The organism is Phytobacter sp. RSE-02 (genome assembly GCF_040578655.1).
In the GTDB taxonomy this organism is placed as follows: Bacteria; Pseudomonadota; Gammaproteobacteria; order Enterobacterales; family Enterobacteriaceae; genus Phytobacter; species Phytobacter diazotrophicus.
On the sequence record NZ_JBEULY010000011.1, the window covers coordinates 1 to 56,308 of the forward strand.

The 56,308-nt window shown below is 53.8% G+C and carries 59 protein-coding genes and 1 other RNA gene (1 of these 60 cut by a window edge); 34 read left to right on the forward strand and 26 right to left on the reverse strand.

The features are described 5' to 3' along the window. Both ABU190_RS20010 and ABU190_RS20015 read left to right on the forward strand, forming a co-directional pair. On the forward strand, nt 1-73 hold a 73-nt coding region (locus ABU190_RS20010; protein ID WP_354691669.1), incomplete at its 5' end, for a hypothetical protein. Between the two features lie 200 nt (nt 74-273). Continuing rightward, complete coding sequence (locus ABU190_RS20015; RefSeq protein WP_354692232.1) at nt 274-2,295, forward strand: NADPH-dependent 2,4-dienoyl-CoA reductase; 2,022 nt, start codon at nt 274-276, stop codon at nt 2,293-2,295. Between the two features lie 536 nt (nt 2,296-2,831). On the opposite strand, the gene rlmG is transcribed toward ABU190_RS20015, so the two are convergent. Then, on the reverse strand, nt 2,832-3,962 hold the full coding sequence (gene rlmG / locus ABU190_RS20020) for a 23S rRNA (guanine(1835)-N(2))-methyltransferase RlmG (protein ID WP_354692233.1): 1,131 nt from the start codon (nt 3,960-3,962) through the stop codon (nt 2,832-2,834). 69 nt (nt 3,963-4,031) lie between these two features. Between rlmG and ABU190_RS20025 the strand changes: the two genes are divergently transcribed. Further along, nucleotides 4,032-4,529 carry a M48 family metallopeptidase gene (locus ABU190_RS20025; RefSeq protein WP_271849950.1) on the forward strand — a complete coding sequence of 166 codons (498 nt, stop codon included), beginning with the start codon at nt 4,032-4,034 and terminating at the stop codon, nt 4,527-4,529. A gap of 444 nt (nt 4,530-4,973) precedes the next feature. Here the strand turns inward: ABU190_RS20025 and ABU190_RS20030 are convergent, their stop codons facing one another. Further along, nucleotides 4,974-6,158, reverse strand: coding sequence for a PLP-dependent aminotransferase family protein (locus ABU190_RS20030; protein ID WP_039077542.1), 1,185 nt, complete (start codon nt 6,156-6,158; stop codon nt 4,974-4,976). A gap of 384 nt (nt 6,159-6,542) precedes the next feature. On the opposite strand from ABU190_RS20030, the gene ABU190_RS20035 reads away from it, so the two are divergent. Next, entirely contained in the window at nt 6,543-6,980 is a 438-nt protein-coding gene (locus ABU190_RS20035) for an NUDIX domain-containing protein (protein WP_354692234.1), read from the forward strand. A 56-nt stretch (nt 6,981-7,036) separates the two neighbouring features. Here ABU190_RS20035 and ABU190_RS20040 read toward each other — a convergent pair whose 3' ends face one another. Then, complete coding sequence (locus ABU190_RS20040) at nt 7,037-8,419, reverse strand: amino acid permease (protein WP_354692235.1); 1,383 nt, start codon at nt 8,417-8,419, stop codon at nt 7,037-7,039. A gap of 335 nt (nt 8,420-8,754) precedes the next feature. Here ABU190_RS20040 and ABU190_RS20045 point away from each other — a divergent pair, with 335 nt between their 5' ends. The 3 genes from ABU190_RS20045 to ABU190_RS20055 all read left to right on the forward strand — a co-directional run bounded on the left by ABU190_RS20045 (nt 8,755) and on the right by ABU190_RS20055 (nt 11,332). Next, nucleotides 8,755-9,234 carry an Lrp/AsnC family transcriptional regulator gene (locus tag ABU190_RS20045; protein WP_039077540.1) on the forward strand — a complete coding sequence of 160 codons (480 nt, stop codon included), beginning with the start codon at nt 8,755-8,757 and terminating at the stop codon, nt 9,232-9,234. A gap of 251 nt (nt 9,235-9,485) precedes the next feature. Continuing rightward, the gene (locus ABU190_RS20050; RefSeq protein WP_354692236.1) at nt 9,486-10,100 is read left to right on the forward strand and encodes a YitT family protein; all 615 of its coding nucleotides are present in this window, start codon (nt 9,486-9,488) and stop codon (nt 10,098-10,100) included. Nucleotides 10,101-10,138: 38 nt separating this feature from the next. Further along, nucleotides 10,139-11,332: an amino acid aminotransferase gene (locus ABU190_RS20055; protein WP_354692237.1), complete on the forward strand. Its 1,194-nt coding sequence runs from the start codon at nt 10,139-10,141 to the stop codon at nt 11,330-11,332. Nucleotides 11,333-11,336: 4 nt separating this feature from the next. On the opposite strand, the gene ABU190_RS20060 is transcribed toward ABU190_RS20055, so the two are convergent. The 6 genes from ABU190_RS20060 to ABU190_RS20085 form a co-directional block, all read right to left on the reverse strand. Beyond that, complete coding sequence (locus tag ABU190_RS20060; protein ID WP_354692238.1) at nt 11,337-13,661, reverse strand: molybdopterin-dependent oxidoreductase; 2,325 nt, start codon at nt 13,659-13,661, stop codon at nt 11,337-11,339. Between the two features lie 160 nt (nt 13,662-13,821). After that, a complete protein-coding gene (locus ABU190_RS20065) occupies nt 13,822-14,583 on the reverse strand; it encodes an SDR family NAD(P)-dependent oxidoreductase (protein ID WP_354692239.1) in 762 nt (253 codons plus the stop codon). 3 nt (nt 14,584-14,586) lie between these two features. Continuing rightward, the gene (locus ABU190_RS20070) at nt 14,587-15,042 is read right to left on the reverse strand and encodes an S-ribosylhomocysteine lyase (protein ID WP_296409507.1); all 456 of its coding nucleotides are present in this window, start codon (nt 15,040-15,042) and stop codon (nt 14,587-14,589) included. A 31-nt stretch (nt 15,043-15,073) separates the two neighbouring features. Then, the gene (locus tag ABU190_RS20075; RefSeq protein ID WP_039077534.1) at nt 15,074-15,742 is read right to left on the reverse strand and encodes a methionine ABC transporter permease; all 669 of its coding nucleotides are present in this window, start codon (nt 15,740-15,742) and stop codon (nt 15,074-15,076) included. Further along, nucleotides 15,735-16,748: an ATP-binding cassette domain-containing protein gene (locus ABU190_RS20080; protein ID WP_039077533.1), complete on the reverse strand. Its 1,014-nt coding sequence runs from the start codon at nt 16,746-16,748 to the stop codon at nt 15,735-15,737. Before ABU190_RS20080 ends, ABU190_RS20075 begins: the two co-directional genes overlap by 8 nt. Before the next feature lie 8 nt (nt 16,749-16,756). Continuing rightward, on the reverse strand, nt 16,757-17,563 hold the full coding sequence (locus ABU190_RS20085) for a MetQ/NlpA family ABC transporter substrate-binding protein (protein ID WP_354692240.1): 807 nt from the start codon (nt 17,561-17,563) through the stop codon (nt 16,757-16,759). A 220-nt stretch (nt 17,564-17,783) separates the two neighbouring features. On the opposite strand from ABU190_RS20085, the gene ABU190_RS20090 reads away from it, so the two are divergent. The 4 genes from ABU190_RS20090 to sstT all read left to right on the forward strand — a co-directional run bounded on the left by ABU190_RS20090 (nt 17,784) and on the right by sstT (nt 22,896). Then, nucleotides 17,784-18,959: an aminotransferase class I/II-fold pyridoxal phosphate-dependent enzyme gene (locus ABU190_RS20090; protein WP_354692277.1), complete on the forward strand. Its 1,176-nt coding sequence runs from the start codon at nt 17,784-17,786 to the stop codon at nt 18,957-18,959. Nucleotides 18,960-19,069: 110 nt separating this feature from the next. Further along, complete coding sequence (locus tag ABU190_RS20095) at nt 19,070-20,068, forward strand: Gfo/Idh/MocA family oxidoreductase (protein WP_071194468.1); 999 nt, start codon at nt 19,070-19,072, stop codon at nt 20,066-20,068. A 430-nt stretch (nt 20,069-20,498) separates the two neighbouring features. Next, nucleotides 20,499-21,467, forward strand: coding sequence for a TerC family protein (locus ABU190_RS20100; protein WP_039077529.1), 969 nt, complete (start codon nt 20,499-20,501; stop codon nt 21,465-21,467). A 184-nt stretch (nt 21,468-21,651) separates the two neighbouring features. Next, nucleotides 21,652-22,896 (forward strand): serine/threonine transporter SstT, encoded by a 1,245-nt coding sequence (sstT, locus tag ABU190_RS20105; protein ID WP_354692241.1) that lies wholly within the window; start codon nt 21,652-21,654, stop codon nt 22,894-22,896. On the opposite strand, the gene ABU190_RS20110 is transcribed toward sstT, so the two are convergent. The 3 genes from ABU190_RS20110 to uxaC all read right to left on the reverse strand — a co-directional run bounded on the left by ABU190_RS20110 (nt 22,893) and on the right by uxaC (nt 26,569). After that, nucleotides 22,893-23,447, reverse strand: a complete 555-nt coding sequence (locus tag ABU190_RS20110; protein ID WP_071194466.1) for a YgjV family protein — start codon at nt 23,445-23,447, stop codon at nt 22,893-22,895. The genes sstT and ABU190_RS20110 overlap by 4 nt on opposite strands. Nucleotides 23,448-23,651: 204 nt before the next feature. Further along, a complete protein-coding gene (locus tag ABU190_RS20115; protein ID WP_107223817.1) occupies nt 23,652-25,139 on the reverse strand; it encodes an altronate dehydratase family protein in 1,488 nt (495 codons plus the stop codon). A gap of 17 nt (nt 25,140-25,156) precedes the next feature. Continuing rightward, nucleotides 25,157-26,569, reverse strand: coding sequence for a glucuronate isomerase (gene uxaC / locus ABU190_RS20120; RefSeq protein ID WP_039077525.1), 1,413 nt, complete (start codon nt 26,567-26,569; stop codon nt 25,157-25,159). 455 nt (nt 26,570-27,024) lie between these two features. On the opposite strand from uxaC, the gene ABU190_RS20125 reads away from it, so the two are divergent. The 11 genes from ABU190_RS20125 (at nt 27,025) to ABU190_RS20175 (ending at nt 34,317) form a co-directional block, all read left to right on the forward strand. Further along, entirely contained in the window at nt 27,025-28,326 is a 1,302-nt protein-coding gene (locus tag ABU190_RS20125) for an MFS transporter (protein ID WP_296409527.1), read from the forward strand. Between the two features lie 136 nt (nt 28,327-28,462). Further along, nucleotides 28,463-29,239 (forward strand): transcriptional regulator ExuR, encoded by a 777-nt coding sequence (exuR, locus tag ABU190_RS20130; protein ID WP_047373008.1) that lies wholly within the window; start codon nt 28,463-28,465, stop codon nt 29,237-29,239. A gap of 341 nt (nt 29,240-29,580) precedes the next feature. After that, entirely contained in the window at nt 29,581-30,246 is a 666-nt protein-coding gene (gene yqjA, locus ABU190_RS20135; RefSeq protein WP_039077522.1) for a DedA family general envelope maintenance protein YqjA, read from the forward strand. Further along, entirely contained in the window at nt 30,246-30,629 is a 384-nt protein-coding gene (gene mzrA / locus ABU190_RS20140; RefSeq protein WP_354692242.1) for an EnvZ/OmpR regulon moderator MzrA, read from the forward strand. The genes yqjA and mzrA overlap by 1 nt, the downstream gene beginning before the upstream one ends. Before the next feature lie 145 nt (nt 30,630-30,774). After that, entirely contained in the window at nt 30,775-31,143 is a 369-nt protein-coding gene (locus ABU190_RS20145) for a DUF1090 domain-containing protein (protein WP_193796331.1), read from the forward strand. Between the two features lie 39 nt (nt 31,144-31,182). Then, complete coding sequence (locus ABU190_RS20150) at nt 31,183-31,488, forward strand: YqjD family protein (RefSeq protein ID WP_039077519.1); 306 nt, start codon at nt 31,183-31,185, stop codon at nt 31,486-31,488. Nucleotides 31,489-31,490: 2 nt separating this feature from the next. After that, nucleotides 31,491-31,889 carry a phage holin family protein gene (locus tag ABU190_RS20155; protein ID WP_071194462.1) on the forward strand — a complete coding sequence of 133 codons (399 nt, stop codon included), beginning with the start codon at nt 31,491-31,493 and terminating at the stop codon, nt 31,887-31,889. Further along, complete coding sequence (locus ABU190_RS20160) at nt 31,886-32,176, forward strand: YqjK-like family protein (protein ID WP_039077517.1); 291 nt, start codon at nt 31,886-31,888, stop codon at nt 32,174-32,176. Before ABU190_RS20155 ends, ABU190_RS20160 begins: the two co-directional genes overlap by 4 nt. A 212-nt stretch (nt 32,177-32,388) precedes the next feature. Further along, nucleotides 32,389-32,781: a DoxX family protein gene (locus ABU190_RS20165; protein WP_039077516.1), complete on the forward strand. Its 393-nt coding sequence runs from the start codon at nt 32,389-32,391 to the stop codon at nt 32,779-32,781. Nucleotides 32,782-32,853: 72 nt separating this feature from the next. Then, the gene (locus ABU190_RS20170) at nt 32,854-33,840 is read left to right on the forward strand and encodes a glutathione S-transferase family protein (RefSeq protein ID WP_354692243.1); all 987 of its coding nucleotides are present in this window, start codon (nt 32,854-32,856) and stop codon (nt 33,838-33,840) included. Nucleotides 33,841-33,954: 114 nt separating this feature from the next. After that, nucleotides 33,955-34,317, forward strand: a complete 363-nt coding sequence (locus ABU190_RS20175) for a DUF805 domain-containing protein (protein ID WP_039077514.1) — start codon at nt 33,955-33,957, stop codon at nt 34,315-34,317. Nucleotides 34,318-34,330: 13 nt separating this feature from the next. On the opposite strand, the gene yhaJ is transcribed toward ABU190_RS20175, so the two are convergent. Then, a complete protein-coding gene (gene yhaJ, locus ABU190_RS20180) occupies nt 34,331-35,227 on the reverse strand; it encodes a DNA-binding transcriptional regulator YhaJ (protein WP_039077513.1) in 897 nt (298 codons plus the stop codon). 106 nt (nt 35,228-35,333) lie between these two features. Here yhaJ and ABU190_RS20185 point away from each other — a divergent pair, with 106 nt between their 5' ends. Both ABU190_RS20185 and ABU190_RS20190 read left to right on the forward strand, forming a co-directional pair. Further along, nucleotides 35,334-36,035 carry a pirin family protein gene (locus ABU190_RS20185; protein ID WP_039077512.1) on the forward strand — a complete coding sequence of 234 codons (702 nt, stop codon included), beginning with the start codon at nt 35,334-35,336 and terminating at the stop codon, nt 36,033-36,035. Nucleotides 36,036-36,061: 26 nt separating this feature from the next. Then, nucleotides 36,062-36,229, forward strand: coding sequence for a hypothetical protein (locus ABU190_RS20190; RefSeq protein WP_165157949.1), 168 nt, complete (start codon nt 36,062-36,064; stop codon nt 36,227-36,229). A 52-nt stretch (nt 36,230-36,281) separates the two neighbouring features. Here ABU190_RS20190 and ABU190_RS20195 read toward each other — a convergent pair whose 3' ends face one another. The 6 genes from ABU190_RS20195 to ABU190_RS20220 form a co-directional block, all read right to left on the reverse strand. Further along, nucleotides 36,282-36,692: an SgcJ/EcaC family oxidoreductase gene (locus tag ABU190_RS20195; protein WP_039077511.1), complete on the reverse strand. Its 411-nt coding sequence runs from the start codon at nt 36,690-36,692 to the stop codon at nt 36,282-36,284. Between the two features lie 243 nt (nt 36,693-36,935). Continuing rightward, nucleotides 36,936-37,317: RNase P RNA component class A (gene rnpB / locus ABU190_RS20200), an RNA gene on the reverse strand. A gap of 32 nt (nt 37,318-37,349) precedes the next feature. Continuing rightward, complete coding sequence (garK, locus tag ABU190_RS20205; protein WP_039077510.1) at nt 37,350-38,495, reverse strand: glycerate 2-kinase; 1,146 nt, start codon at nt 38,493-38,495, stop codon at nt 37,350-37,352. 129 nt (nt 38,496-38,624) lie between these two features. Next, a complete protein-coding gene (garR, locus tag ABU190_RS20210; RefSeq protein WP_039077509.1) occupies nt 38,625-39,515 on the reverse strand; it encodes a 2-hydroxy-3-oxopropionate reductase in 891 nt (296 codons plus the stop codon). A gap of 35 nt (nt 39,516-39,550) precedes the next feature. Next, nucleotides 39,551-40,321: a 2-dehydro-3-deoxyglucarate aldolase gene (gene garL, locus ABU190_RS20215; protein WP_039077508.1), complete on the reverse strand. Its 771-nt coding sequence runs from the start codon at nt 40,319-40,321 to the stop codon at nt 39,551-39,553. Between the two features lie 30 nt (nt 40,322-40,351). Next, entirely contained in the window at nt 40,352-41,686 is a 1,335-nt protein-coding gene (locus ABU190_RS20220; RefSeq protein WP_071194457.1) for an MFS transporter, read from the reverse strand. Nucleotides 41,687-42,109: 423 nt separating this feature from the next. On the opposite strand from ABU190_RS20220, the gene garD reads away from it, so the two are divergent. Continuing rightward, nucleotides 42,110-43,681 carry a galactarate dehydratase gene (gene garD / locus ABU190_RS20225; protein ID WP_039077506.1) on the forward strand — a complete coding sequence of 524 codons (1,572 nt, stop codon included), beginning with the start codon at nt 42,110-42,112 and terminating at the stop codon, nt 43,679-43,681. 203 nt (nt 43,682-43,884) lie between these two features. Here the strand turns inward: garD and rsmI are convergent, their stop codons facing one another. Next, nucleotides 43,885-44,751, reverse strand: coding sequence for a 16S rRNA (cytidine(1402)-2'-O)-methyltransferase (rsmI, locus tag ABU190_RS20230; RefSeq protein WP_039077498.1), 867 nt, complete (start codon nt 44,749-44,751; stop codon nt 43,885-43,887). A 62-nt stretch (nt 44,752-44,813) separates the two neighbouring features. Here rsmI and ABU190_RS20235 point away from each other — a divergent pair, with 62 nt between their 5' ends. From ABU190_RS20235 to dolP, 4 genes are read left to right on the forward strand one after another with little or no spacing between them, the layout of a single operon-like run. Continuing rightward, the gene (locus ABU190_RS20235) at nt 44,814-46,943 is read left to right on the forward strand and encodes a penicillin-binding protein activator (RefSeq protein ID WP_354692244.1); all 2,130 of its coding nucleotides are present in this window, start codon (nt 44,814-44,816) and stop codon (nt 46,941-46,943) included. Next, nucleotides 46,901-47,296: a YraN family protein gene (locus tag ABU190_RS20240; protein ID WP_079497065.1), complete on the forward strand. Its 396-nt coding sequence runs from the start codon at nt 46,901-46,903 to the stop codon at nt 47,294-47,296. Before ABU190_RS20235 ends, ABU190_RS20240 begins: the two co-directional genes overlap by 43 nt. A 23-nt stretch (nt 47,297-47,319) precedes the next feature. Then, on the forward strand, nt 47,320-47,910 hold the full coding sequence (diaA, locus tag ABU190_RS20245; RefSeq protein ID WP_039077495.1) for a DnaA initiator-associating protein DiaA: 591 nt from the start codon (nt 47,320-47,322) through the stop codon (nt 47,908-47,910). A gap of 9 nt (nt 47,911-47,919) precedes the next feature. Beyond that, entirely contained in the window at nt 47,920-48,495 is a 576-nt protein-coding gene (gene dolP / locus ABU190_RS20250) for a division/outer membrane stress-associated lipid-binding lipoprotein (RefSeq protein ID WP_039077494.1), read from the forward strand. A 47-nt stretch (nt 48,496-48,542) separates the two neighbouring features. Here dolP and ABU190_RS20255 read toward each other — a convergent pair whose 3' ends face one another. Further along, on the reverse strand, nt 48,543-49,580 hold the full coding sequence (locus tag ABU190_RS20255; protein WP_354692245.1) for a permease: 1,038 nt from the start codon (nt 49,578-49,580) through the stop codon (nt 48,543-48,545). 74 nt (nt 49,581-49,654) lie between these two features. Beyond that, nucleotides 49,655-50,293, reverse strand: coding sequence for an NAD(P)H-binding protein (locus ABU190_RS20260; RefSeq protein WP_193794459.1), 639 nt, complete (start codon nt 50,291-50,293; stop codon nt 49,655-49,657). 118 nt (nt 50,294-50,411) lie between these two features. On the opposite strand from ABU190_RS20260, the gene ABU190_RS20265 reads away from it, so the two are divergent. Then, nucleotides 50,412-50,930: a type 1 glutamine amidotransferase domain-containing protein gene (locus tag ABU190_RS20265; RefSeq protein ID WP_193794460.1), complete on the forward strand. Its 519-nt coding sequence runs from the start codon at nt 50,412-50,414 to the stop codon at nt 50,928-50,930. On the opposite strand, the gene ABU190_RS20270 is transcribed toward ABU190_RS20265, so the two are convergent. Further along, the gene (locus tag ABU190_RS20270; RefSeq protein WP_071194451.1) at nt 50,910-51,353 is read right to left on the reverse strand and encodes a YhbP family protein; all 444 of its coding nucleotides are present in this window, start codon (nt 51,351-51,353) and stop codon (nt 50,910-50,912) included. The two genes, ABU190_RS20265 and ABU190_RS20270, sit on opposite strands and share 21 nt — an antisense overlap. Before the next feature lie 53 nt (nt 51,354-51,406). Between ABU190_RS20270 and ABU190_RS20275 the strand changes: the two genes are divergently transcribed. Next, nucleotides 51,407-51,700 carry a GIY-YIG nuclease family protein gene (locus ABU190_RS20275; protein WP_354692246.1) on the forward strand — a complete coding sequence of 98 codons (294 nt, stop codon included), beginning with the start codon at nt 51,407-51,409 and terminating at the stop codon, nt 51,698-51,700. Here the strand turns inward: ABU190_RS20275 and ABU190_RS20280 are convergent. Beyond that, on the reverse strand, nt 51,697-52,200 hold the full coding sequence (locus tag ABU190_RS20280) for an N-acetyltransferase (RefSeq protein WP_193794462.1): 504 nt from the start codon (nt 52,198-52,200) through the stop codon (nt 51,697-51,699). The two genes, ABU190_RS20275 and ABU190_RS20280, sit on opposite strands and share 4 nt — an antisense overlap. Next, nucleotides 52,194-52,718, reverse strand: coding sequence for an SCP2 domain-containing protein (locus tag ABU190_RS20285; protein WP_193794463.1), 525 nt, complete (start codon nt 52,716-52,718; stop codon nt 52,194-52,196). Before ABU190_RS20285 ends, ABU190_RS20280 begins: the two co-directional genes overlap by 7 nt. 240 nt (nt 52,719-52,958) lie before the next feature. Here ABU190_RS20285 and ABU190_RS20290 point away from each other — a divergent pair, with 240 nt between their 5' ends. From ABU190_RS20290 to ABU190_RS20300, 3 genes are all read left to right on the forward strand, one after another. Then, complete coding sequence (locus ABU190_RS20290) at nt 52,959-53,954, forward strand: peptidase U32 family protein (RefSeq protein ID WP_354692247.1); 996 nt, start codon at nt 52,959-52,961, stop codon at nt 53,952-53,954. Between the two features lie 8 nt (nt 53,955-53,962). Further along, a complete protein-coding gene (locus tag ABU190_RS20295; protein WP_354692248.1) occupies nt 53,963-54,841 on the forward strand; it encodes a U32 family peptidase in 879 nt (292 codons plus the stop codon). A 143-nt stretch (nt 54,842-54,984) separates the two neighbouring features. Then, nucleotides 54,985-55,992, forward strand: a complete 1,008-nt coding sequence (locus ABU190_RS20300) for a luciferase-like monooxygenase (protein ID WP_354692249.1) — start codon at nt 54,985-54,987, stop codon at nt 55,990-55,992. Nucleotides 55,993-56,079: 87 nt separating this feature from the next. Here ABU190_RS20300 and mtr read toward each other — a convergent pair whose 3' ends face one another. After that, a protein-coding gene (gene mtr / locus ABU190_RS20305) for a tryptophan permease (protein ID WP_354692250.1) crosses the window boundary here: on the reverse strand, nt 56,080-56,308 show its end. 1,016 nt of this gene lie beyond the right edge of the window; only the last 229 of its 1,245 coding nucleotides appear in the window; its start codon lies beyond the right edge, outside the window; its stop codon occupies nt 56,080-56,082.

Genomic DNA, 56,308 nt, shown 5'->3' on the forward strand with positions numbered 1-56,308 from the left:
GTGGTGGTACAGCACGAAAGTGGGGATGATCGACCTGAAAAAGAGGTCGATCATCATGGGTAAAGGGTGTTAAAAAGTGTTCACCATGTCTCCGAACACCTGTCTACCATGTCTCCGGACCGTACAGTGGGAGGGGGGCAAGGTGAGGGCATCCGGCCGCGCCAATCTTTGAATCCCATCACAATCACCGCATTCCCCTTTTCCCTTTTCTCCGCCAAACGCTAAATTACAACTCATCCGACCACATAACAAAAAATTAACACTGGAAGCGATATGAGCCATTACCCGTCGTTATTTGCCCCACTGGATTTGGGTTTTACCACGTTAAAGAACCGCGTATTAATGGGGTCAATGCACACCGGTCTGGAAGAGCGCCCTGACGGCGCGGCCCGGCTGGCGGCCTTCTATGCCGAACGAGCACGCCATGGTGTGGCGCTGATTGTCACCGGCGGTGTGGCGCCGGCGCTTTCGGGCGTAACGATGCAGGGTGGTGCGGTACTTAACGATGAACATCAGCTTCCGCATCATCGCCTGATAACCGATGCCGTACATCAGGAAGGCGGCAAAATCGCCCTGCAAATTTTGCATACCGGGCGTTACAGCTTTCAGCCAAACCTGGTGGCGCCGTCCGCCATTCAGGCGCCGATTAACCGTTTTACCCCGCACGCTCTGAGTCATGACGAAATCCTGGCGCTGATTGACGACTTTGCCCGCTGTGCACATCTGGCACAGCAGGCCGGTTATGACGGCGTGGAAGTGATGGGCTCAGAAGGCTATTTGATTAACGAGTTTCTCGCCGCGCGCACCAATCTGCGGGAAGACGAATGGGGCGGCGATTATGCCCGGCGAATGCGCTTTGCCGTGGAAGTGGTCAGGGCGGTACGTGAACGGGTAGGCCGTGATTTTATTGTTATCTACCGCCTGTCGATGCTCGACCTGGTGGAAGGCGGCGGCGTTTTTGAGGAAACCGTCCAACTGGCGAACGCCGTTGAAGCGGCGGGCGCGACCATCATCAACACCGGTATCGGCTGGCACGAAGCCCGTATCCCGACCATTGCCACCCCGGTGCCGCGTGCGGCATTCAGTTGGGTTACCCGCAAGCTGAAAGGCAAAGTGGGCATCCCGCTGGTCACCACCAACCGCATTAACGATCCGCAGGTGGCAGACGATATTCTCTCTCGCGGCGATGCCGATATGGTGTCGATGGCGCGCCCGTTCCTTGCCGATGCCGGGATCCTTTCCAAAGCGCAAAGCGGTCGCGCTGATGAGATCAACACCTGCATCGGCTGCAACCAGGCCTGCCTCGATCAGATCTTCGTGGGCAAAGTGACCTCGTGCCTGGTCAACCCGCGCGCCTGCCACGAAACCAAAATGCCGCTCACAACAGCCACCCGCCAGAAAACGCTGGCCGTGATTGGCGCAGGTCCCGCCGGTCTGGCCTTTGCCGTCAACGCCGCTGCCCGTGGGCATAGTGTGACGCTATTTGATGCGGCTGCCGAGATTGGCGGTCAGTTCAATATCGCCAAACAGATCCCCGGCAAAGAGGAGTTCTACGAAACCCTGCGCTACTACCGCAAAATGATCGACATCACTGGTGTGACGTTACGCCTCAATCAGTTTGTGCAGCCCACCATGCTGGAAGCCTTTGACGAGGTGATCCTCGCCAGCGGCATTGTGCCGCGTACGCCGGAGATCGAGGGGATCACCCACCCTAAAGTGCTGAGTTACCTTGACGTTTTGCGCGATAAAGTGCCGGTCGGCGAGAAGGTGGCGATTATCGGCTGCGGGGGAATTGGTTTTGATACCGCGATGTATCTTAGCCAGCCGGGCGAACCCACCAGCCAGAATATCGCAGAATTTTGTGTGGAATGGGGCATCGATACCAGCCTCAACCATGTGGGCGGTTTGCGCCCGGAAGGCCCACAGTTGCCGAAAAGTCCGCGTAAGATCGTGATGCTCCAGCGTAAAGCCAGCAAACCGGGTGAAGGACTGGGGAAAACCACCGGCTGGATCCACCGTACCACCCTGCTGTCGCGCGGGGTGAAAATGATCCCGGCGGTCAGTTATCAGAAGATCGACGACGAGGGGCTGCATGTCTTGATCGGCGGCGAACCGCAATTGCTGGCGGTAGACAATGTGATCCTGTGTGCAGGCCAGGAGCCGCGCCGCGAGCTGGCAGAGCCGTTACAGGCAGCGGGAAAAACGGTGCATTTGATTGGCGGCTGCGATGTGGCAATGGAGCTTGATGCCCGCCGGGCGATAGCCCAGGGCACGACGTTAGCGCTGACGATTTGATATCGTTATGACGACCCGGATGGCGGCGCAAGCGCCTTATCCGGGCTATGACCGGTTTTCTCCCTCTCCCCCGGGGCTGAGGGGAATATGCGGCTCAGGAGGAGGGTTCCGTTCACCGTATGTTCATGGCGAAATGGATCTCCCGAACACGTGAACGGGTAAAGGGGAATACCGCGTTCCCCTTTACAATCCCCGCGGCCCCGCAAAGAAATCGGTGCTTCGCACTGCGTTCGCCTCCCGCCCCGCTGCCTGCGGTCGGTTTGACTCGACGTCCTGTCTCGACAAACCTCAGTCCGCCATCCCTGGCGGCCTGCCCTTGTCCTCGGGTCTTCGTCTCACCGATTTCAGCGGGGACTCAACCCCCTCGCTGCACGCTCTGCGCCAGGGGGGCACAAAGATGTCGCTGTGGTTGTCATGCGGGAAAACGAGTCAGCCATAGCTAAAAAGGTTGAAGACGTTCACAGTATCTACGGGTTGTTTTCCGGTATTCGGGCGCGCTTTTGTAGCCCCGGTAAGCGCAGCGCCACCGGGGAAAATCAGCGCTGTCTGCGCAATTTCACCGCTTTTAGCACCACAAACTTACCGTTAGACGCCACGTTGCTGCAGTTACTAAAAATCTTCTTAAGCTTACGGAAATAATCAAGATGACGGTTGCCCACCACAATTAATTCACCGCCATATTTCAGGCTGCGGCGAGCATCGTGGAACATCTGCCAGGCAATATGATCGGTGATGGCGCTTTGCTGATGGAACGGCGGATTGCACAGCACCACATCAAAACGGTCCGGTTCAATACCCGACAGCCCGTTATTGACCATAAACTCGCTACGCTCCAGCGCGTCCGGCATGTTACGTTCCACATTCAGGCGGCTGGAGGCAACGGCCATATGGGATTCGTCGGTAAAGAGCACACGCGCCTGCGGGTTCTGCGCCAGCAATTGCAGACCAATCACGCCGTTACCACAGCCGAGATCGACCATCTCCCCTTCCACGTTTTCCGGCAAATGCTTGAGGAAAAGACGCGCACCAATGTCCAGCCCGCTGCGTGAAAATACATTCGCATGGTTATGGATGGTCCAGTCCGTTCCCTCTAATTGCCAGTCATAGGTCTGCGGCGCATCAACTACCACCGGAGCAGTAAAGGTACAGTGGATCAGACGCGCTTTTTTCCACGCCAGCGACGTAGTGGTCGGGCCGAGGTATTTTTCAAACAACGCCATGGTGGAGTTGTGAATATCACGCGCTTTGGCACCGGCGATAATCTGCGTTTGTGGGGTCACTACGCGACGCAGTGCACAAAGCTGTTGCTCCAGCAGCGCAAGCTGTTTGGGTACTTTAATCAACACGCGCGCAGGGGCAGCCGGCAGTTCGCTCAGACTATCCAGGAAAGTCACGGCGTCTTCGTCCATCCCGTTCAGACGCAGGTTATGGCGGGTAGCCTGCTCCGCGATAAACGAGTCATTCACACTGACAGGACGATATGCCGCCAGGGCACAGGCCAACGCGCCGAAGCTATCGTTAAAGATGAGCGTCGTGCCTTCGGTCTCATTTACCTGATTTAGCAGATATTCATCTGCCGCATCCCACGCCTGTAACGACGCTTCTTCGGCATTGGGTGGGAAACGCTCTAATGCAAATGACTGTCCAATTAACTCAACCTGGCCCATCGACCCTCCGGGGTGCTAGAATTCGCGCGTTTTATCGCTTAATTATCCGGAGTTGTAAACCCCTTAAACATGACAACACTCACTTATTTGCAGGGTTACCCCGAATCACTGCTGACACAGGTACAAACGCTGATCGCGCAAAATCGGCTGAGCGAGGTTTTGCTCAAGCGTTACCCCGATACGCACGACATCACGACCGATAAAGCGCTCTATGTTTATACGCAGGATTTTAAAAATCAGTTTTTGCGTAACGCGCCGCAAATCAACAAAGTCGCTTATGACAGCAAAATCCATGTGCTCAAAAACGCGTTAGGGCTGCATACCGCGGTGTCGCGCGTGCAGGGCGGTAAGCTCAAAGCAAAAGCAGAAATCCGCGTCGCCACCGTTTTTCGCCAGGCACCGGAAGCTTTTCTGCGTATGATCGTGGTGCATGAACTGGCGCATCTGAAAGAGAAAGAGCACAACAAAGCGTTTTATCAATTATGTTGCCATATGGAGCCCCAGTATCATCAACTGGAATTTGATATGCGTTTGTGGCTTTTATGTAAAGACGAAGGGTGGCTTTGATATGAAATTAAATAAAACATCAACGCCCAACAAATAATTAAAGTGATTTATTCTGCATTTATTAATATGCGATCCCAGTCACTAATAATGCAACGAGTTAACCTTTATACGATGACATAAAAATACTCGTAACACACTGTAAATAATAGCTTATTTAAAACCCCGCATCACTATCTACCAGAGTGGATTCAGATAAACATCCAGAGCGTTATTTATTTTATTTTTGAATCATATGATTCAAGATTTGAATTTGACGCAGAGGGACAATAAAATCATTATGTAGAAATACTTTTACAGCTTGTTGTAGAAGTATTCTCGAAGCATTTAGATGATTGGTTTTAATACCTGTTCGCACTCGGGCACATTTATGTCAGCGAATAGGGATATAAACCCTTTACTCACCATGTATCCCTGATGGGATACATGGTTTTTTTATGTCTGAACTTATTCAAGAGAGGCTTTGAGGCGGGCGACGGCTTTTCTGAGATTTTCATCCGCCACTGACACATAAGACATACGCAGCGTCGATGCATCCGGGTTATCCGCATAGAAGAACTCGCCCGGCACATAGACCACGCCATTCGCCAGCGTCTTTTTCAGCCAGTCGGTGGTGTTCTTCTCGTACTTAAATTTGGCCCACAGGAACATGCCCCCTTGCGGACGGTGAAAGGTCAGATGCTCGCCCAGTTCACGTTCGATCTCTTCGCATAACACCTGACATTTATCTTTATAAGAGGCGCGGATAATCTTTAACTGTTCTGGCAGGCGGCCCGTCTGCAAATAGTGATAGGCCAGCGACTGCGACAGGGAGCTGGTATGCAAATCCGTGGCCTGTTTCAGGGTCACAATCTGCTTTTTAATCCACTCCGGCGCAACAACCCAGCCGACACGCGCACCCGGCGCCAGAATTTTAGAAAACGTCGAGGTGTAAATAACATTCTCGCTGTTGTCTATCTCTTTTGCCCAGGCAGTTAATGGCTTGAACAGTTTGTCGGTAAAATTAATTTCGCTATAGGGATCATCTTCGATAATGACAAAGTTATAGCGCTTAGAGAGCGCCACCAGCTTTTTGCGGCGCTCATCAGAGAGTGTAACCCCGCCAGGGTTGCCGAAGGTCGGTACAATATAAACGGCTTTGATGGTAGTGGTTTTGACCAGCTCTTCCAGCTCATCAACCTTCATGCCTTCCCCGTCTGTACCAACTGACGCAAGCTGAGCTTCCGCCAGATGGAAAACCTGCAACGCGGCCAGATAGGTGGGTCTTTCCACAACAATGACATCGCCAGGATTAATCAGCACGCGGGCGAGCATATCCAGAGACTGCTGAGAACCGGAGGTAATCACGACTTCATCAGGGTTACAGGTAATCAGACGCTGTTCCAGAAGCTGGCAAATTGCCTCACGCAAATCCGGGCTGCCTTCGCTCAGGCCATACTGAAAAGCATCTTTCCAGGAAACGGATAACACTTTATCCATCGCCATCTGGAGCCCTTCGCGATCAAAGAGATCAGGATTAGGAATGCCCCCGCCAAGAGAGATAACCCCTTCCATTTTGCTGTGTTTTAATAATTCGCGGATGGCAGATGACTGCACATTTTTGACTTTATCGGAGATTCTCTCGTCTGACATTACCTTAACCTTACCCTTTGTTTTGCCGATCGATCTTATTATGTTGCGATAGTTTTCATGCTAAGCAATTCCGTTATACAGCAATAAAAACAGGCCGTAAACGGAGCCGCCCACCCACTCGTTTCATTTATACTATGCCAGCATTTTTATTTTTTCTGGTTTAATATTCCGCACATGACGCTAAAAATTAATTAAATAGATATCTATGACCGGCAAGCGTCCGGGATTTCTTCTGATCATCGTCCGATCATTTTAAAACAATGCAGAAGGCTTATCTGCGCTCAACCATCCAGCCAGCATTATGATTTGAATTGCGGCCCGTCTCTTGTGATGGCTGAGTAACTGTATTTATATACAGTCACCGAACACACAAGGTCGAGACAAATGAAAAGAGAAAGATACTGTCTTTCTATTGCGGTTTTTACCCTGCTCAGGAAAGGCAATCAGATATGTATGTTCAAACGCACGGGTACAGGGTGGATGGATGGCTTTTACAGCCTGCCGGCAGGGGGGCTTGAGGAAGGTGAAACACTGACCGCCGCCGCAGCGCGCGAGGTCAACGAGGAGATTGGCGTCAGTATTGCGCCACAAAACCTTGAGTTATCCCATACCCTGCATGTCCGGACAGAAGACAGATCGTGGGTGGGCCATTTTTTTTCCTGCACACACTGGCAGGGAGAACCCTACCTCGCTGAACCCGAAAAACACAGCGAATTATGCTGGCAAGATATGCGCGAGCTGCCATACAGCACCATTCCTTATGTCAGGCAGGCTATCGACAACATCCTGATCTCACGCACTTATTCCGAATACGGCTGGTGACGTTCCCCACCCGTTTTCCACTTCGATGCCGGAGCATCGCTCCGGCATCATCATCTTTAGCCCTGATTCACTTCCGCCACCAGAACGGTGGAGGCACGTTTTTTCTTGAACATATAGCCCGCCCCCAGCACCAGCAGCCATGCCGGGATCAGACATACAGAGATACGGATCCCCGGTGTCATAAACATCACCACCAGGATCCCCGCCAGGAACAGCAGGCAAATGATGTTAGTCAGCGGATAACCGAGGCTTTGAAAAGCGGTGGTTTTTCCGGCTTTTTGCATGGCGAGACGGAATTTCAGGTGGGTGATACAAATCATCGCCCAGTTGATCACCAGGGCCGCCACCACGAGCGCCATCAGCAATTCAAAGGCTTTACCCGGCATCACATAGTTGATCAGCACGCACAGCGCCGTGGCCAAAGCCGATACCCCCAGCGCGGTCAGCGGGATCCCCCGGCGGTTCACCTTAAGCAGCGAACGCGGCGCGTTACCCTGCTGCGCCAGGCCAAACAGCATGCGGCTATTGCAGTAAACACAACTGTTATAGACCGACAGCGCGGCGGAGAGCACCACCAGATTGAGGACGTTCGCGACAATGTTGCTGTCCAGCGCATGGAAAATCAGGACAAACGGGCTGCCGCCTTCCACCACGTTTTTCCACGGATAGAGCGACAGCAAAACGGCCAGCGAGCCCACATAAAACAGCAGAATACGGTAGATAACCTGATTAGTGGCTTTGGGAATGCTCTTTTGCGGATCGTCGGCCTCTGCCGCCGTGATCCCCACCAGTTCCAGACCGCCAAAGGAGAACATGATCACCGCCATCGCCATGACCAGACCACTGATGCCATTCGGGAAGAATCCACCGTCCTGCCACAAGTTCACCACCGATGCATCCGGGCCACCGCTGCCGCTAAACAAAAGATAGCCGCCAAAAGCAATCATGCTGATGATGGCCGCAACTTTGATAATGGAGAACCAGAACTCCATCTCGCCGTACACTTTGACGTTCGTCAGGTTGATGGCGTTAATTGCCACAAAGAAAATGGCCGCCGATACCCACGTTGGCACGTCCGGCCACCAGTATTGAATATAAATCCCAACCGCCGTCAGTTCCGCCATGCTCACCAGCACATAGAGCACCCAGTAGTTCCAGCCGGACATAAACCCGGCAAAAGGTCCCCAGTAGCGGTTGGCAAAATGGCTGAAAGAGCCCGCCACTGGCTCTTCAACCACCATTTCACCGAGCTGGCGCATAATGAAAAAAGCAATCACCCCGGCAATGGCGTACCCCAACAGTACGGACGGCCCGGCCATGCGAATGGTCTGCGCAATGCCCAAAAAAAGCCCGGTGCCTACGGCCCCACCGAGCGCAATCAACTGGATATGACGGTTTTTTAACCCGCGTTTTAATTCGTTAGTGTGTTGTGCTGCCACCTCTGACCTCTCCCCTGTCTGTAAACGTCACCTTCGGCCAGAGCAACTTTCAGGCCAGCCTGCGGGGAGAACACGACAATGGCAGGCTAACTGACTGAATAAGCGAGAGATATAAATTTCCAGTCACATCCACATCTTGAGCGCGGCGATTGAATTTTCAGCAACTTCGCGCAATAAGCACGCTTAAATCGCACGATGTATGAGAAAAAAAGCCTCTTCATGCATGAAAACGAACTGTTTTGGTGCAGCGCAAAAAAGCGCAGCGCCGTCAGGCTTCTCGTCATCAAAAAAGCTGTTAGTCTGGTAGCCACTCTTTCGTTCCGGTATTGGCGCACATGTATAACATCGACGACTTTGATCTGAAAATCCTCACCTTGTTGCAGGCCAATGGCCGTTTAACTAACCAGGAGCTGAGCGACCTCATCGGCCTTTCTGCTTCCCAGTGTTCACGGCGTCGTATCGCGCTGGAGCAGGCGCAACTGATTTTGGGCTACCATGCGCGGCTCGCACCGGACGCCGCCGGGCGCGAGATGCTGGGTCTGATTGAGGTGCGGCTTTTAAACCACACACAGGAGTATGTGGAAAGTTTCCACCAGATGGTGAGCGAAGTGGACGCGATTCTGGATGCCTGGAAAACCACGGGCGACGCCGATTACCTGCTCAGGGTAGCCGTGCCGGATTTGCCTGGTCTGAGCCATTTAATCAGCCATATTCTGGCGCAAAATAAAGGGGTCGCTCATTTGAAAACCTCGGTTGTCCTTAACCGCCTGAAAGAGAATGGCCAGTTGATGCCGGGCAGTGGTCTTGCGCCCTAATACAGGGCAGCGCGCCTTATTTTGGTGCAATCATTTGGTTAATTAATGTATCTGGCGAGATAAAAATACACACCCCAAGCGAATAACAGCGTGAAAACGCACAAAACACGCAACTTTCTCTTTTTGCCATATCAATATGTTAGCGATATGGCCGCCTGTTTTTCCTCCATTCAATCGCATCAGGAAGCGGATCTGGTGCGTTTTTTGCAGGATATTTCTTATCTTTAGCAATTGTTGAATCGTACTTTCTTATGGATAACGTCCTGACTCCCAATAAACTTGCTCATACCTGGCTGGAAGATGCTCTGGCACTGCTGTTCGGTACGCTAATGATCTCTTTTGGCGTGATTATGTTTCGCCAGGCGGACGCGCTCACTGGCGGTACGGCGGGTATCGCTTTTCTGATCCATTACGCGACTCACCTGCCGTTTGGCGTGGCGTTCTTTTTGATCAACCTGCCCTTTTACTGGCTCTCTGTTCGCCGGATGGGCATGCAGTTCACGCTGAAAACGTTCTGCGCCGTGGCGCTGGTGTCGTTGTTCTCCGATCTGCACGGGCGCTTTATCCATTTCGATCAGCTTAACCCCTACTACGCCACGCTGTTTGGCAACATCATGGTCGGCATTGGTTTTGTGGTGCTGTTCCGTCATAAAGCGAGTCTCGGCGGCGTGAATATTCTGGCGCTCTATCTGCAGGATAAAAGCGGCATCCGCGCCGGTAAATTCCAGATGGTGGTCGATGCCTGTATCGTGACCGCATCGCTGTTCTTCGTGAGCCTGCCGATGCTGGCGGCCTCCATTGTGGGCGCCGTGATTCTGAATTCCATTATTGCCATGAACCACCGCCCGGGACGCTATGCGGTGTAATGGATTGACCTCTGACAGTAATTTCAGGAGTAGTGACTGTGTTCCAGAACGTTGACGCCTACGCGGGCGACCCTATCCTGTCGTTGATGGAGACTTTCCATCAGGACACCCGTACTGACAAAGTGAACCTTAGCATCGGGCTGTATTATGACGAGCAGGCTATCATTCCTTGCCTTAAGGCAGTACAACAGGCCGAAACCCGCCTGCAGAGCCAGCCGCAAAAAGCCAGCCTCTATCTGCCGATGGAAGGTTTCGCCCCTTATCGCAGCGCCATTCAGACGCTGCTGTTTGGCGACAACCATCCGGCACTGAACGCCGGGCGTATCGCCACCATCCAGACGCTGGGTGGTTCCGGCGCGCTGAAAGTGGGTGCCGATTTCCTGAAACGCTACTTCCCGGACTCCGGGGTGTGGGTCAGCGATCCGACCTGGGAAAACCATATCGCTATTTTTGCCGGTGCCGGGTTTAAGGTTAACACCTACCCGTACTTCGATAACGCCACGCGCGGTGTCGATTTCAGCGGCATGCTCAACAGCTTAAAACAACTGCCGCCGCGCAGTATCGTGCTGCTCCACCCGTGCTGCCACAACCCGACGGGCGCGGATCTGACGAATGCGCAGTGGGATGAAGTGATTGAGGTGCTGATTTCCCGCGATCTGATCCCGTTCCTCGACATTGCCTATCAGGGCTTTGGCGCGGGTCTGGAAGATGATGCCTACGCCATTCGCGCTATCGCCAGCACCGGCCTGCCTGCGCTGGTCAGCAACTCCTTCTCCAAAATATTCTCGCTGTATGGCGAGCGCGTGGGTGGGCTGTCCGTGGTGTGTGAAGATGCTGACGCCGCCGGACGCGTGCTGGGCCAGTTGAAAGCCACCGTACGTCGCAACTACTCCAGCCCGCCGAATTTTGGCGCGCAGGTCGTCTCCACGGTGCTCAATGATCCGGAGCTTAACGCCCTGTGGCGTGCGGAAGTGGACGCCATGCGCACCCGCATCAGCGAAATGCGCCAGGCGCTGGTGGATGTCCTCAAAGATGCCCTGCCGACGCACGACTTTACCTACCTGCTGACTCAGCGCGGGATGTTCAGTTACACCGGGTTCAGCGCTGAACAGGTGGATAAACTGCGCGAAGCCTTTGGGGTCTACCTGATTGCCAGCGGCCGCGTCTGCGTGGCGGGCCTTAACCACAGCAATATTGGTCGCGTGGCCTCAGCCTTCGCCGCCGTTCAGTAAGGCATCAGGCCTGTTTTTGTTGCGCGAGCGTGACAAAAACAGGCGGTTCCCAGGCCGTTATCGCCGGTAACGGCCCTTCAAACTTCACCACGTCCACCCGACAACTCTGCGCGCTGCATCCTTGTCCCAGACGCGAACTGCCGCGATCTTCTGTTAAAACGTTGGGATTGCCATGTTTATCGAGTGGCCGCGCCTCTTCTGTATTCTGCGGATCATACCAGGCGCCAGTGGACATCTGCACCACGCCGGGCCGGATGGCCTCACTCAGTTTCACCCCGGCCAGTAACGCACCGCGCGTATTAAACACTTTCACCACTTCGCCATCGTGAATGTTGCGCTCAGCGGCATCATGCGGATGCATCCACAGAGGTTCACGCCCGGCAATTTTGGTCTCCCGACTTACGCTGCCGTGGTCGTACTGGCTGTGCAGGCGGGTACGCGGCTGGCTGGAGAGCAAATGCAGCGGCCATTCGCGGGCGACAGCCTGCTGATATTGCGCCTCCGGCTCGTGCCAGTACGGATGCCCCGGACACTCTTCGTAGCCAAAATCGGCAATGGTCTGCGAAAAAAGCTCAATTTTGCCGGAAGGGGTGGCAAGGGGCGCGTCCAGCGGGTCGTCGCGAAAATCTTTAAGCAAGATCTGCGGCCGGGCGGGGCGTGAAAATTCCAGAACGCCCTGCTGCCAGAACGCATCGAACGGCGGGAGCGCGATCCCGTCGGCCCCGGCTCGGGGGCGCGACTGCTCATACATAACCTCCAGCCATGCTCTGGCGTCCCGCCCTTCGGTGTAAGCCTCACCAAACCCGAGACGGGCCGCCAGCCCGCTGAAAATGGCATAGTCGTCACGCGCATCGGCAAACGGCGCAATATGCTGGCGCATGGCAATCATAAAGCCGTCGTTGCTGGCGCTGCCGATATCCTCCCGCTCAAGCGAAGTGGTGGCAGGCAGGACGATATCGGCGAATTTCGCCTGTGCGGTCCAGTACTGCTCGTGGACCACAATGGTTTCCGGGCGCCGCCAGGCGCGCACCAGTTTGTTCAGATCCTGATGGTGATGAAAGACATTACCACCCGCCCAGTAGACAAAGCGAATATCGGGGTAAAGGTGGGTCTGCCCGTCAAATTCATAGGGTTCTCCGGGGTGCAGCAGCATGTCGGAAAATCGGGCGACCGGGATTTTACCCTCAACCGGATTGCGCCCCTGGGGCAAACGCGGGCCGGAAAAGACGCGACGGTCGGCCCCCGCCAGGTTGGTCGAGGCGTAGCCGAAGCCCAGCCCACCGCCGGGAGTGCCAATCTGCCCCAACAGTGCGGTTAACGCCACTGTCGCCCAGAAAGCCTGTTCCCCCTGACGGGCTCGCTGAACCGACCAGGCAATGTTGATCATCGTGCGATGCTGTGCCATCTCATGTGCCAACTGGCGAATCACCCCGGCAGCGAGTCCGGTTCTGGACTCAGCCCATTCCGGGCTTTTTACTACGCCGTCGCCCCGGCCAAAGAGATAATCCCGGTATGGCGCGAACCCGACCGTGTGGCTGTCTACAAAGGCCTGGTCGTATAACGCGTCGGCAATCAGCACCTGGCAGAGCGCCAGCAGCAACGCCGTATCGCTGCCGGGTTTGACCGCCAGCCAGTCGGCATCCGGCACGGCCGAAAGATCGTTTTGTACCGGGCTGATATTGATGAAACGGGTGCCGTTGCGGCGCAACGTCTGCAACCAGTGCTGTAGCGCGTGGTCGTTGGCCCCGCCGCCGTTAACCTGCGCATTACGCAGCGGCAAGCCACCGATGGCGACAAACAGTTGGCAGTGTTCCGCCAGTACCGGCCAGTGGGTGTGCTGGCGTTGTAAGGTATCGAGATCGCCAAGAATATGCGGCAAAATGCGCTCCCCGGCGGCGATACTGTAGGTGTTGGTGCTGCCGGTGTAGCCGCCAAAGAGATTGAGAAAACGGTGAAGCTGGCTCTGCGCATGATGAAAACGTCCGGCGCTGGACCAGCCATAAGAGCCGCCATAAATCGCCGCATTGCCCTGCTCGCCTTTAACCCTGGTGAGTTCATCGACCACCAGCGTCAACGCCTGCTCCCAGCTCACTTCGACAAAGGGTTCACGCCCGCGTCCCTGCCGGGAGGCGGCACCCCCTTTCAGAAACCCTTCCCGCACCGCCGGACGACGAACGCGTGATTTCCCCTGCACCGCGCCCGGCAACGACTGCCCAATCCGTGACGGGTTGCTGTCCCACGCAACCGGGCTGACCGCGGTCAGTTTGCCGTCATCGGTGGTCACCCGATAGGTTCCCCAGTGCATTACCGCAAGTTGCTCGGGTTTCATGGTGGTACCTCGATATAAAACCTGTTAATCAGGCAGTTATTGTTACAGGCAGTCTGGACCCGGACAGCGCGCAACAACCAGAACGTACATGAAGTTCGTGAGGCTTGTGAGCACTGCCCTGCGCCAAAATGGCAAATGAGATAGCCTGATGGGCAGATTTTTAATGCATCGTCATCCCACCGGTCACATTAATCGCCTGACCGGTCATATAGGCCGCCAGCGGGCTGGCCAAAAACGCCACCACGCCAGCTACATCGGCTGGCTGCGCCGTGCGACCCAGTAACACCTGCGAGCAGTCTTCGGCATAGATGGCTTCCGGCGTCATGCCGCGCAGCTCTGCGCCTTCCCGACGCTCGCGCCACTTCATCTCCGTCTCGACAATGCCGGGGCAGACCGCGTTAACCAGAATATTGTCACGGGCAAGCTCAATGGCCATCACTTTGGTCAGGCCGAGCACCGCATGTTTAGAGGCCACATACTGGCCCATTAACCGGTAGCCATTTTTGCCCGCCTGCGAGGCGATGTTGATGATGCGTCCCGCCTTTCTGGCCCGCATCAGCGGAATGGCCGCCTCAGAGAGCCAGCCAATCGCTTTGACGTTCACATCCAGGATGCGCTGCCAGTCCGCCTCATCCATGGCATCGACCGCGCTCATCGCCGAGACGCCGCAACTGTTGACGAGGATGTCCACGCCGCCGAAGGTCTCCACGGCGGCGCCGATGAGCTGATGGGCCTGTTCACGCGAGGCAACATCGGTGCGTAGCACCAACTGGCGCAGGCTCTGCTCCCGCGCTCTGGCGGCGATATCGCCGATCACTACGTTCGCGCCGCCCCGATGCAACAGTTGCGCAATGGCTTTACCGATGCCCTGTAGACCGCCCGTCACCACCGCGGTCTGGCCGCTAAAATCGAGGGCAATCATCGCTTATTCCCGAAACGGGTCGTCACTGATACCGGCTTCCAGCACCAGCTTCGCGTACTCCTGAGCGGAGAACAGCGAGTGATCGCGATAGTTGCCGCAGGCAAGGGGCGTGACCGCAGGCACATCGGTGGCAGTCACAACACGTTGCAAGACACGGGTCAGCGCAGCGGCGATGTGTTTCGGGTCGTGCTCATCCCACAGGATCAGATAGAAACCGGTACGGCAGCCCATCGGCGAAATGTCGATAACCCCTTCCAGCTCTTCACGCAGGCCAAATGCCAGCAGGTGCTCCAGGGTGTGCAACGCCGCAGTGGGAATGGCATCCACATTAGGTTGCAGGAAACGTAAATCAAACTTCTGCACCACGCTGCCAAGCCGGTGACGTTCATAACCTGCCACGCGGACATACGGGGCTTTGACTTTGGTATGGTCGAGGGTAAAGCTCTCTACAACTGGCATGTTAATCTCCTGAATAGATGAAATAGCGACCTTACTCGCGACGAATACGGCGGGCAAAGCGGGTTCCGAGGGTCTGGATAAGCTGGACTATGACAATCAGCACCAGCGCGGTGACCAGCGTGGCGAAGGCATCAAAACGCTGGTAACCATAGGTAATGGCCAAATCGCCGATACCGCCGCCGCCCACGGTGCCGGCCATGGCGGTCGCCCCCAGCAGGCCAATGGTGGCGGTCGTTAGGGCCAGGATCAGAGATGACGCGGCTTCCGGCAGCATAAAGTGCCAGATGGTCTGTAAAGCGGTGGCGCCCATGGCATCGGCGGCTTCGAGGATCCCCTCGTCCACCTCCAGCAGCGAGCTTTCCACCAGCCGGGAAATATAGGGCGCAATAAAGACAATCAGCGGCACAATCGCACCCGCCGTACCAATAGTGGTGCCCACCACCAGACGGGTGAAGGGCAGAATGGTAATTAGCAAAATAATAAACGGCAGCGAACGAACTACGTTGATCGTCGGGTTCAGCACCTGGTGCACAAATCGGTTGGGAAGAATGCCGCCAGGGCGGCAAACCACCAGCACAATACCCAGCGGAATACCGAGCAGCGAACCGAAACCCAGCGAAACAGCGATCATCACCAGGGTGTCGTGCAATGCCAGCAGGAATTGATCGCCGGTGACGGCGGTGTCAATAAAATCAAACATGGGTGATTTTCACTCCTGCGTCGCGAAGATGGGCAATGGCGCGCCCGGTTTGCTCAGGCTCGCCAAGAATCTGTACGATCATGAACCCCAGAATGCGGCTCTGGACTTCGGACATGCTGGCAAAGAGGATATTCACCTCGATGGCATAGTCCTTGATGATGCGGTTGATAATGGGCTGTTGCGCCGTTGCGCCCACAAACTCAAGACGCAGGGCCTGCGCGCCGTTATCCCGTTGCAGCACAGCGGAGACGCGCTCCGGCAGCTTGTCGTGAATCACCGACTGCACGAAACTGGCGGTGACCGGATGCTGCGGCTGGGCAAACAGGTTAAAAACGTCGCCCTGCTCCACAATGCTGCCGTTTTGCATCACCGCGACCTTGTTACAGATTTTCTGGATTACCGACATTTCGTGGGTAATCAGCACGATAGTGATGCCATAACGGCGGTTGATCTCCTGCAACAGCAGTAAGATCTGCACTGTGGTATGGGGATCCAGCGCCGATGTCGCCTCATCACACAACAAGACTGACGGGTTGGTCGCCAGCGCACGGGCGATACCGACACGCTGTTTTTGCCCGCCTGACAACTCGTTCGGGAAGCTATGCACCTTATCGCTGAGATTGACGAACTCCAGCAGCTCCGTCACGCGTGCCTGAATAAACGCCTTATCACGCCCCTGTAAAATGAGCGGAATGGCCACATTGTGAAAAACCGTTTTTGAATTCAGCAAATTAAAATTCTGAAAGATCATGCCAATGTCTTTCTTGATGGCACGCAGACGCTTACCGCTAAATTCCTGCAACACTTCGCCATTAATGACCACCTCTCCCTGGCCTGGCGATTCGAGACGATTGATTAAACGTAGCAAAGTACTTTTCCCTGCACCGCTATAACCAATAATCCCGAAAATATCGCCCTTAGCAATACTAAGGTTAATGTCCTTTAATGCCAGAACCGGGTTTCCTTTTCTGGAGAATGTTTTACTGACATGGCGAAACTCAATCATTGCATCGTTCATTTCAAATAATCAGGTTGCAGATAACCGTTATATTGCTCGTGAGTCAGAATGTAATTTTTGAAATCGGCTGAGTGATACCCGGCAACAATATCTTTAGCAAACGGCGCGTCTTTATTTTTCCCGGCGATGGTGACAACGTTTATAAACTGGCTCACCGGGGTTTCAAGCTGTAATGCCGAATTAAGTTTCAGGCCGCTGGAGACGGCAAAATTCCCCTGAATCAAACCGTAATCCACATCTGGCAGCGCACGTACCTGCTGGGCGTTATCCATCTCTTTGAGAACAATTTTGTACGGATTTTCGAGGATATTACGCTGCGAGAAGGTGGCCGGATCGCTGTCTGGTTTGAGTTTTACCCAGCCAAGGCTTTGCAGCACTAACAGGGCACGATATTCATTAGGTGGCTGATTAGGAACAGAAATCACTGTACCTGCCGCCGGGGTTTTCAGCGTTTTGATTTTACCGCCATACAGCCCCATTGGCGGTGTGGGCACCTGCACGATACCGATGTTGTCGATCCCCAGACGCTCATTCACCGATTTTAAATACACCGGATGCTGCATGATATTAGCTTCGATGTTGCCACGGGCAACCGCATCGTTTACCTGAATACCATCGCTGAAATCTTTATATTCGACTTTATAGCCTTTCTTAATCAGAAAAGGTGCAACACCTTTTTCAAATTGTTCTTTATAGGGCCCTGGATTAAAGCCAACACGAATAATATTATCCTGCGCCGCAGCCAGAAAAGAAGATGATGACAACAAAGCAAAGATAAAACCCAATACAACTGGCTTTTTCATAACGCATTTTCCCTGTTGATGTGCAATTAAAATTGATTAAATCACAGCCGACTGTGCGTTGTAAGTCACATTACCGAATTTCATTTTGCTTTTTTGTCATAAATATAATCAGGAAATTCATATCTAAAAATCGACAATGAATAGCTAATTTTGTTGCTTAGACAATCCACAAAAATAAATTAAAGATGGAAACATATTGATAAATCAATCCGAGAATACCATGCCTGATTTTAATGCCTCACCACTGGTCGATGCGCTGGAAGAGAATTTATTCAGTGTACTGGAAAAACTGGCCGCCCAGGTGAACACTCCCGATTTACCGCTGATCGATCTCTCGAGCGGCAGCCCGGATCAACCTACGCCGCCGGAAATCATCTCCTCTCTGCAAGCGGCGATCCAGCGACGTGAAAACCACGGTTATCCCTCATTCTGGGGCAAACCACAGGTCCGCCAGGCGATAGCCGACTTTTATCAGCGTCATTATGGCGTAACACTGGATCCCGACAGTGAAGTAGCGGTCTTTCAGGGATCGCATATCGGCGTTGGTGGGATCCCTCGTGCGGTACTCAGTCCAGGGCAATACCTGATTTCTACCGACCCCTGCTACCCCATTTACCGCTCGGCGGCGTTGCAGTCGCAGGCACATTTTTACGGCCTGCCGCTTCACGCTGAAAACCTGTTCCTGCCCAATTTCAATGACGTGCCAGATGACGTCGCCGACCATGCCGGGCTGGTTGTCCTCAACTATCCGCATAACCCGACGGGTGCGCTGGCAACACCGGCTCTGTTCGCCAGCGCACTGCAATTTGCACAGCGTTACCACGTGCCCATCCTGCATGATTTCGCCTATGCCGCTATTGGCAGCGATGCCGCAGACACTCCGCTGAGCCTCTTTTCTCAGCCTGATGCGAAAGCGTGGGGAGTAGAGACGTATACCTTCTCGAAGACCTTTAATATGGCGGGCTGGCGCTTTGGTTTTGCGGTCGGTAACGCCTCGATAATCAAGGCATTTAAAAAACTGCATACCCACAGCTACAGCACCGTGTTTGGCGCAATTCAGGATGCGGCAGTCATGGCGCTCGCCCTCCCCTCTGCGCGTTTAGCGCAACTGGTATCGGTCTATCATCAGCGCCGTGAACGCGTGTTACACCGCCTGGCGGCGCTGCGCTGGCCGGTACGCGAAAAGCAGGGCACCTTTTTTCTGTGGCTTGCGGTACCGCCCGCGTTTAGCTCACAGCAATTTGCCCAGTTGTTATTGCAGGAAGCGCATGTGCTGGTCGCGCCTGGCACTGGCTTTGGGCCAGGGGGAGAAGGGTTTATTCGCATTAGCCTGACGGCGGGGGATGATGCATTGCAAAGCGCGCTGGATCGCATTGCCGGGCTGCATCTTTTTTAACAAAAAGAGTGACGTGCGAGACGTCTTCCATAACCGGGAGATGAACCTTTTTTCATCTCTGCGCATCATGTTACAGTGCCAGACAGTGCTCAGTTAAAGGAACTCGCTTAATGATACGTTTTGCTGTCATTGGCACAAACTGGATCACCCGCCAGTTTGTCGATGCCGCCCATGAAACGGGCAAATATAAACTCACGGCGGTGTACTCCCGTAGCCTTGAACAGGCGCAGGATTTCTCCAGGGATTACCCCGTCGAACATCTTTTTACTTCGCTGGAGGCTATGGCCCAAAGCGATGAGATTGATGCAGTCTATATTGCCAGCCCTAACTCGCTGCATTTCCCGCAAACCCGCCTCTTTCTCAGCCATAAAAAGCATGTTATTTGCGAAAAACCGCTGGCGTCGAATCTGCGCGAAGTGGAAGAGGCGATTGCCTGCGCCAGAGAGAATCAGGTGGTGTTATTTGAGGCGTTTAAAACCGCCAGCTTGCCCAATTTTGTGCTACTGAAACAGTCGCTGGCGAAAGCGGGCAAACTGCGCAAAGCGTTTCTCAACTACTGCCAGTACTCTTCGCGCTACCAGCGCTATCTGGATGGCGAAAACCCGAACACCTTTAACCCGGCCTTCTCTAACGGCTCGATTATGGATATCGGCTTCTATGTTCTGGCAGCGTCTGTTGCGCTCTGGGGTGAACCGAAGGGCCTCCAGGCCACCGCCAGCCTGCTGGAAAGTGGCGTTGATGCCCACGGCGTGGTGGTACTCGACTACGGCGATTTCAGCGTCACGCTGCAACATTCCAAAGTCAGCGACTCGGTGCTGCCAAGCGAAATTCAGGGCGAAGCTGGTGCACTGCTAATCGAAAAGATCTCCGAGTGCCAGAAGCTCTCTTTTGTGCCGCGTGGCGGTAAAGCTCAGGATCTGACGCAGCCGCAACATATCAACACCATGTTGTACGAGGCGGAAACCTTCGCCAGCCTGGTCGAGCAGAATGAAGTCAACCATGCAGGCCTGGCGGTCAGCCGTATTACCGCGAAGCTATCGACTGAAATCCGCCGTCAAACGGGGGTGGTTTTCCCGGCAGACGACGTGAGCGTGGAGCTGCCTGCGTAAAGGTATGTAAAACAGATGTTACAGATCATTGACGGGAGGAATAGCCTGTCATATTTTGTTACGAGCAAAGGGGAGTAACTTCGTTGCCGGTGGGTCGTCATTACGATGCGTCTACCCTAAAGATTTCGAGTTGCAGCCACACAACGGCGGTTCGAAATATAACGGGTATAAGCATCCGGTCGCCGGGCGTCATTCATGTGACGTAAGTGAGACCTTGCCGAAAGGCGAGGACCCAATTGCACCTAAAGCATGCGGCTGACGTCTTTCGACGTTAGCCGTTTTTGTTTATACACATAATCATTCTGGATGCGTCGCGGCGGCAAGACTAAGAATCACCAGGAGCTTACTCAAGTAAGTGACTGGCGCGAGCAGTCGAAGCCAACAAAGAGGCAGCCAGAAGGATGAAGTGTAAGGTGCTGAGGAACCTCACATGAATACTGTCGGTACACCGCTACTCTGGGGCGGATTCGCCGTTGTTGTCGTTATCATGCTGGCTATCGACCTCCTGCTTCAGGGGCGACGTGGCGTGCACACGATGTCCATGAAACAGGCGGCCGTCTGGTCGCTGGTCTGGGTTAGTCTTTCTCTCTTATTTAACGCTGCCTTCTGGTGGTATCTGGTACAAAACGAGGGCCGCGCCGTTGCCGACACCCAGGCACTGGCATTCCTGACCGGTTACCTGATTGAAAAAGCGCTGGCGGTGGATAACGTCTTTGTCTGGCTGATGCTGTTCAGCTACTTCTCGGTACCTGCTGCGCTGCAACGTCGCGTACTGATCTACGGCGTGCTCGGCGCGATCGTCCTGCGTACCATCATGATCTTCGCCGGAAGCTGGCTTATCTCCCAGTTCGAATGGCTGCTGTATGTCTTCGGTGCGTTCCTGCTGTTCACGGGTGTGAAAATGGCGCTGGCAAAAGAAGATGAAGGCGGCATTGGCGATAAACCCCTGGTCCGCTGGCTACGCAGCCACCTGCGCATGACGGACAAGATCGAAAACGAGCATTTCTTCGTGCGTAAGAACGGCCTGCTGTTTGCCACGCCGTTGCTGCTGGTGCTAATTCTGGTTGAACTGAGCGATGTGATATTTGCGGTCGACAGTATTCCGGCTATTTTTGCCGTCACCACCGACCCGTTTATCGTGTTGACGTCTAACCTGTTTGCCATCCTGGGTCTGCGCGCGATGTACTTCCTGCTGGCGGGTGTGGCAGAGCGTTTCTCCATGCTGAAATATGGCCTGTCGGTGATCCTGGTATTTATCGGTATCAAGATGCTGATTGTCGATTTCTTCCATATCCCGATTGCCATCTCGCTTGGCATCGTGGGTGGCATTCTTATGGTAACGCTGCTGATTAACGCATGGGTTAATCACCGTAACGACAAACGCAAGCTTGCTGAATAAGCAGTTCTAAGGGGCTGAGGTGACAACGTCCCTGGTACGCCCTCTTTCCGGAGAGGGCGTTTTTCTGATTTTTTCCCCCGCCAGTACCTGAAACAGCCCCCTGAGCAGCGAATTCTTTATACTCACTCCGTTACGCCTGCTGGCGCAGCACCGATGGAACACCAATAAAAACCAAGGAAAAGGTATGCAAACACAACCCGCTACGACATGGTTGCAACGCGTGATGCGCGGCAATATCGTCAAACAAATTCTCGCCGGACTGATACTGGGCATTCTGTTGAGCTGGCTTTCACCTGACTCAGCACGCGCCGTTGGCCTGCTGGGCACGCTGTTTGTCGGCGCGCTAAAATCGGTAGCCCCGATTCTGGTGCTGGTACTGGTAATGGCCTCGGTGGCTAATCACCAACAGGGGCAAAAAATCAGCATTCGCCCTATCCTGTTGCTCTACTTAATCGGCACTTTCTCTGCGGCATTAACGGCCGTGATCGTCAGCTTCCTGTTCCCTTCCAGGCTACATCTGGTGGCGGCCGCGACCGATGTCGTTGCGCCTTCCGGGATTGTCGGCGTACTGGAAGGGTTACTAATGAATATCGTGGCAAACCCTGTCGACTCGCTGGTCAAAGGGAATTACATCGGCATTCTGGTCTGGGCGGTTGGTCTCGGCTTTGCCCTGCGCCACAGTAGCGATACCAGTAAGAAGCTGATTAACGATATGTCGCAAGCGGTGACGTTTATGGTCACGCTAGTGATTCGCTTTGCGCCGCTGGGGATTTTTGGCCTTGTGGCATCCACCCTCGCGACAACAGGCGTTGGCGCGCTCTGGGATTACGCGCAACTGCTGATGGTCCTGGTCGGCTGTATGTTACTGGTTGCGCTAGTGATCAACCCACTGCTGGTCTGGGTAAAGATGCGCCGGAATCCATACCCACTTGTTTTTATCTGCTTGCGTGAAAGCGGTGTGACAGCTTTTTTTACCCGCAGCTCGGCGGCGAATATTCCGGTAAATATGGCGTTGTGCGAAAAGCTCGGGCTTGATAAAGACACCTATTCCGTCTCGATCCCATTGGGTGCGACGGTCAATATGGCAGGCGCGGCAATCACCATCACCGTGCTCTCACTGGCGGCAGTGCATACACTGGGGGTGGCCGTAGATTTGCCTACAGCGGTGCTGTTAAGCATAGTGGCTTCGCTCTGCGCCTGCGGGGCATCCGGGGTGGCGGGAGGCTCGCTGCTGCTGATTCCACTGGCCTGTAACCTGTTCGGTATTTCAGCCGATGTTGCCATGCAGGTCGTCGCCGTCGGCTTTATTATTGGCATCGTGCAGGACTCTTGCGAGACTGCCATCAACTCCTCAACCGATGTGCTGTTTACCGCAGCCGCCTGTCTGGCAGACGGCGAGCGCGCGTCGTTAGTGCCTCAGCGCGATTAACGCGCAGTCGTACTCTCTTTTTGCAGCGCGGTTTCGACTTTAAACGGGTCGATGCCGCGTTTTTGCATCCGCCAGAAACGGATAATGTTCAGCCCGTTTACCACAAGGAAGCTGCCTTCGATCAGGGTGCCGCCAATCGATCCCAGCCACAGGTTATGGGTGACCCAGCAGGCGGTTGAACACCACATGACGCAACGCACGGAAAGCCCTTTGCAGCGAAACAGCGCCCAGGTACTGGCAACCGTACCGATAATCGGCAGCAGTTCGACCGGGTGGTGTAATTTAATCAAACCAAAAAACAGCGTCAGCGCAATAAATACAGCCATAACCCACAGTTTGCGGGTATGCATGGAGATAATTGTGCGTATGGCGTTGAGTTCTGCGCTCATACCGGCAGGCAGTGCGCCCATCAGGAAGAAATGCGCGCCGATGGTGGCGCTGTAAAGGGAAAGCTGGAGTTTGAAGCGTTTTTCGTCGCGGTTAATAAACGTGGTAATACCAATAAGAAAAGCAAGTACACCAACGCCCTGGGCTAACCAATACGCGCTCATGGAAGATCCTTGTTAATGACACCAAAAAAGAAACGACGCTTCATAATATGAAACGTCGTTTTTTAATTCTACTGCTGTGTTACCCAAAAGATGTCGTGCTATAGCCAGGCAGCAAGTCCGGGAACCCCGGAAGCTTACATAAGTAAGTGACCGGGGCGAGTGGATGTAGCCAACACCGCTGTAGCGCGAAAGATGAAGGGTAACTTATAACGTTACTCCGCTCTTGAAGATAGCCAGCTCGCGGAACTCGTTGCGTTCATTGCAGGTCTGCTTACCGTTGGCAAAATCCACGATCACATCCACGAACTCGCTCAGAAGCTGCGGCATGGTTTTTCCGTGAATAAGCTGGCCCGCATCGAAATCGATCCAGTGTTTCTTCTTCGCCGCCAGTTCGCTGTTCGTCGCGATTTTCACTGTCGGAACAAAGCCGCCGTAAGGGGTGCCGCGTCCGGTACTGAATAGCACCATGTGGCAACCCGCTCCCGCCAGTGCGCTGGTTGCAACCGCATCGTTACCCGGCGCGCTCAACAGGTTGAGCCCGTGGGTTTTCAGGCGTTCGCCGTAACGCAGCACGTCGACCACCTGGCTGGCCCCTGCTTTTTGTGTACAGCCAAGCGATTTTTCTTCCAGCGTAGTGATGCCGCCAGCTTTGTTACCCGGCGATGGGTTTTCGTAGATCGGCTGGTTATGCGCGATAAAGTACTGTTTGAAGTCGTTCACCATGGTGACCGTCTTCTCAAAGGTCTCTTCGTCGCGGCAATGGCTCATCAGAATCTGTTCTGCACCGAACATTTCCGGCACTTCGGTTAATACCGTGGTGCCGCCGTTACCGATAATGTAGTCAGAAAAACGTCCCAGCATCGGGTTTGCTGTGATACCGGAAAGCCCGTCTGATCCGCCACACTCCAGACCAAATTTCAGCTCGCCCAGTTTGCCGGGCTCGCGCTTGTCGTGGCGCATGGCTTCGTACAATTCGTACAGATGCTCAATGCCCGCTTCCACTTCGTCGTCCTGGTGTTGGCAGATCATAAAGTGGACGCGGGACGGATCGTATTCGCCCAGCGTTTCGCGAAACGCATCAACCTGGTTGTTTTCGCAGCCCAGACCAATGACCAGCACCGCCCCCGCGTTCGGGTGACGCACCATATTTTGCAGCATGGTACGGGTGTTAATATGGTCATCGCCCAGTTGTGAGCAACCGTAGGTATGGCTAAACAGGTGCACGCCGTCGATATCTTCAGCGTTGTGCGTCTCTTTCAGGAAACGGGTCTGGATTTGACGGGCGATGCCGTTAACACAGCCTACCGTCGGCAGGATCCACAATTCGTTGCGAACCCCAACCTCCCCGTTTGCACGGCGGTAGATCTGAACGTCGCGATCGGCCGCCGGTGCATTTTCATCAATGAGATCAGGTTGATAGCTATACTCATCCAAATCGCTCAGATTGGTACGCACATTGTGAGAATGTATGTGTTCACCTGCGGCGATATCTGTTGTGGCATGGCCGATAGGAAGACCATATTTAACAACATTCTCGCCCGTCGGGATGGCCTGCAGGGCAAATTTATGTCCGCGTACCACTGCCTGACGAAGCAGAATCTCATGACCGTCAACCACAACCTCTGTGCCTTCGGCGAGATCCGCCAGCGCTACCGCGACATTATCCAGCGAGTGGATCTTGATGTATTGCATATCAACCTCAAACGGCCTTAGTTCAGTTCAATCGCGAAGTAGTCACGCGCATTGTTAAAGCAGATATTTTTCACCATCTCGCCCAGTAGCTGAATATCAGCCGGAGCTTCACCCGCGTGCACCCAGCGGCCAATCATCTGGCACAGAATGCGACGGAAATATTCGTGACGGGTATAAGACAGGAAGCTGCGGCTATCAGTCAGCATGCCCACAAAGCGGCTCAGCAGACCGAGCTGCGCCAGTTGGGTCATCTGACGTTCCATACCGTCTTTCTGGTCGTTGAACCACCAGCCGGAACCAAACTGCATCTTGCCTGGCATGCCTTCACCCTGGAAGTTGCCGATCATGGTGCCCAGCACTTCGTTATCACGAGGGTTCAGGCAATACAGGATGGTTTTCGGCAGCAGGTTTTCTTCGTTCTGTTTGCTGAGTAATTTTGACAGTTCTTCCGCCAGCGGACGGTCATTAATGGAATCGAAGCCCACATCTGGCCCCAGCAGTTTGAACTGGCGCAGGTTGTTATTACGCAGCGCGCCAATGTGATACTGCTGTACCCAACCGCGACGGGCATATTCCGCGCCGAGGAATACCAGAACGGCTGTTTTAAACTGCGCGACTTCATGCTGGCTTAATGCTTCACCCGCCAGACGGCGTGCGAGGATGCTGTCCAGTTCCGCGTCGCTTGCTTCGGCGAAGAGCACAACGTCAAGCGCGTGGTCCGACACTTTACAACCGTGTGCTTCAAAGTGATCCAGACGTTTAGTCAGCGCCGTTTGCAGATCGGCAAAGCGACGGATATCGGTGTCAGACACTTCACCCAGCTTGCTCATGTAGTCGTTAAACGTAGCCAGTTCAATATTGAAGGCTTTGTCCGGACGCCAGCTTGGCAGCACTTTGATGGTGAAGGTGGTGTCTTTGGCAACGGCAGCGTGGTGTTCCAGAGAGTCGATCGGATCGTCAGTGGTACCGACCATCTTCACATTCATCTGCTGCATGATACCGCGGGCAGTAAATTTATCCTGCGCCAGCAATTCATTGCCCAGATTCCAGATTTCATCCGCCGTAGACGGGGAAAGCAGCTTACCTGTAATACCAAATGGACGACGAAGCTCTAAATGGGTCCAGTGGTATAACGGGTTGCCAATCGTATGCGGTACGGTTGCGGCCCAGGCATCAAACTTCTCACGATCGCTGGCATCGCCGGTACACAGGCGTTCCGGCACACCATTGGTGCGCATTGCACGCCACTTGTAGTGATCACCTTTTAACCAGATGTCATACAGGTTTTTAAAACGGTAATTATCTGCGATCTGCTGCGGCGGCAGATGGCAATGGAAGTCAAAAATCGGCTGATCTTTCGCGTAGTCATGGTACAGGCGGCGCGCAAATTCGGTATCTAACAGAAAATCTTCGGTCATAAACGGGGTCATTATCGTCTTCCTCTCAACGAGTGCGTCTGATGCTTACCTTAATGCTGACAAAGTTATCACACCAATTTCCAGTGGCCGAAGACTTTTTCGTGAGTTAGATCAATAAACGATGACAAATATTTACAAGATTGCGCGTCAAAATCACCGCCAGGCCGCGCCAGTTCTGGTCTGCTGCCGCAAAGTTAAAAACCACACAAAGAAAAACACTTTTGTGATGTCACTCACCTTTTGAAGTTGTATGACAAGTTATCTTTCTGCCGTCGAATACATAAGCCGACGGAATGCATTGCCGGTGATAAATCATCGGTCTTTACGGTACGGATACCGAATTGAGCACGTTGAATAGCAAGGTTCGGGTCGTTCCGGTGTTTACCGGTTACGCCCTCCGTTTCCACCTCCCGACCGCAACCGGCAGGTGACCGCGCTGGCGGAATTAACATAACGATGAGGTTTACATGCGTAAAATTAAAGGGTTACGTTGGTACATGATAGCGCTGGTGACGCTCGGCACCGTGCTGGGTTACTTGACGCGTAACACGATTGCGGCGGCGGCACCTACGCTGATGCAAGAATTGAATATCTCCACGCAGCAATACTCCTATATCATTGCGGCCTATTCGGCGGCGTATACCATCATGCAGCCAGTCGCAGGTTATGTGCTGGATATCCTGGGCACCAAAGTCGGCTACGCCGTCTTCGCCGTGACCTGGGCCATCTTCTGTGGCGCTACTGCGCTGGCAGGAAGCTGGGGTGGACTGGCGCTGGCGCGCGGTGCCGTTGGTGCTGCCGAAGCAGCAATGATTCCTGCAGGCCTGAAAGCGGCTTCTGAGTGGTTCCCGGCGAAAGAACGTTCTATCGCTGTGGGCTATTTCAACGTCGGTTCTTCTATTGGCGCGATGATTGCACCCCCGCTGGTCGTGTGGGCAATCGTCATGCACAGTTGGCAGCTCGCGTTCATTATCTCTGGTGTGCTGAGCTTCGCATGGGCAATGGCATGGCTGATTTTCTACAAACACCCGCGCGATCAGAAAAAACTGTCTGAAGAAGAACGCGAATACATCATTGGCGGTCAGGAAGCACAGCACCAGACTTTCAATGGCAAGAAAATGTCCGTCCTGCAGATTCTGGGCACCCGTCAGTTCTGGGGTATCGCACTGCCGCGTTTCCTGGCAGAGCCGGCATGGGGTACGTTCAACGCCTGGATCCCGCTGTTCATGTTCAAAGTCTACGGCTTTAACCTGAAAGAAATCGCTATGTTCGCCTGGATGCCAATGCTGTTTGCTGACCTGGGTTGTATCGTCGGCGGTTACCTGCCACCGCTGTTCCAGCGCTGGTTTGGTGTGAACCTGATTGTTTCTCGTAAAATGGTTGTGACCATGGGCGCGCTGCTGATGATCGGCCCAGGCATGATCGGCCTGTTTACCAGCCCATATGTTGCAATTGGTCTGCTGTGTATTGGCGGCTTCGCTCACCAGTCTCTGTCCGGTGCATTGATTACTCTGTCTTCCGATGTGTTTGGTCGTAACGAAGTGGCAACCGCGAACGGTCTGACCGGTATGGCGGCGTGGACAGCAAGTACCATGTTTGCTTTGGTGGTAGGTGCGCTGGCTGACACCATCGGCTTTAGCCCACTGTTCGCCGTGCTGGCACTGTTCGACCTGCTCGGTGCGGTGGTAATCTGGACGGTGTTAAAAAATAAATCCGCCAGTGAATTAGCGCAGGAAAGTGCGGTCGGCGGTACCGCAACGCAAAGCTAGTACACGCCTTATCTGTACTACTGTTTCCCAAAAGCCGCCCACCGTTTCGGGCGGCTTTTTCTTGCCTTGTTGTGGTGAGAATGGCGTAAAAGTGGTATAACAAATCTACTAATGCCTTATCTTGCCTGGAGCGCATATGGAAATCACTGAATCACGTCGTTTGTACCAACAACTTGCCGCCGAGCTGAAAAGCCGGATCGAGCAGGGTGTTTACCTTGTGGGTGACAAACTTCCCGCCGAGCGCTTTATTGCAGACGAAAAAAGCGTCAGCCGGACCGTGGTTCGTGAAGCAATCATCATGCTGGAAGTCGAAGGTTATGTTGAAGTTCGTAAAGGTTCAGGCATTCATGTTATTTCCAATCAACCTCGTCATACCCAGGCCCCTGACGAATCGCTGGAATTTGCAAACTACGGTCCATTTGAGCTGCTGCAGGCACGTCAGTTGATTGAAAGCAACATTGCTGAATTTGCCGCGACGCAGGTAACCAAACAAGACATCATGAAACTGATGGAAATTCAGGAAAACGCGCGTAAAGAGAAGTGCTTCCGCGATTCCGAATGGGATTTACAGTTTCATGTGCAGGTAGCCCTGGCGACACAAAACAGCGCGCTGGCAGCAATCGTCGAAAAAATGTGGACCCAGCGTGTTCACAACCCGTACTGGAAAAAACTGCACGACCATATCGATTTGCGCACCGTGGATAACTGGTGTGACGATCATGACCAAATCCTCAAGGCCTTGATTCGCAAAGACCCGCATGCGGCGAAAGTCGCGATGTGGCAGCATCTGGAAAACACCAAGCAGATGCTGTTTAACGAAACCAGCGATGATTTTGAGTTCAATGCTGACCGCTATCTGTTTGCGGAAAACCCCGTTGTTCACCTTGATACCGTAGCTAGTGGCGTAAAATAAGGCTTTTCTTTGTCAGGCGCACAGCCCTCCTGCGCCTGGCCACTTAAGGGTCAGTAAAAAGTATAGAGTGTCAGCCTTTGTAAATACCCTCGCCACCCCTCCTTTCGACAAGCAAAATCATTTTCTGACAAAGCGTAATTTCTCTGCCGCAGAACTATGGCATTTGTTACAATTGGACGCACTTTGCCACTGCGTGAGTTAGCGCTTGCTCACAGCGTTGTTACCGGAATAGTCAGGCTGCTGAATGCGCCACGAGCGACCATAATGTCACTATCAATAATGTCGCCGTGCTGTTTTACAGGTAATCGACGTGCCGTAAACCGATGTACCAGGAACATTGAATGGAACTTTTAAGCCAACTGCTGCATGCCCTCTGGAGCCAGGATTTCGAAACGCTGGCCAATCCATCCATGATCGGCATGCTCTACTTTGTGTTATTTGTCATCTTATTTCTTGAGAATGGCCTGCTTCCGGCCGCTTTCCTTCCTGGCGACAGTCTCCTGGTGCTGGTGGGTGTTTTGATTGCCAAAGGGGCTATGGGCTATCCACAAACCATTTTGTTATTAACAGCGGCCGCCAGTCTGGGCTGTTGGCTGAGCTATATTCAGGGCCGATGGCTGGGGAACACGCGAACCGTGCAAAACTGGTTATCGCACCTTCCGGCGCATTATCACCAACGTGCACATCATCTTTTTCATAAACATGGCCTCTCAGCGTTGCTGATTGGGCGTTTTATTGCATTTGTTCGCACCCTGTTACCAACTATTGCCGGAATTTCGGGTCTTAGTAGCGCTCGCTTCCAGTTTTTCAACTGGATGAGCGGTTTGTTGTGGGTGCTGATTCTAACGACACTGGGGTATTTGTTGGGTATAACGCCAGTGTTTCGTAAATATGAAGACGCGTTGATGTCTTGTTTGATGCTCCTTCCCGTTGTGCTGCTGGTGATTGGCCTGGTTGGCACACTGGTGGTGTTGTGGAAGAAAAAATACGGTAATCGGGGTCAATAATGGAATCGCAACGTCCCTTCCTGCGCTGGTTGTTTATGGGCATCGCCGCGATGGCGCTGTTCAGCGTACTCTTTTTGGGTTGGGTGACACTGCAAAACCGTGAGTCTACGCTGGCGATACGCCCAATCGCACAAAACACAAGCGTGCCGGATGGTTTTTCCATTTGGCATCATCTGGACGCAAACGGCATCCATTTCAAAAGCATTACGCCGCAAAACGACACACTGTTAATCAAATTTGAGTCCAGTGCCCAGAGCGCTGCTGCCAAGGAAGTGCTGGACAGAACGCTGCCCCACGGCTACATCGTCGCGTTACAGGATGACGAAAGCCAGACCTCTGCCTGGCTTTCGCGTTTACGCGATACCACCCATCGATTTGGCTGATCCTCCAGGATTCTGAATCTTTTCACCTACTTTGGTGCTTTAGCCGTTAACGTTCTATGCTTGAGTTAATGGAACCAAAGTCCACGTTATGTCACTGGATGCTGGCGAGCCTTGTTTCGCCAGCCAACAATGGAAGGTTTCGACCATGAAATACCGCATCGCACTGGCGCTAACCCTATTATCTGTAAGCGCGATGTCTCAGGCCGCCTCCCCCTGTCAGGAGAAGGAGCAGGAGATTACGCGTGAAATCAGCTATGCCGAAAAGCACAACAATCAGAGTCGGGTTGAAGGGCTGAATAAGGCGCTGCACGAGGTTCGCACCACCTGTTCCGACAGTAAATTGCGTGCGGAGCACCAGCGCAAAATTGCCAGACAGAAAGACGAGGTTGCCGAACGTCGCGAAGATCTCGCTAAAGCGAAACAGAAAGGCGATGCGGACAAAATAAGTAAACGCGATCACAAGCTGAAAGAGGCCGAGGCAGAACTTAAGGCGCTTGAAGCGCGTGACTACTGATTTTGATGGAAGTTAACACTCACTCACCTGGAGAGAATTATGTCTAAAGAGGCAAATACTGAACATCTGCGCGCTGAGTTGAAATCCCTGGCGGATACCCTTGAGGAAGTACTGAGCACCTCCGGGGACAAATCAAAAGAAGAGTTGAGCAAACTGCGCAGCAAAGCCGAAAAAGCCTTGCAGGAAAGCCGTTATCGTCTGGGCGAAACGGGGGATGCCATTGCCCGCCAGACCCGCGAAGCCGCTGCAAGGACTGACGAATATGTACGTGAAAACCCATGGGCCAGCGTGGGCATTGGCGCGGCGATTGGCGTCGTGTTGGGCGTGCTCCTGACGCGTCGCTGATTATGGCGGATTCACGACACGCGCAAGGACCGGGCAAAAGCGTACTGGGTATTGGGCAACGCATTGTTTCCATCATGGTTGAAATGGTGGAAACGCGGCTCCGGCTGGCAGTGGTCGAACTGGAAGAGGAAAAAGCAAACCTCTTCCAGTTGCTCATGATGTTAGGGCTGACCATGCTGTTCGCTGCATTTGGCCTGATGAGTCTGATGGTACTGGTTATCTGGGCCATCGACCCGCAATACCGACTCAACGCCATGATCGCCACCACGGTGGTGCTCCTGGTGCTGGCGTTGATTGGCGGTATCTGGACCCTACGTAAAGCCCGCGAATCCACAATTCTGCGCCACACGCGACAGGAACTGGCCAATGATCGTCAGTTACTGGAAGAGGATAAACCATGAGTCACAAGGCCGAGCGTCTCAAGCGTAAAGCCCTTTTGCTCAGCCAAATTCAGCAGCAACGGCTGGATTTGACCGCCGCCCGCCGTGACTGGGTGGACGCCACCGGTGTCTATGATCGCGGGTGGAACACCTTCCTCAGCCTGCGTTCCTGGGCACTGGTCGGTAGCAGCTTTATGGCCGTATGGTCGGTGCGCCATCCCAGCATGCTGATGCGCTGGGCGAAACGCGGGCTTGGGCTGTGGAGCGTCTGGCGGCTGGTAAAATCCACGCTTGATCAACAGCGTTAACAGACTCCCCGGCGGTGCCATACTGGCCGGGGTAGCAGCCTTTTTTTACGCCAACTTCATCAGTATCTTTGAAAAATTTCGACAGTTTTCCTTGCTAACAATCTTTTCCCGCCCCGTTTAATATCCTCTCCATCGACAGCAACCATGCGGCCAGCGCCCATGATTGCCGAACATTTCACTAAAAAAGACATTGTGGTTCCCTGGAGAGAAAGATGAAAAAATTAGAAGATGTTGGTGTACTGGTAGCGCGTATCCTGATGCCAATCCTGTTCATTACCGCAGGCTGGGGCAAAATCACCGGTTATGCCGGCACTCAGCAATATATGGAAGCCATGGGTGTCCCGGGCTTTATGTTGCCGCTGGTTATCCTGCTTGAGTTCGGCGGCGGTCTGGCCATTCTGTTCGGTTTTCTGACACGCACCACCGCGCTGTTCACCGCAGGCTTCACCCTGCTGACCGCGTTTATCTTCCACAGTAACTTTGCGGAAGGCATGAACTCCCTGATGTTTATGAAAAACCTGAGCATCACCGGTGGCTTCCTGCTGCTGGCTATCACCGGTCCGGGCGCATTCAGCATCGACCGCGTACTGAATAAAAAGTGGTAAGCGCTCTATACTGATAAAGACATGAAGCGAGGAGACATCTCCTCGCTTTTGCCATCTAAAGGAGAATGCATCATGGGACAACTCATTGACGGCGTCTGGCATGATACCTGGTATGATACCAGGTCAACCGGTGGCCGCTTCCAGCGCTCAGTGTCCGCATTTCGTAACTGGCTCACCGCCGATGGCGCACCGGGTCCATCCGGCGAAGGCGGCTTTGCAGCGGAAAAAGACAGATATCACCTGTATGTTTCTCTCGCCTGTCCCTGGGCGCACCGCACGCTCATCATGCGCACGCTAAAAGGGCTGGACGATTTTTTACCGGTTTCGGTGGTGAATCCGCTGATGCTGGAAAACGGCTGGACGTTTGATGATAACTTTCCGGCAGCGACAGGCGACGCGCTTTATCAGCATGAATTCCTCTATCAGCTTTATCTTCATGCCGACCCGCAATACACCGGACGCGTAACGGTCCCGGTACTGTGGGACAAAAAGAACCACACGATTGTCAGCAATGAATCGGCTGAAATCATTCGCATGTTCAACACTGCGTTTGATGCGCAAGGGGCGCGTGCTGGCGACTATTACCCACCAGAATTGCGCACGCAAATTGACGAGCTGAATAGCTGGATCTACGACAACGTCAATAACGGTGTCTATAAGGCCGGTTTTGCCACCAGCCAGCAGGCTTACGATGAAGCCGTCGAAAAGGTCTTCGAATCCCTCGCCCGGCTGGAACAAATCCTGGGGCAACATCGCTACCTGACAGGCGATCGGTTAACCGAGGCGGACATTCGCCTGTGGACAACGCTTATCCGTTTCGATCCGGTGTACGTGACCCACTTTAAGTGCGATAAGCATCGCATTAGCGACTATCTCAACCTCTATGGCTTCCTGCGGGATATCTACCAGATGCCAGGCATCGCGGAAACGGTCAATTTTGACCATATTCGTACCCACTACTACCGCAGCCACAAAACCATCAATCCGACGGGGATTATCTCCATCGGCCCGTGGCAGGATCTTAACGAGCCTCACGGTCGGGACCTTCGTTTCGCATAATATTTTCGGGCGCAGCCGTTGCGCCCGAAAATATTTCACGCATCCTTTTATCCCCGTCTATTCTTACAGTGATCGCTGAGAAAACAACGTATTGAACGTCTTTCGAGGTAGAGAATGGATTGGTATTTCAAAGTGCTGAGCAACTACGTCCTCTTTCATGGCCGTGCGCATCGCCGGGAGTTCTGGATGTTTATGCTGGTCAACCTCATTCTCTTTGGCGTACTTGTCGTGGTGGATGAAATTTTAGGCTGGCGCACGGGTGGCATTGGCCTGTTAAGCCTGATCTACGCTCTGCTGGTTTTCCTGCCTTCCCTTGCCGTTCAGTCCCGCCGGTTGCACGATACCGATCGCACCGCCAAATGGCTGTGGTTGTGGTGTGTTCCTGTCCTGGGTTGGTTGATGTTGTTGGCCTTCTGGAGCCAGCACGGTACCCCCGAAGAAAATCGCTTCGGCCCTGAGCCAAAAGCGTTTCCTTAAGGGGCCGGGGGAATTATTTCCCGGAGAAGAGTTTCGGTATTTCGCGCAGACACCAGGCTTTCGCTTCGCCCATGCTATCGCGCCGCCAGGCCATGATGATGTCGACTTCGCTGGTATATTCAGGACTGACGACGCGCAAACGCCCTTCTGCAATGTCCTGCTCAACCAACGGATAAGGCATCGTCGCCACACCCAGCCCCGCCAGTAAAGCCTGACGTTTATCCTCAATGGTACTGACCGTCAGACGCGGCTGTTTGTCCAGTAACTGCACCGTCAGCACCGGGCGCTCGCGCGCGGTATCCGCAACCGCCACGCCGCGATATTTCACGCGAGTCACCTCAGACAACGGTTCCGGTTCGTGGTGAATCGGATGGTCTGGTGCCGCGACATAAACGTTCAGTACCTTGTACAGCTTGCGAGAGTTGATTTCCGACGAAGAGCGGAAATGCATATCCGGCGCGATCACAATATCCGCACGCCCCTGCTCCAGCCGCTCCCAGGCGCCTGCCAGCACTTCGGTAATGATCGAGAGTTGCGTGTTGGCTTTTGCCGCCAGTTTATCGACAAGCGGGAAAAGCTCGGGCGTCGGCACCAGTGCTTCGGTAACCAGCGTCAGGTGCGTTTCCCAGCCGCGCGCCAGCGCTTCGGCATCGGTAGTGAGTTTGTCAGCCGCTTCGAGCAAAACACGGCCACGTTCCAGCAGCATGCGACCAACGTTGGTAAACTTCGTTCTATGGCCAGAGCGGTCAAACAGAACAACGTCCAGCTCTTCTTCCAGTTTCTGCATCGTATAGCTGAGCGCAGAGGGTACCCGCCCCAGTTCATCTGCCGCGGCGGCAAAGCTACCGCGACGGTCAATTGCGTCCATGACGCGTAACGCTTCCAGCGTAAGTGCCCTATCTTTCGCCATTTTTGTTCTCATTCAGGAAATTTGAACATACCGGGCAGAATATCTGGCTAACAATGCAGCGTCCATACCTTTACCATTGTTTTAGTGTAAAGAGAGGTCAAGAATTATGATTACTACCAGAACAGCCAAACAATGTGGACAAGCGGACTTCGGCTGGCTGCAGGCCCGCTACACCTTTTCCTTTGGACATTACTTTGACCCGAAACTTTTGGGCTACGCCTCCCTGCGCGTACTGAACCAGGAAGTACTGGCACCCGGAGCCTCATTCCAGCCGCGTACCTACCCGAAAGTTGATATTCTGAACCTGATTCTGGAAGGCGAAGCCGAGTATCGCGACAGCGAAGGTAACCATATTCAGGCGAAAACGGGCGAAGCGTTGCTCATTGCGACTCAGCCGGGCATTAGCTATAGCGAACATAATCTGAGTAAAGACAAGCCGCTGACGCGTATGCAGTTGTGGCTGGATGCCTGCCCGGAACGGGAAAATCCGACGGTGCAGAAAGTGATGATTGCCGATCAGGCTCGCCAGTTGCTGGCATCCCCAGACGGAAGCCAGGACAGCCTGCAATTACGCCAACAGGTGTGGTTGCACCATATCGAACTGGAAAAAGGTGAAGAGCTGACGTTTCAACTGCATGGGCCTCGCGCCTATTTGCAGTCGATCCACGGTACAGTACACGCCGTCATGCCGTGCGAATCGCGGGAAGCGCTCACCTGTGGTGACGGTGCGTTTATTCGTGATGAGGCTAACATAACGTTAGTCGCCGATACGCCGTTGCGCGCTTTACTGATAGATTTACCCGTGTAAGCGCAAGAGTTTTACGGAGTACCAAGGTGAAAAAAAAGAGTGTTCAAAACAGAACGTCAAAACCCATTTCCACAGAGCAAACGACACCGGAAGCATCGCCGCAATCTTTTGATTACGACGATATGTTGACCGAACTGGAAGCTATCGTCGCCGATGCAGAGCAGCGGCTGGCGCAAGAAGACGAAGCAGCGTAACAGAAGCCCTGGTTTAAAAACCGGGGCTTTTTTTGTGAGGTTTGCGGAAAAATTAGCCTGACGGCAACGCGCTATCCAGCAAATCGGTGCCGTAAGAATTATCGATAGTGCATAACCAGCCCTGCGAAGCAGTGTGGCGAAAAACATATGTCGCACGACGGATTGTCTTAACAGTGCCGCCTTTGCCGTCCGGGTAACGCAGCAGGGTTTCCATGATGACCAGCGCGTTATCGGCGCCTTCAATGACCTGCATCTCCCCTTGTTCTACCACCAGATTCCCCTGGAAATAGTCAGCGATGGCCATAAAAGCGTTGCGAATATTGTCTTTTCCTTTGGCAATCATTCCCGGCTTTATGACCAGCGCGGCATCGTCCGCGTAAAACGTCATCAGGGTATCGTAATCTTTTGCTGATATCGCCTTGTCGCAGGCTTCGATGATTTTCCGTATTGGGTGTGAGCTCATGTCAGATGCGTCCTGTGAGTATGTTCCGGTACTCAGTAGAGCATTGTCAGCGGAAAATGTAACGGCGAGACGCGGATAGCTACCGGAAATAGGAGTATGGCGAGACCGTAGCCCCGGTAAGCGCAGCGCCACCGGGGAATGTTCAGGCTTCCCCTCGCCCCACTGGAGCCAGAGGGAAGATCGTGCAGAAATTTGAAACCACAAAAAAGCAAAAACCCGCCGAAGCGGGTTTTTACCTGAAAAGATCGAAACTGACCGATAAGCCGGGTTCTGTCGTGGACAGTCATTCATCTAGGCCAGCAATCGCTCACTGGCTCAAGCAGCCTACCCGGGTTCAGTACGGGCCGTACCTTATGAACCCCTATTTGGCCTTGCTCCGGGTGGAGTTTACCGTGCCGCGAACTGTTACCAGCCGCGCGGTGCGCTCTTACCGCACCCTTTCACCCTTACCTGATCCCACTTGCGTGGGCCATCGGCGGTTTGCTCTCTGTTGCACTGGTCGTAGGCTGTTACACCCCCCAGGCGTTACCTGGCACCCTGCCCTATGGAGCCCGGACTTTCCTCCCCTCCGCCTGTCTCCCCCGAAGGAGGACAACGACGAAGCGGCGACTGTCTGGTCAGCTTCGGCGCGCAGTATAGAGGGTTTGCGCGCCGATGTCACCCCTCAGCAGACATGCCAACCTGTAAGGTGGCCGCAATATTGCGGGATGCATGATAAATATTGTCAAAAGCACCACGGAACGCCTCTTCCAGCGTACCAATGCTGGTCAGGACGCTGAATACCGCGTCAATACCATACTGATGCACAATGCCAACATCACGCGTCAGGCTTCCGGCAATACCGATAACTGGCTTGTGGTATTTTTTTGCCACGTTTGCCACGCCCACCGGCACTTTACCGTGGATACTCTGGCTGTCGATACGGCCTTCACCGGTGACCACCAGGGTACAATCATGAATATGTTCTTCCAGATTCAATGCCTGGGTTACGATTTCGATACCGCTACGCAGCTCCGCGCCGAGGAATGCCATCAACGCGGCGCCCATCCCCCCCGCCGCACCGGCTCCCGGCACATTTTTCACATCAATATGCAGCGATTTTTTAATCACATCGGCGTAATGGGCAAGATTACGGTCCAGCTCAACGATCAGCGCTTCCGTCGCGCCTTTTTGTGGCCCAAAGATACGCGATGCGCCTTTTTCGCCGGTCAGCGGGTTTGTCACATCACAGGCAACACGAATGGTGCAGCCTTCAAGACGCGGATCGAGCCCGGAAACATCAATAGCATTCAGGCTTATCAGGCTACCGCCGCCGTTGCCGATGTCGGTACCATTGGCATCACACAGCTTCGCGCCAAGCGCCTGTACCATACCCGCTCCGCCGTCGTTCGTTGCGCTACCGCCGATGCCGATAATAATGTTTTTCGCCCCATGATCCAGCGCGTGCAAAATAAGTTCCCCGGTGCCGCGTGAAGTGGTGATCAGAGGGTTTCGTAATTCAGGGGGCACAAGTGCCAGACCGCTGGCGGCGGCCATTTCTATAAAGGCTGTTTTACCGTCGCCGGACATCCCCCAACGCGCATCGACATTTTCACCTAAAGGGCCGGTGACGCATGCACTGTGCACAGAACCTTTTGTCGCGGCAATCATGGCTTCAACCGTTCCCTCACCGCCATCTGCGACCGGAACTGAAACGTATTGAGCATTCGGGAAAATTTCCCGAAATCCTTTTTCTATCGCCTGCGCTACTTCGGTAGCAGAAAGGCTTTCTTTATAAGAGTCTGGGGCGATTACGATTTTCATAGTTGATTAGCCTGACATTGCCGCGCAAGGCATTCATTTCACCTCACAGGCCATTCACGTCACCGCGATTTTCGACCTGCAAGCTGTTGATGCTTAAGAAATTCAGGGTGCGCTCCCGCACCCTTCTTATTAGCGAGAGATTTCTACTTTCGCCAGTTTTTCGTAGTAGCACGCGAGAGCGCTGTGGTCGTCGCTACCGTGACCATCAGCACGCAATGCCTGCATCATTTCCATGACTGCGGCAGTCAGCGGCAACTGCGCACCTACACCATGAGAGGTATCGAGTGCGTTGGAGAGATCTTTGATATGCAGGTCGATACGGAAACCCGGTTTAAAGTTGCGGTTGAGTACCATCGGTGCTTTTGCTTCCAGCACGGTGCTGCCAGCCAGACCACCGCGGATTGCCTGGAATACCAGCTCAGGATTCACACCCGCTTTCGTTGCCAGAGACAGCGCTTCAGACATTGCAGCAATGTTCAGCGCTACGATGACCTGGTTAGCCAGTTTGGTCACGTTACCCGCGCCGATATCGCCGGTATGAACAACGGAACCGGCCATGGCTTTCAGCAGATCGTAGTATTTGTCGAACAGCGCTTTGTCACCGCCAACCATTACGGACAAGGTACCGTCGATCGCTTTCGGTTCACCGCCGCTTACCGGCGCGTCCAGCATCTCGATGCCTTTTGCTTTCAGACCTTCGCTGATTTCACGGCTGGCCAGCGGAGCGATGGAACTCATATCGATCAGAACGGTACCTGGTTTAGCGCCTTCAATGATGCCGCCTTCGCCCAGCGCAACTTCTTTTACGTGCGGGGAGTTCGGCAGCATGGTGATGATCACATCACACTGCTCTGCGATGGCTTTAGCGCTGCTTGCGGCTTCTGCGCCAGCGGCGATCAGTTCTGCGACCACATCGCTATTGCGGTCGGAGACCACCAGTGAGTAACCTGCTTTAATGAGGTTTTTACTCATTGGTTTACCCATGATGCCCAGGCCAATGAAACCAACTTTCATCGTCATAATTGCGTCTCTCTCTTTATCCAGTGGTGGTTTGATTATTTTTTAAAGGCATCAGCCAGTTTCTGCGTACCCGCACGGAACACACCCAGGTCACTGCCAACAGCGACGATGGTCGCACCCCATTCCAGATAGCGGCGGGCATCTGCCTCAACAGGCGCCAGGATACCGCTCGGTTTGCCATGTGCTTTTGCACGCGCAAAAATATGCTGGATGGTGCGCTGTACTTCCGGGTGCGCAGCATTGCCGATATAACCCAGAGTTGCCGCCAGGTCGCTCGGACCGACGAATACGCCGTCAACGCCGTCGGTTTTGAGGATAGCGTCGAGGTTATCCACGCCTTCCTGACTTTCGATCTGCACGATGATGGTGATGTTTTTGTTCGACTGCGCGAAGTAATCCGGTACGGTGCCAAACATATTGGCGCGGTGAGACACGGACACGCCGCGGATACCTTCAGGCGGATAACGGGTTGCCGCCACGGCGTTTGCTGCTTCTTCTGCCGTTTCAACGAACGGAACGAGGAAGTTGTAGAAACCGATATCCAGCAGACGCTTGATCACAACCGGATCGTTCGTCGGGATACGTACCACCGGTGCACTGACGCTGCCTTTCAGCGCCATCAACTGCGGTACAAAAGAGAGCACGTCATTCGGGGCGTGTTCACCGTCCAACAGCAGCCAGTCAAACCCTGCCAGGCCCAGAACCTCAGTGCTGATATGACTACCCAGCGCCGACCAACAACCGATCTGAACCTGATTTGCCGCCAGCGCAGCTTTAAATTTGTTCGGGAAGATATCGTTACTCATCTTTTGCACCTTAATTTTTTAAGCCGTTGCTTATTTTTTCAATTCCATACGTTTGATGTCGCCTACCACGAACAGGTAGCACACCATCATCATCAGGGCCGAGCATCCGACAAAAATCAGCGCCCCGTTGAACGAATGCAACTCTTTGACCATGTACCCAATTACCAGCGGGGTCACAATCGATGCCACATTACCGAACACGTTAAACACGCCTCCGCACAGACCGACAATTTCTTTCGGTGCGATATCGGAGATAACCGGCCAGCCCAACGCGCCGAAACCTTTGCCGAAGAACGCCAGTGCCATCAATGCGATAACCAGCACGGTGTTGTCGGTGTAGTTACACAGAATGATGCTGGAAGCCAACAACATCCCGACTACGATGGGGAATTTACGTGCCATGGTCAAAGTACAACCACGTTTAATCAGGTAGTCAGAGAACAGACCGCCCAGCACACCGCCCCCAAAACCACACAGGGCCGGAATAGACGCGACAAAACCCACTTTCAAAATTGACATGCCTTTATCCTGCACCAGGTAAATCGGGAACCAGGTCAGGAAAAACCATGTGATCGTGTTCAGGAAGTACTGACCGAAGAACACGCCGAGCATCATACGACTGGATAATAGTTGCTTGATGTAATCCAGTTTCGGGCCAGATTGCTTATCGCTGTCGGTTTTTTTGTGGTCCATATCAACCACCGCGCCGTTAGCAGAAATGTAATCCAGCTCTTCGCGAGTCATACGTGGATGGTCAGTTGGGTTATGAATGTATTTAACCCAGGCCGCCGTCAGCACAAAACCAATCACGCCCATCACGGTGAAAACATGTTCCCAGCCCCACGCGAAGGTCAGCCAACCCAGCAGCGGAGAGAACAGTGCGAGTGAAAAATACTGCGCCGCATTAAAAATCGCCGAAGCGGTACCGCGCTCTTTTGCCGGGAACCAGGCCGCCACAATACGGGCATTTGCCGGGAAAGAAGGCGCTTCAGAGAAGCCCAGCATAAAGCGCATGATAAACATCGAGACTCCGGCCCATGCGAGCGGGAATACGTCGACAAAGCCTTGCAAGAAGGTAAAGAGCGACCAGAAGAACAGGCTCCAGGTGTATACTTTTTTCGAGCCATAGCGGTCAAGTAACCAGCCACCCGGGATCTGCATCAGCAGATACGCCCAGCCAAACGCAGAAAAAATGTAACCCATCGATACCGAGTCAAGGTGCAACTCTTTCGCGACATCGGTCCCCGCAATAGAGAGCGTGGCGCGGTCCGCATAGTTAACTGCTGTAACAATAAATATAATGAGCAGAATTAAATAGCGAGTTGGTATTCCCCTTTTTACCTCAACTGAACTTTGCACAGACATATGGTTTCCCCTGGTGCAGCTTAATTTAAAGATATAATTTTCTTGGTATGTAATTTACCCGATATATAAAAAGAAACTCACGAAAAGTAATATCAGGTAATAGCATGTTTGTATTTTATTACCGCACAGTATAATCACCACCACTCGGCCACGCACTGGTGGTTTGCTCAATTTTAATATAAGCCATTAAGATTATTTTGAGCATATGCACACATAGCTGGGCGCTGATGCACAGATCTGGTAATTCACTTCCTTACAGGACGGGTAATCACGAAAATAAGTGATTTAGATCACATTTTAATATTGAGACTCCTGACATTCTTATTTCATCAACCGAGGTTTTAACTTCTGATAATTACAGAATATCCTCCCTTTCTTTTTTTTGAGTAATGCATCGTATCGTTAGCTGGAGATTACTTGATAATGGCCGACATTGAAATTAGACAGCAGTCGCCTACGGCGTTTTATATTAAAGTACACGACACCGATAATGTCGCTATCATCGTTAATGACAATGGATTAAAAGCGGGTACCCGCTTTCCGGATGGTCTCGAATTAATCGAACATATCCCGCAAGGTCATAAAGTTGCGCTGGTAGATATTCCTCATCACGGGGAAATTATCCGTTACGGTGAAGTTATCGGTTATGCGGTGCGTGATATTGCACGCGGAAGCTGGATTGACGAATCCACCGTTGAATTACCGAAAGCGCCGCCGTTGAACACACTGCCACTGGCGACAAAAGTGCCCGAACCGTTGCCGCCGCTGGAGGGTTACACCTTCGAAGGCTATCGCAACGCCGATGGCAGCGTCGGTACCAAGAATCTCCTTGGCATCACCACTAGCGTGCATTGTGTGGCGGGTGTGGTCGACTATGTGGTGAAAATTATTGAACGCGACCTGCTGCCGAAATATCCGAATGTGGATGGCGTGGTCGGTCTGAACCACCTATATGGTTGTGGCGTGGCGATTAACGCACCGGCAGCCGTTGTGCCTATCCGCACGATTCACAACATCGCGCTGAACCCGAACTTTGGCGGTGAAGTGATGGTCATCGGCCTGGGCTGTGAAAAACTGCAGCCTGAACGCCTGCTTAAGGGTACAGAAGATGTGAAAGCGATTCCGGTAGACGATGCCAGTATTGTCCGTCTGCAGGATGAACATCATGTCGGTTTCAAATCCATGGTTGACGATATTTTGCAGGTTGCGGTTCGTCATCTGGAAAAACTCAACCAGCGCCAGCGCGAAACCTGCCCGGCTTCTGAACTGGTTGTCGGCATGCAGTGTGGTGGTAGTGACGCCTTCTCCGGCGTGACCGCAAACCCGGCTGTCGGTTACGCCTCTGACCTGCTTATACGTTGCGGTGGCACGGTCATGTTCTCCGAAGTGACCGAAGTGCGTGATGCTATCCATCTGCTTACGCCGCGTGCAATCAATGAAGAAGTGGGCAAACGCCTGCTGGAAGAGATGGCCTGGTACGATAACTACCTGGACATGGGGCAAACTGACCGTAGCGCTAACCCGTCGCCGGGTAACAAGAAAGGCGGTCTGGCAAACGTGGTGGAAAAAGCGCTGGGCTCGATCGCGAAATCAGGTAAGAGCGCCATCTCCGAAGTGCTTTCTCCGGGCCAGCGACCAACCAAACGTGGTCTCATTTACGCGGCAACGCCGGCCAGTGACTTTGTCTGCGGCACGCAGCAGGTTGCGTCGGGTATCACCGTGCAGGTCTTCACCACCGGTCGTGGTACGCCGTACGGTCTGATGGCGGTGCCGGTTATCAAGATGGCAACCCGCACTGAACTGGCCAATCGTTGGTATGACCTGATGGATATCAACGCAGGGACTATCGCAACGGGCGAAGAGACTATCGAGGAGGTGGGCTGGAAGCTGTTCCACTTTATCCTTGATGTCGCAAGCGGCCGTAAGAAAACCTTTTCGGATCAATGGGGTCTGCACAACCAACTGGCTGTCTTTAACCCGGCTCCGGTGACTTGATTCATCAATAAACCTCATCGTTTAGCATGGCTTAGGCCATGCTTTTTGATGGGTAAAGACGGGATGATTGTTTAACGCGTCCGCTGCAATAATCGTAACGAAAACAGCCATGTTATTCATACCATGGCTGTTTTGGTCGAAAGCCCGGAGTTCGTAAACAGGACATCGCCTGGATATAACCCTGTTATGCCCAAGCAGAAAGGTTAGGCATCGCCCTGCTGTTCCAGCGCGTATTTATAGAGCGCGTTTTTCTTCACGCCGTGGATTTCCGCAGCCAGCGCAGCGGCTTTTTTCAGAGGGAGTTCAGCCTGTAACAGGGCCAGCGTACGCAGCGCATCGGCGGGTAAGGCATCTTCCTGCGCCTTATGACCTTCGACGATCAGTACCATCTCACCTTTGCGGCGGTTTTCGTCCTCTTTCACCCATGCCAGCAATTCCCCTACCGGTGCGCCATAAATCGACTCCCAGGTTTTGGTCAGCTCGCGGGCCAGCACCACATAACGTGCTTCGCCCAGCACGGCAACGATGTCCTCCAGGCTTTCCAGCAGGCGATGCGTTGACTCATAAAAAATCAGCGTGCGCGGTTCTGTCTCCAGCGATTTTAAGGTATCGCGACGCCCTTTCGATTTGGCGGGCAGAAACCCCTCGTAACAAAAACGATCGGACGGTAACCCCGCCGCACTTAATGCTGCTATTGCAGCACAGGGGCCCGGCAGCGGAACAACCCGAATGCCCGCTTCACGGCAGGTGCGTACAAGATGGTAGCCAGGGTCGTTAATCAGCGGTGTACCCGCATCGGAGACCAGCGCGATGTTTTGCCCTTCTTTTAGCTTCGCCACCAGCGTGTCGGCCTTTTGTTGCTCATTATGGTCGTGCAGGGCAAACAGACGGGCGTTAATGGCGAAATGAGAAAGCAGCAGTCCGGTGTGGCGCGTATCCTCGGCAGCGATAAGATCGACATCCTGCAATACGGTGAGCGCACGCTGGGTAATATCACCCAAATTGCCGATGGGCGTAGGGACAATGTAGAGCTGGCCCTGATAATTGTCCGCAGATTCGTGTTGTTTCATTGTTCTATCCGTATTGCCGATTTAATATTGAGCATTGCGTAAAAAATATCACTGGATACAGTATGCTACCGTCAACATTTCTACGTTCGAAAGCCATGCGCTGCCTGCCTGTCGTGCTGGCCGCTCTGCTGTTCGCAGGCTGCGGCACACACCCGGTCGATCAAAGCACCGGGCACCTGGAGGGCAAGGCTGAGGCTGATTCGGGTTTTTATCTGCACCAGATGCAGCAAAGCTCAGATGATAGCAAGACCAACTGGCAATTACTCGCCATTCGTGCACTGCTGAAAGAAGGCAGAACCCAGCAGGCCAGTGAATTGTTGGGCCAATTACCTCAAGAGTTGAATGACGAGCAGCGCGCTGAGCAAACCTTGCTGAGTGCTGAGCTCAAACTCACGCAACAAGACTACGCCGGTGCGCAGGCACTGCTGAGCAAGGTCGATCTGAAAGGGTTTAGTCAGAATCAGCAAGCCCGTTACTGGCAGGATGTGATCACCGCAAGCCAGAACAAACCGTCGCCGACGCTGCTGCGTGCGCTTATCGCACAGCAACCGCTGCTGACTGCGGCACCGGACAAACAAAAGAATATTGATGCGACCTGGCAGACACTCTCTTCCCTGACGCCCGATCAGGCCAACGCCATTCAGGTGAGCCAGGACGAAACGGTGCTGCAAGGATGGCTGGATTTACAACGCGTGTGGTCCAATAACCGCAACGATCCGAACATGCTAAAAGCGGGTATTGCGGACTGGCAGAAACGCTTCCCGCAAAATCCTGGCGCGGTTCTGTTACCGAGCCAACTGGCAAATGTACAAAATTTCCGCCCGGCGTCGGTCAATCAAATCGCGTTGCTGCTGCCGTTGAATGGCCAGGCAGCCGTCTTTAGCCGCGCGATCCAACAGGGTTTTGAAGCGGCAAAAAACGGCACCACCACTGTTTCTGGCCCGGCCGTGCCTGTCCAGGTAGCCCAGGCCGCGACAATGGCGACCACAGCGGATGTTGTCAGCCCCGCACAAACCAATGTCAGCGACCTGACCACGCCGCAGTCAACGCCTGCGGCTAGCGCACCGGTAACGTCGCCGGTACAGGCTCCGGCAGACCAGACGCAACAAACGTCACCTGCTGAGCAAACCGCACAGGCTCCTGCTGAACAAACCGATCCGGCCGCCCCGGCAGGACAACCGGTTAATACTCCTGCCGTTGCCAGCACTCCGGCCAATCCGACCGCCGTGCTGAAAGTCTATGACACCAGTTCACAGCCGCTTGACCAGGTATTGAGCCAGGTACAGAAAGATGGCGCAAGCATTGTTGTTGGGCCGCTGCTGAAAAATCACGTCGAAGAGCTAATGCGTAGCCAGACACCGCTGAACGTGCTGGCGTTGAACCAGCCAGAGAAAGTCGAAAACCGTCCGAATATCTGTTATTTCGCCCTCTCCCCGGAAGATGAAGCCCGCGATGCGGCACGCCATATTCACCAGCAAGGCCGTCATACACCGCTGTTGCTGTTGCCGCGTAGCTCACTTGGCGATCGCGTCGCCAGCGCTTTCGCCCAGGAGTGGCAAAAACTGGGCGGCGGTATCGTGCTGCAGCAAAAATTCGGCTCGACGGCAGAATTACGCATGGGTATTAACAGCGGTTCCGGTATTGCAATGACGGGTAGCCCTGTCACGGCCAGTCTGCCGCAGCAGCAGGGCGTGACCATTGGCGGGTTGAATATTCCGGCTCCGCCAACCGAAGCGCAGATCACCGGCGGCGGCAATATTGATTCTGTCTATATCGTCGCGACACAGGATGAAATCGCCCTTATCAAGCCGATGATTGCGATGCGTACCGGTAGCCAGAGCGGCATTGTTCTGTATGCCAGCTCCCGTAGCGCTCAGGGCGGTTCAGGCCCGGACTTCCGTCTGGAGATGGAAGGATTGCAGTTTAGCGAAATCCCGATGCTCGCTGGTAGCAACCCGGCACTGATGCAACAGGCGTTGATGCATACCAATAATGACTACTCCCTGGCGCGCCTGTATGCGATGGGTGCGGATGCCTGGACGCTGGCGAACCACTTCTCGCAAATGCGTCAGGTGCCAGGATTTGAAATTAACGGTAACACGGGCGATTTGACCGCCACTCAGGAATGCGTGATTAACAGGAAGTTGTCATGGCTCAAATACCAGCAGGGGCAAATCGTCCCCGCCAGTTGACCCGTAAGCAGACCGGTGATGCGTGGGAGTTACAGGCGCGTCACTGGCTTGAGCGCAAGGGAATGCGCTTTCTTGCCGCTAACGTGCGCGAGCGCGGCGGTGAGATAGACTTGATTATGCAGGACAAGTCGACAACGGTATTTGTGGAAGTGCGCTATCGCAAGTCGTCACTTTTCGGCGGCGCCGCGGCCAGTGTCACCGCCAGCAAGCAACGTAAATTACTGCATGCCGCCCGTTTGTGGCTGGCCCGGCACAATGGGAGTTTTGATACTGTGGATTGCCGGTTCGATGTGGTAGCCTTCACCGAAAATGAAGTTGAGTGGATACAAAACGCCTTTAACGACCACTCATAATGACTGAATGATAGGGATCACCCGTGCTCGATAGAATTAAAGTTTGCTTTACAGAAAGCATTCAAACCCAGATTGCGGCGGCAGAAGCGCTGCCAGACGCAATTTCACGCGCGGCCATGACCATGGTCCATTCCCTGCTTAATGGCAACAAAATCCTCTGTTGTGGCAATGGGACTTCCGCCGCCAATGCACAGCATTTTGCTGCCAGTATGATTAATCGTTTTGAAACGGAACGCCCAAGTTTACCTGCCATTGCACTTAATACCGATAATGTGGTCTTAACGGCAATCGCAAACGATCGTCTGCATGACGAAATTTATGCCAAGCAGGTTCGGGCTCTTGGACACGCAGGCGACATATTGCTGGCGATTTCCACCCGTGGAAACAGCCGCGATATTGTTAAAGCCGTTGAAGCCGCAGTAACGCGCGACATGAGTATCGTGGCGCTTACGGGGTATGACGGTGGTGAACTGGCCGGATTGTTGGGGCCGCAGGATGTCGAAATACGTATTCCTTCCCACCGCAGCGCACGCATACAGGAAATGCATATGCTGACGGTAAATTGTTTATGCGATCTGATAGATAACACGCTTTTCCCTCACCAGGATGATTAAGGAGTACATATGAAGGCATTTACGCCCCTCGCAGTCCTTATTTCCGCACTGCTGCTACAAGGCTGTGTAGGCGCAGTGGTGGTCGGTTCAGCTGCTGTCGGTACCAAAGCGGCAACCGATCCACGTACGGTTGGCACTCAGGTGGATGACGGTACTCTTGAACTTCGCGTTAACAGCGCGCTGTCTAAAGACGAACAGATTAAAAAACAGGCTCGCATCAACGTCACGGCGTATCAGGGGAAAGTCCTGCTAGTGGGGCAGGCGCCAACCACCGATCTCTCGTCACGTGCTAAGCAAATCGCCATGGGCGTAGACGGTGCAACAGAGGTCTACAATGAAATTCGCCAGGGCCAGCCAATTGGTATGGGAACGGCCGCCAGCGATACCTGGATCACCTCAAAAGTGCGTACGCAACTGCTCAGTAGCGACCAGGTGAAATCGTCCAATGTGAAAGTCACCACTGAGAATGGCGAAGTGTTCTTGCTAGGCCTGGTGACCGATCGTGAAGGCAGAGCCGCGGCGGATATTGCCAGCCGCGTCAGCGGTGTGAAACATGTCACCACCGCATTTACAATGATTAAATAGCGTTGATTCTTCTCCCCGGCGGGCATAGCACCACCGGGGAGAACCAGCTAAAGCAATGCCAGCGTTCCGGTAATCACCCCGCCTAATGCCACCAGCCCCCCTGTTAGCCACAGTGCTTTGGCCGGAAAGGATTTGCGCAGCATAATCAGCGACGGCAGGCTGACCGCAGGCAGCGTCATCAGTAGCGCCATTGCCGGGGCCGTCCCCATCCCCGCCAGCATCATTGTCTGGACAATCGGAATCTCCGCCGCCGTTGGGATCACGAACAGACAACCGGCTATCGCCATCGCAATCACCCACATCAGGGAATTATCAATAGCACCATCGGCATGCGGGAACAGCCAGACACGGGCGGCGCCCAGTACCAGCACGGCAAGGATATAAACCGGGATTGTGCTCCAGAACAGAACCCACAGCGCCTTTCCCCAGCGGGCAAAAAAGTGCCCTTCCGGTTCCGGCAACGAAAGATCGACCGGTGCCGTTTGCTGGATATCATCCTTGACCAGATACTGCACCAGTGTCGCCACGCCAATAACCATCACTAACCCGGCAATCAGTCGCATAGCGACAAAATGCCAGCCCAGCACAAAACCCATAAAAACCAGGGTTGCCGGGTTAAGCAGCGGGTTGCCCATCCAGAATGCCAGCGCGCCGCCCATCGAGACCTGCTGACGACGCATTCCCGCCGCAACGGGCGCTGCACAACAGGAGCACATCATGCCCGGCAGGGAAAACAGCGTGCCAAAGAGTGTGCCGCTCAGTCGCTTTTGCCCAAGCGTACGAATCAGCCAGTTTCGCGGGATAAGCACCTGAATTAACGAACCCAGCAACACCCCCAGCACCGCCGCTTTCCAGACGGCAAGAAAATAGACCATGGCATAGTCAAGAGCCGCCTGGAATGGGCTGGCATCGGCCTGAGCGAGAATAGATTTACCAATACTGTGAGTTTCAGCGGCGGTGAAGGCTTTTCCGTAATAGGGCTGCCACTTCACATACCAGAGACCCACGATCACGACGAGAAAAAAGAGAGCGGGTTTCCACCATTGCACCGGTGTCGCCGCCCGAGATGAAGACTGACCAGTCATACAACTCTCCGGGGGATAAATGCAGAAATAATTACCCGGCGAATAGTACTCCTGGGCTATTTATTTGAAAATGATTAATCACTTGCCATCGCGCGCAGTCGGGCAGATGAGAGGATCTCCACACGTTGCGAAGAAGGAGAAAAGGCCGCTTTCAGCATCGCGCTGGCCACATCCTGTGCGGCAATCGATTTCCAGTTCCCCGGCATGATGCGAAATAACGGGGCAAACAGTGACTCGTTAACACGATGCTTTTCACGGTTCCCCAGTAGCATCGACGGGCGCGCAATGGTCAAACGCTCCCACTCTTGCTCCATCAGCGCATTTTCCATCTCGCCTTTCACCCGATTATAGAAAAACGGCGAACGTGCATTAGCGCCCAGCGCACTCACCACCAGCATGTGCCGTGCCCCCAGTCGTAGCCCTGTTAACGCCGTGTCGACCACCAGTGTGTAATCGGCATGTATAAAGGCCTCTTTGCTACCCGCTTCACGTCGTGTCGTTCCCAGGCAGCAAAAAACAGTATCAACGGGTTCCGTCACCATGGCGAGTGCATCGGTTAACTGGGGATCATGAGGATTGAACATACCAGAGATCGGTTCTAATGGCCGACGCGTGGGGGCTGCAATGTTATCAACGCGAGCATCATTCGCCAGCATCCGCAGTAAGATCCCGCCAACCAGCCCGGTTGCGCCCGTTATCAATACCCGACTCATATCCTCTCCTTTTGCAGAATAGTCTGCCTTGCAATGTCATCGCCCTGAACCAGGCTTAGTAATCCTGATAGTCATTATTGTTGAAAATGACCAGCCTGAGCTGAATAACGGAGGATACATGAGCAAGAAAATTGCAGTCTTGATCACCGACGAATTTGAAGATTCAGAATTTACGTCTCCGGCAGAGGAGTTTCGTAAGGCAGGCCACGAAGTGGTTACGATAGAGAAGCAGGCGGGTAAGACAGTGAAAGGTAAGCAAGGCGATGCCAGCGTGACCATCGACGAAGCGATTGATGACGTCCGGCCCGCCGACTTCGACGCCCTGCTTCTGCCAGGCGGACATTCGCCAGACGCTCTGCGTGGCGACAACCGTTTCGTCACCTTTACCCGCGATTTTATTAACAGCGGAAAACCTGTATTTGCGATTTGCCACGGGCCGCAGCTTTTGATTAGTGCCGATGTTCTGCGCGGCAGAAAACTGACGGCGGTGAAACCGATCGTGGTAGATGTGAAAAACGCGGGGGGCGAATTCTACGACCAGGAAGTGGTGGTTGATAATAACCAACTGGTCACCAGCCGTACGCCTGATGATCTCCCCGCGTTTAACCGCGAAGCATTACGGCTGCTGGGTGCCTGAGTCACGTATCCAGTGAAGCTTTTTACCAAAGCCCAGCGTGTTATCGGTGAATTTCAGTTCGGTGAGGCGAATTTCCCACATCGGCGCCGATAAAACGCGGGCAACAGGAAAGCGTCGGTTGTACTGCGCACGTGGGCCGACGCTTTCCGCCTCCTCAAGACGCCGTATCTCCCCGGTAAATTGCACGCCGCGAATAAGTGCGACCGTCTTTGGTTGCCCATTTACGGTTCCGGCAATGTTCGCCTGCAGGCCGGTCATCTGCGAATGACGCGTATGGTCCTCACTCAGAAGATAAAATGCGACTTTTTGCGGATCATAGATATAAAAGGCATTCGCACACCACAACTCCCCCCTGTTGGCCACACACCAGGTCACAACATGCTGCTTCGCCAGCCAGCGACTAATGGCCGCAAGAGTTTCCATTTCTCTTCATCCTCGTGTTATTTTTCTTTCACATTAGCACAATGAATGACGTTATGACGCTCTGGTCTCTTTATCTCATCCGCACGGCGGACAACAGCCTTTATACCGGTATTACTACCGATGTGGCGCGTCGCTTTATGCAGCATCAAAGCGGCAAAGGCGCAAAAGCACTGCGGGGAAAGGGGGAACTCACGCTGGCATTCTCCGCGCCAGTGGGAGAGCGCTCGCTGGCGCTGCGTATGGAGTATCGCATCAAACAACTGACAAAACGCCAGAAGGAGCGCCTCGTTGCCGGAGATGGCATCTTTGAAGCGCTATTAGAAGGCCTGATTACCGCAGCCGATTAGAAGCGATTAAAGTGCTCGTGGTATTCCACCAGCCCCTTCACATGATTTAACGCATCGTCTGCCAGTGGGTGGAGCTGGAAAGCACTTTCGGTATCCGGCCAACGGCAATGCAGACCGAACTTCGCCGCAGGCTCAAAGCCCAGATGGCCGAAAAAGTCAGGGCTACCCAGCGTCACCACGGCGGCATAGCCAAACTCATTGAGTGAGTCCAGGCCTTCGTATACCAACTGGCGAGCAAGGCCCTGGCTACGATACGCCTCATCGACGGCCAATGGCGCAAGGCCAACCCACTGTAAATCTTCGCCCTGCACGGCAACCGGACTGAATGCGACATAACCGATGACCTGCCCTTCATCATCCGTTGCGACAAGCCCAAGTGTAATTAAGCCGTCTTCGCGCAGATCGTGCACCAGCGTCGCTTCGCGCTCATCCGCAAAAGTGCGGCGCAAAAGCGCGTCGATTCCCGGTGCATCAATCCCAATTTCTACTCGAATCAGCATGGTTCACCTACAGAAGATTGTGGCGTTGAGTCCGGCGCTTGCAGGCCAGCTTCAACAAAATCCGCCAGTTGCAGTAGCATGACGCGAAGTGCTTTCGGCATCTGCTCCAGCTCAATGGCGTCCATCAGGTTTTTCACATACAACCCAAGCTCCGTGTCACCTTCAATGACCAGTCGGCGTTGAAAGAACAGCGTATCCGGATCCTGTTTGCGCGCGGCGATCATCAGCAGGTCGCTGGCATCTGCGCTGAAACTGACATCAGCCGTGGCAGACTCACGCACGATTAATCGTGAATTTTCAACCGAGGTATACCACGTCAGGCCAATATCGCGAACCTGGATACTTAACCAGCGGCCTTCAAGAAACTCTAGCTCCCCGTCTGCCAGCGCCTGTTGGAACTGCCAGCATAAGACCTGCTCCAGAACCTGCCGTTTAATGGCGAAAGGCGTCAGCTTAACCGGCACGCTCAACAAAGACGGGCCAACATGAACGAGACGTGAGCGCAGTTTTTCCAACACGAGCATTACTCCCTGAAATGAAAATTCCTTCTATTTTGCCATATCAGATAAACGACATGGCGGCGTAAATCAACAATTACGTAAGAAGAATGCCTCGATTATTGATGTCACCAATACACAATTAACTGCCTCAAATCAAAAATTGTCGCTACCAGGTTAACTAAAATCCCAGTTCATTAACAATTTAGCGCCCCACGTGGGTTGCCAGGGCCAATACAGCCCCTGATTTCAGGATAAATTATGGAGTTGCTCTGCCCTGCCGGAAACCTTCCGGCACTCAAAGCGGCCATCGAAAACGGTGCCGACGCCGTCTATATCGGCCTGAAAGATGATACCAACGCCCGCCACTTTGCCGGTCTCAATTTTACAGAAAAGAAACTGCAGGAAGCGGTCAGTTTTGTGCATCAGCACCGACGCAAACTGCATATCGCGATTAACACCTTCGCGCATCCTGATGGTTATCAACGCTGGGAGCGCGCTGTGGATATGGCCGCGCAAATCGGTGCAGATGCGTTGATTCTCGCCGATCTGGCTATGCTGGAATATGCTGCAGCGCGTTATCCCCATATCGAACGCCACGTTTCTGTGCAGGCATCGGCAACCAATGAAGAGGCCATCCGCTTCTACCATCGCCACTTTGACGTCGCCCGCGTTGTTCTGCCTCGCGTTTTATCTATTCATCAGGTTAAACAGTTAGCTCGCGTCACACCTGTGCCGCTGGAAGTCTTTGCCTTTGGCAGCCTGTGCATCATGGCTGAAGGACGCTGCTATCTCTCCTCTTACCTGACGGGTGAGTCGCCAAATACCGTGGGCGCCTGCTCTCCGGCACGTTTTGTGCGCTGGCAGCAAACCCCGCAGGGGCTGGAATCACGCCTCAATGAAGTGCTGATCGACCGCTACCAGGATGGTGAAAACGCAGGCTATCCGACGCTGTGTAAAGGCCGCTATCTGGTCGATGGCGAGCGCTACCACGCGCTGGAAGAGCCCACCAGCCTGAATACGCTGGAATTATTGCCTGAACTGCTGGCCGCCAATATTGCCTCGGTGAAAATTGAGGGCCGTCAGCGCAGCCCGGCCTATGTGAGTCAGGTGGCCAAAGTCTGGCGACAGGCCATTGACCGCTGCATTGCCGATCCGCAGAACTTCGTGCCGCAATCCGCCTGGATGAACACGCTGGGTGCGATGTCAGAAGGCACGCAGACCACGCTTGGCGCTTACCATCGCAAATGGCAGTAGGAAACACGATGAAATATTCACTCGGACCCGTGCTCTGGTACTGGTCAAAAGAGACGTTAGAGGCGTTTTACCAGCAAGCCGCAACCAGCAGCGCGGATGTGATTTATCTTGGCGAAGCGGTGTGCAGCAAGCGTCGCGCCACTAAAGTGGGCGACTGGCTGGATATGGCGAAACAACTTGCCGACAGCGGCAAACAGGTCGTGCTCTCGACCCTCGCGCTAGTGCAAGCCTCGTCAGAGCTTAACGAACTCAAACGCTATGTCGATAACGGCGATTTCCTGCTGGAGGCCAGCGATCTCGGCGTGGTGAACCTGTGTGCTGAGCGCAAATTGCCATTTGTCGCAGGACACGCGCTGAACTGCTACAACGCCGTTACGCTGCGTCTGCTGCTTAAGCAAGGAATGATGCGCTGGTGCATGCCGGTAGAACTTTCGCGCGACTGGCTCATTAACTTGCTCGATCAGTGCGAAACGCTGGCTATTCGCGATCAGTTCGAAGTGGAAGTGCTGAGTTACGGGCATCTGCCGCTGGCCTATTCCGCGCGCTGCTTTACCGCACGCTCGGAAGACAGGCCGAAAGATGAGTGCGAAACCTGCTGCATTAAATATCCAAATGGACGCCGTATGCTGTCGCAGGAAAATCAGCAGGTGTTCGTGCTTAATGGCATCCAGACCATGAGCGGTTACGTTTACAACCTGGGCAATGAACTCAAGTCGATGGCGGGTATCGTGGACATGGTACGGTTGTCACCCATGGGGGAAGAGACGTTTGCCATGCTCGACGCCTTTCGCGCCAATGAAAATGGACAAGCGCCTTTGCCGCTGACAGCGAACAGTGACTGTAACGGCTACTGGCGACGTCTGCCGGGTCTGGAGCTCCAGGCTTAAGAAACCGCTCACTTTGTTAACAACAGTCATCAGATTTTAATGCACTATTAAAGATGCAGCTTTTCTGGCCGACGCATCCTGGATGCGCCAGGCTGGAAGAAGACCTTCAATCTGATGACTATGCTGTAGCAAAGTGAGCCGTTATGACCGACAAAACGATTGCCTTCTCGGTGTTGGATCTTGCACCGATCCCACAGGGCGCTTCTGCTAAAGAGGCCTTCGCCCATTCTCTTGATCTCGCAAGGCTTGCTGAAAAGCGCGGATACCATCGCTTCTGGCTGGCTGAGCACCACAATATGGTGGGTATCGCCAGTGCGGCGACATCCGTCTTGATTGGCTATCTGGCGGCCAATACCACCTCTCTGCATCTGGGTTCCGGCGGTGTCATGCTGCCAAATCATGCTCCGCTGGTGATTGCCGAACAATTCGGTACGCTTAACACCCTCTATCCGGGCCGTATCGATCTGGGTCTTGGGCGCGCGCCAGGTAGCGATCAACCAACCATGCGGGCACTGCGTCGCCATATGAGCGGCGATGTGGATAATTTCCCGCGCGATGTTGCCGAACTGGTGAACTGGTTTGATGCCAACGACCCGAATCCGCACGTTCGCCCGGTGCCGGGTTATGGCGAGAAAATCCCTGTATGGCTGCTCGGTTCCAGTCTTTATAGTGCTCAACTGGCGGCACAGCTTGGCCTGCCGTTTGCGTTTGCTTCGCACTTTGCACCGGATATGCTGTTCCAGGCGTTGCATCTGTATCGCACTCAATTCAAGCCTTCCGCGCGACTGGAAAAACCGTATGCCATGGTGTGCATCAATATCGTTGCGGCAGACAGTAACCGCGATGCGGAATTCCTGTTTACCTCCATGCAGCAGGCTTTCGTGAAATTGCGCCGTGGGGAAACCGGCCAGTTGCCACCACCGATCCAAAATATGGATCAGTTCTGGTCGCCGTCAGAGCAATATGGCGTACAGCAGGCGCTGGGGATGTCACTGGTGGGCGATAAGGCGAAAGTGCGCCACGGGCTGGAGTCTGTACTGCGTGAAACCCAGGCTGATGAGATTATGGTTAACGGACAAATCTTTGATCACCAGGCGCGTTTGCATTCGTTTGATTTGGCGATGCAGGTGAAAGAGGAACTGCTGGGTTAGGTTTTTCCCGGATGCAGCGCGCTGTGCTTTATCCGGGTTACCCCACCCGTAGCCCGGCTAAGCAGAGCGCCAGCCGGGACAGGAGCATTAACGGTAAACCGGCAATAGATCAAAGCTCGACAGCACATGCACCAGCGCATTGCCCACGCCAAACACAAGGATCAGCGCAGTCATCGGCTTGCCGCCCCAGACGCGAAAACGCGGGCTGCCAAAGCGTTTACGCGATGCGTTAGCCAGTAAAGCGGGAACAATTGCCGCCCAGATTGTCGCCGCCAGCCCCGCATAACCAATCGCGTAGAGAAAGCCATTTGGCCAC

Excerpts from the sequence above, each read along its gene's own strand:
- ABU190_RS20195 (WP_039077511.1), bottom strand. The coding sequence starts at position 36,692 with ATGAGCTCACACCCAATACGGAAAATCATCGAAGCCTGCGACAAGGCG.
- mzrA (WP_354692242.1), top strand. The coding sequence starts at position 30,246 with ATGGAATCGCAACGTCCCTTCCTGCGCTGGTTGTTTATGGGCATCGCC.
- ABU190_RS20075 (WP_039077534.1), bottom strand. The coding sequence starts at position 15,742 with ATGTTTGATTTTATTGACACCGCCGTCACCGGCGATCAATTCCTGCTG.
- ABU190_RS20255 (WP_354692245.1), bottom strand. The coding sequence starts at position 49,580 with ATGACTGGTCAGTCTTCATCTCGGGCGGCGACACCGGTGCAATGGTGG.
- yhaJ (WP_039077513.1), bottom strand. The coding sequence starts at position 35,227 with ATGGCGAAAGATAGGGCACTTACGCTGGAAGCGTTACGCGTCATGGAC.
- ABU190_RS20220 (WP_071194457.1), bottom strand. The coding sequence starts at position 41,686 with ATGTCTGTGCAAAGTTCAGTTGAGGTAAAAAGGGGAATACCAACTCGC.
- ABU190_RS20275 (WP_354692246.1), top strand. The coding sequence starts at position 51,407 with ATGACGCTCTGGTCTCTTTATCTCATCCGCACGGCGGACAACAGCCTT.
- ABU190_RS20025 (WP_271849950.1), top strand. The coding sequence starts at position 4,032 with ATGACAACACTCACTTATTTGCAGGGTTACCCCGAATCACTGCTGACA.
- ABU190_RS20035 (WP_354692234.1), top strand. The coding sequence starts at position 6,543 with ATGAAAAGAGAAAGATACTGTCTTTCTATTGCGGTTTTTACCCTGCTC.
- ABU190_RS20015 (WP_354692232.1), top strand. The coding sequence starts at position 274 with ATGAGCCATTACCCGTCGTTATTTGCCCCACTGGATTTGGGTTTTACC.
- ABU190_RS20090 (WP_354692277.1), top strand. The coding sequence starts at position 17,784 with ATGCCTGATTTTAATGCCTCACCACTGGTCGATGCGCTGGAAGAGAAT.
- ABU190_RS20160 (WP_039077517.1), top strand. The coding sequence starts at position 31,886 with ATGAGTCACAAGGCCGAGCGTCTCAAGCGTAAAGCCCTTTTGCTCAGC.
- ABU190_RS20080 (WP_039077533.1), bottom strand. The coding sequence starts at position 16,748 with ATGATTGAGTTTCGCCATGTCAGTAAAACATTCTCCAGAAAAGGAAAC.
- ABU190_RS20260 (WP_193794459.1), bottom strand. The coding sequence starts at position 50,293 with ATGAGTCGGGTATTGATAACGGGCGCAACCGGGCTGGTTGGCGGGATC.
- ABU190_RS20290 (WP_354692247.1), top strand. The coding sequence starts at position 52,959 with ATGGAGTTGCTCTGCCCTGCCGGAAACCTTCCGGCACTCAAAGCGGCC.
- ABU190_RS20045 (WP_039077540.1), top strand. The coding sequence starts at position 8,755 with ATGTATAACATCGACGACTTTGATCTGAAAATCCTCACCTTGTTGCAG.
- rlmG (WP_354692233.1), bottom strand. The coding sequence starts at position 3,962 with ATGGGCCAGGTTGAGTTAATTGGACAGTCATTTGCATTAGAGCGTTTC.
- ABU190_RS20125 (WP_296409527.1), top strand. The coding sequence starts at position 27,025 with ATGCGTAAAATTAAAGGGTTACGTTGGTACATGATAGCGCTGGTGACG.
- ABU190_RS20115 (WP_107223817.1), bottom strand. The coding sequence starts at position 25,139 with ATGCAATACATCAAGATCCACTCGCTGGATAATGTCGCGGTAGCGCTG.
- ABU190_RS20065 (WP_354692239.1), bottom strand. The coding sequence starts at position 14,583 with ATGATTGCCCTCGATTTTAGCGGCCAGACCGCGGTGGTGACGGGCGGT.
- ABU190_RS20165 (WP_039077516.1), top strand. The coding sequence starts at position 32,389 with ATGAAAAAATTAGAAGATGTTGGTGTACTGGTAGCGCGTATCCTGATG.
- garK (WP_039077510.1), bottom strand. The coding sequence starts at position 38,495 with ATGAAAATCGTAATCGCCCCAGACTCTTATAAAGAAAGCCTTTCTGCT.
- ABU190_RS20145 (WP_193796331.1), top strand. The coding sequence starts at position 30,775 with ATGAAATACCGCATCGCACTGGCGCTAACCCTATTATCTGTAAGCGCG.
- ABU190_RS20175 (WP_039077514.1), top strand. The coding sequence starts at position 33,955 with ATGGATTGGTATTTCAAAGTGCTGAGCAACTACGTCCTCTTTCATGGC.
- garD (WP_039077506.1), top strand. The coding sequence starts at position 42,110 with ATGGCCGACATTGAAATTAGACAGCAGTCGCCTACGGCGTTTTATATT.
- ABU190_RS20265 (WP_193794460.1), top strand. The coding sequence starts at position 50,412 with ATGAGCAAGAAAATTGCAGTCTTGATCACCGACGAATTTGAAGATTCA.
- ABU190_RS20085 (WP_354692240.1), bottom strand. The coding sequence starts at position 17,563 with ATGAAAAAGCCAGTTGTATTGGGTTTTATCTTTGCTTTGTTGTCATCA.
- rsmI (WP_039077498.1), bottom strand. The coding sequence starts at position 44,751 with ATGAAACAACACGAATCTGCGGACAATTATCAGGGCCAGCTCTACATT.
- ABU190_RS20070 (WP_296409507.1), bottom strand. The coding sequence starts at position 15,042 with ATGCCAGTTGTAGAGAGCTTTACCCTCGACCATACCAAAGTCAAAGCC.
- garR (WP_039077509.1), bottom strand. The coding sequence starts at position 39,515 with ATGACGATGAAAGTTGGTTTCATTGGCCTGGGCATCATGGGTAAACCA.
- ABU190_RS20295 (WP_354692248.1), top strand. The coding sequence starts at position 53,963 with ATGAAATATTCACTCGGACCCGTGCTCTGGTACTGGTCAAAAGAGACG.
- sstT (WP_354692241.1), top strand. The coding sequence starts at position 21,652 with ATGCAAACACAACCCGCTACGACATGGTTGCAACGCGTGATGCGCGGC.
- garL (WP_039077508.1), bottom strand. The coding sequence starts at position 40,321 with ATGAGTAACGATATCTTCCCGAACAAATTTAAAGCTGCGCTGGCGGCA.
- ABU190_RS20270 (WP_071194451.1), bottom strand. The coding sequence starts at position 51,353 with ATGGAAACTCTTGCGGCCATTAGTCGCTGGCTGGCGAAGCAGCATGTT.
- ABU190_RS20110 (WP_071194466.1), bottom strand. The coding sequence starts at position 23,447 with ATGAGCGCGTATTGGTTAGCCCAGGGCGTTGGTGTACTTGCTTTTCTT.
- ABU190_RS20030 (WP_039077542.1), bottom strand. The coding sequence starts at position 6,158 with ATGTCAGACGAGAGAATCTCCGATAAAGTCAAAAATGTGCAGTCATCT.
- ABU190_RS20060 (WP_354692238.1), bottom strand. The coding sequence starts at position 13,661 with ATGAAACCCGAGCAACTTGCGGTAATGCACTGGGGAACCTATCGGGTG.
- ABU190_RS20280 (WP_193794462.1), bottom strand. The coding sequence starts at position 52,200 with ATGCTGATTCGAGTAGAAATTGGGATTGATGCACCGGGAATCGACGCG.
- ABU190_RS20155 (WP_071194462.1), top strand. The coding sequence starts at position 31,491 with ATGGCGGATTCACGACACGCGCAAGGACCGGGCAAAAGCGTACTGGGT.
- ABU190_RS20050 (WP_354692236.1), top strand. The coding sequence starts at position 9,486 with ATGGATAACGTCCTGACTCCCAATAAACTTGCTCATACCTGGCTGGAA.
- uxaC (WP_039077525.1), bottom strand. The coding sequence starts at position 26,569 with ATGACCCCGTTTATGACCGAAGATTTTCTGTTAGATACCGAATTTGCG.
- ABU190_RS20185 (WP_039077512.1), top strand. The coding sequence starts at position 35,334 with ATGATTACTACCAGAACAGCCAAACAATGTGGACAAGCGGACTTCGGC.
- ABU190_RS20235 (WP_354692244.1), top strand. The coding sequence starts at position 44,814 with ATGCTACCGTCAACATTTCTACGTTCGAAAGCCATGCGCTGCCTGCCT.
- ABU190_RS20150 (WP_039077519.1), top strand. The coding sequence starts at position 31,183 with ATGTCTAAAGAGGCAAATACTGAACATCTGCGCGCTGAGTTGAAATCC.
- exuR (WP_047373008.1), top strand. The coding sequence starts at position 28,463 with ATGGAAATCACTGAATCACGTCGTTTGTACCAACAACTTGCCGCCGAG.
- ABU190_RS20300 (WP_354692249.1), top strand. The coding sequence starts at position 54,985 with ATGACCGACAAAACGATTGCCTTCTCGGTGTTGGATCTTGCACCGATC.
- ABU190_RS20240 (WP_079497065.1), top strand. The coding sequence starts at position 46,901 with ATGGCTCAAATACCAGCAGGGGCAAATCGTCCCCGCCAGTTGACCCGT.
- yqjA (WP_039077522.1), top strand. The coding sequence starts at position 29,581 with ATGGAACTTTTAAGCCAACTGCTGCATGCCCTCTGGAGCCAGGATTTC.
- ABU190_RS20170 (WP_354692243.1), top strand. The coding sequence starts at position 32,854 with ATGGGACAACTCATTGACGGCGTCTGGCATGATACCTGGTATGATACC.
- dolP (WP_039077494.1), top strand. The coding sequence starts at position 47,920 with ATGAAGGCATTTACGCCCCTCGCAGTCCTTATTTCCGCACTGCTGCTA.
- ABU190_RS20100 (WP_039077529.1), top strand. The coding sequence starts at position 20,499 with ATGAATACTGTCGGTACACCGCTACTCTGGGGCGGATTCGCCGTTGTT.
- ABU190_RS20095 (WP_071194468.1), top strand. The coding sequence starts at position 19,070 with ATGATACGTTTTGCTGTCATTGGCACAAACTGGATCACCCGCCAGTTT.